57 protein-coding genes and 1 tRNA gene (2 of these 58 only partly in view) are annotated in these 56,878 nt (G+C 65.9%); 40 read left to right on the top strand and 18 right to left on the bottom strand.

Annotated features, from left to right (window positions below; genetic code table 11):
• From BST15_RS06380 to BST15_RS06345, 8 genes are all read left to right on the top strand, one after another.
• Positions 1–278: the 3' end of a flavin-containing monooxygenase gene (locus BST15_RS06380; protein ID WP_046189498.1), read on the top strand. Its footprint begins 1,222 nt before the window's first position; only the last 278 of its 1,500 coding nucleotides appear in the window; the start codon falls outside the window, past its left edge; its stop codon occupies positions 276–278.
• A gap of 49 nt (positions 279–327) precedes the next feature.
• Positions 328–1,845 (top strand): flavin-containing monooxygenase, encoded by a 1,518-nt coding sequence (locus BST15_RS06375; protein WP_046189499.1) that lies wholly within the window; start codon positions 328–330, stop codon positions 1,843–1,845.
• Positions 1,842–2,807, top strand: coding sequence for an alpha/beta hydrolase (locus BST15_RS06370; protein ID WP_083070860.1), 966 nt, complete (start codon positions 1,842–1,844; stop codon positions 2,805–2,807). The genes BST15_RS06375 and BST15_RS06370 overlap by 4 nt, the downstream gene beginning before the upstream one ends.
• A 61-nt stretch (positions 2,808–2,868) precedes the next feature.
• Positions 2,869–4,404 carry a flavin-containing monooxygenase gene (locus BST15_RS06365; RefSeq protein WP_046190475.1) on the top strand — a complete coding sequence of 512 codons (1,536 nt, stop codon included), beginning with the start codon at positions 2,869–2,871 and terminating at the stop codon, positions 4,402–4,404.
• Between the two features lie 115 nt (positions 4,405–4,519).
• A complete protein-coding gene (locus BST15_RS06360) occupies positions 4,520–5,977 on the top strand; it encodes a cytochrome P450 (RefSeq protein ID WP_046190476.1) in 1,458 nt (485 codons plus the stop codon).
• Positions 5,974–6,627: a transglutaminase-like domain-containing protein gene (locus tag BST15_RS06355; RefSeq protein WP_046190477.1), complete on the top strand. Its 654-nt coding sequence runs from the start codon at positions 5,974–5,976 to the stop codon at positions 6,625–6,627. The genes BST15_RS06360 and BST15_RS06355 overlap by 4 nt, the downstream gene beginning before the upstream one ends.
• A 14-nt stretch (positions 6,628–6,641) precedes the next feature.
• Entirely contained in the window at positions 6,642–8,267 is a 1,626-nt protein-coding gene (locus BST15_RS06350; protein WP_046190478.1) for a fatty acid--CoA ligase, read from the top strand.
• Between the two features lie 66 nt (positions 8,268–8,333).
• A complete protein-coding gene (locus BST15_RS06345; RefSeq protein ID WP_016889182.1) occupies positions 8,334–9,455 on the top strand; it encodes an acyl-CoA dehydrogenase family protein in 1,122 nt (373 codons plus the stop codon).
• Between the two features lie 139 nt (positions 9,456–9,594).
• Here BST15_RS06345 and BST15_RS23230 read toward each other — a convergent pair whose 3' ends face one another.
• Positions 9,595–9,894 carry a transposase gene (locus tag BST15_RS23230; RefSeq protein WP_231743115.1) on the bottom strand — a complete coding sequence of 100 codons (300 nt, stop codon included), beginning with the start codon at positions 9,892–9,894 and terminating at the stop codon, positions 9,595–9,597.
• 519 nt (positions 9,895–10,413) lie between these two features.
• Here BST15_RS23230 and BST15_RS06335 point away from each other — a divergent pair.
• Positions 10,414–10,950, top strand: coding sequence for an HD domain-containing protein (locus BST15_RS06335; RefSeq protein ID WP_046190487.1), 537 nt, complete (start codon positions 10,414–10,416; stop codon positions 10,948–10,950).
• Positions 10,951–10,960: 10 nt separating this feature from the next.
• Here BST15_RS06335 and BST15_RS06330 read toward each other — a convergent pair whose 3' ends face one another.
• Together BST15_RS06330 and BST15_RS06325 are read right to left on the bottom strand one after the other, a co-directional pair.
• Positions 10,961–11,428, bottom strand: coding sequence for an NUDIX hydrolase (locus BST15_RS06330; RefSeq protein ID WP_046190479.1), 468 nt, complete (start codon positions 11,426–11,428; stop codon positions 10,961–10,963).
• 6 nt (positions 11,429–11,434) lie between these two features.
• On the bottom strand, positions 11,435–12,238 hold the full coding sequence (locus BST15_RS06325) for an XRE family transcriptional regulator (RefSeq protein WP_046190480.1): 804 nt from the start codon (positions 12,236–12,238) through the stop codon (positions 11,435–11,437).
• A gap of 254 nt (positions 12,239–12,492) precedes the next feature.
• Between BST15_RS06325 and BST15_RS06320 the strand changes: the two genes are divergently transcribed.
• The 4 genes from BST15_RS06320 to BST15_RS06305 all read left to right on the top strand — a co-directional run bounded on the left by BST15_RS06320 (position 12,493) and on the right by BST15_RS06305 (position 17,695).
• Entirely contained in the window at positions 12,493–12,837 is a 345-nt protein-coding gene (locus tag BST15_RS06320; protein ID WP_011893911.1) for an SCO3933 family regulatory protein, read from the top strand.
• A gap of 89 nt (positions 12,838–12,926) precedes the next feature.
• A complete protein-coding gene (locus tag BST15_RS06315) occupies positions 12,927–14,360 on the top strand; it encodes an FtsK/SpoIIIE domain-containing protein (protein WP_012394805.1) in 1,434 nt (477 codons plus the stop codon).
• Positions 14,357–15,862 carry a replication initiator gene (locus tag BST15_RS06310; protein WP_012394804.1) on the top strand — a complete coding sequence of 502 codons (1,506 nt, stop codon included), beginning with the start codon at positions 14,357–14,359 and terminating at the stop codon, positions 15,860–15,862. Before BST15_RS06315 ends, BST15_RS06310 begins: the two co-directional genes overlap by 4 nt.
• 186 nt (positions 15,863–16,048) lie before the next feature.
• The gene (locus BST15_RS06305; RefSeq protein ID WP_082698416.1) at positions 16,049–17,695 is read left to right on the top strand and encodes a recombinase family protein; all 1,647 of its coding nucleotides are present in this window, start codon (positions 16,049–16,051) and stop codon (positions 17,693–17,695) included.
• Here BST15_RS06305 and BST15_RS06300 read toward each other — a convergent pair.
• Positions 17,677–17,762: transfer RNA gene (locus tag BST15_RS06300), tRNA-Leu, on the bottom strand. The genes BST15_RS06305 and BST15_RS06300 overlap by 19 nt on opposite strands.
• Before the next feature lie 108 nt (positions 17,763–17,870).
• On the opposite strand from BST15_RS06300, the gene BST15_RS06295 reads away from it, so the two are divergent.
• A complete protein-coding gene (locus tag BST15_RS06295; RefSeq protein WP_109370882.1) occupies positions 17,871–19,217 on the top strand; it encodes a M20/M25/M40 family metallo-hydrolase in 1,347 nt (448 codons plus the stop codon).
• 20 nt (positions 19,218–19,237) lie between these two features.
• A complete protein-coding gene (locus BST15_RS06290; RefSeq protein ID WP_046190484.1) occupies positions 19,238–19,768 on the top strand; it encodes a YbhB/YbcL family Raf kinase inhibitor-like protein in 531 nt (176 codons plus the stop codon).
• 137 nt (positions 19,769–19,905) lie between these two features.
• On the opposite strand, the gene BST15_RS06285 is transcribed toward BST15_RS06290, so the two are convergent.
• The 3 genes from BST15_RS06285 to BST15_RS06275 are packed head-to-tail and all read right to left on the bottom strand — an operon-like array spanning position 19,906 to position 22,278.
• Entirely contained in the window at positions 19,906–20,973 is a 1,068-nt protein-coding gene (locus tag BST15_RS06285; RefSeq protein WP_083070859.1) for a quinone-dependent dihydroorotate dehydrogenase, read from the bottom strand.
• A 4-nt stretch (positions 20,974–20,977) separates the two neighbouring features.
• Positions 20,978–21,244 carry a DUF5703 family protein gene (locus BST15_RS06280; protein ID WP_046190485.1) on the bottom strand — a complete coding sequence of 89 codons (267 nt, stop codon included), beginning with the start codon at positions 21,242–21,244 and terminating at the stop codon, positions 20,978–20,980.
• Complete coding sequence (locus BST15_RS06275; protein WP_207572046.1) at positions 21,241–22,278, bottom strand: YncE family protein; 1,038 nt, start codon at positions 22,276–22,278, stop codon at positions 21,241–21,243. The genes BST15_RS06280 and BST15_RS06275 overlap by 4 nt, the downstream gene beginning before the upstream one ends.
• 138 nt (positions 22,279–22,416) lie before the next feature.
• Here BST15_RS06275 and BST15_RS06270 point away from each other — a divergent pair, with 138 nt between their 5' ends.
• The 8 genes from BST15_RS06270 to BST15_RS06235 all read left to right on the top strand — a co-directional run bounded on the left by BST15_RS06270 (position 22,417) and on the right by BST15_RS06235 (position 28,809).
• Positions 22,417–22,710 (top strand): hypothetical protein, encoded by a 294-nt coding sequence (locus BST15_RS06270; protein ID WP_046190841.1) that lies wholly within the window; start codon positions 22,417–22,419, stop codon positions 22,708–22,710.
• A gap of 45 nt (positions 22,711–22,755) precedes the next feature.
• On the top strand, positions 22,756–23,610 hold the full coding sequence (locus BST15_RS06265) for an undecaprenyl-diphosphate phosphatase (protein ID WP_046190846.1): 855 nt from the start codon (positions 22,756–22,758) through the stop codon (positions 23,608–23,610).
• On the top strand, positions 23,607–24,293 hold the full coding sequence (locus tag BST15_RS06260; protein WP_046190840.1) for a histidine phosphatase family protein: 687 nt from the start codon (positions 23,607–23,609) through the stop codon (positions 24,291–24,293). The genes BST15_RS06265 and BST15_RS06260 overlap by 4 nt, the downstream gene beginning before the upstream one ends.
• A gap of 51 nt (positions 24,294–24,344) precedes the next feature.
• Positions 24,345–24,938 carry a DUF3090 domain-containing protein gene (locus BST15_RS06255; protein ID WP_046190839.1) on the top strand — a complete coding sequence of 198 codons (594 nt, stop codon included), beginning with the start codon at positions 24,345–24,347 and terminating at the stop codon, positions 24,936–24,938.
• Positions 24,922–25,743, top strand: a complete 822-nt coding sequence (locus BST15_RS06250) for an SCO1664 family protein (protein ID WP_046190838.1) — start codon at positions 24,922–24,924, stop codon at positions 25,741–25,743. Before BST15_RS06255 ends, BST15_RS06250 begins: the two co-directional genes overlap by 17 nt.
• A gap of 118 nt (positions 25,744–25,861) precedes the next feature.
• Positions 25,862–26,647 (top strand): 3'(2'),5'-bisphosphate nucleotidase CysQ, encoded by a 786-nt coding sequence (locus tag BST15_RS06245; RefSeq protein ID WP_083070858.1) that lies wholly within the window; start codon positions 25,862–25,864, stop codon positions 26,645–26,647.
• Positions 26,648–26,671: 24 nt separating this feature from the next.
• Positions 26,672–27,907, top strand: a complete 1,236-nt coding sequence (gene mshC / locus BST15_RS06240; protein ID WP_046190837.1) for a cysteine--1-D-myo-inosityl 2-amino-2-deoxy-alpha-D-glucopyranoside ligase — start codon at positions 26,672–26,674, stop codon at positions 27,905–27,907.
• 29 nt (positions 27,908–27,936) lie between these two features.
• A complete protein-coding gene (locus BST15_RS06235; RefSeq protein ID WP_046190836.1) occupies positions 27,937–28,809 on the top strand; it encodes an SDR family oxidoreductase in 873 nt (290 codons plus the stop codon).
• A 19-nt stretch (positions 28,810–28,828) separates the two neighbouring features.
• Here BST15_RS06235 and BST15_RS06230 read toward each other — a convergent pair whose 3' ends face one another.
• Entirely contained in the window at positions 28,829–29,701 is an 873-nt protein-coding gene (locus BST15_RS06230; RefSeq protein ID WP_083070857.1) for a PAC2 family protein, read from the bottom strand.
• 185 nt (positions 29,702–29,886) lie between these two features.
• On the opposite strand from BST15_RS06230, the gene metH reads away from it, so the two are divergent.
• The 5 genes from metH (at position 29,887) to BST15_RS06205 (ending at position 36,100) form a co-directional block, all read left to right on the top strand.
• Entirely contained in the window at positions 29,887–33,666 is a 3,780-nt protein-coding gene (gene metH / locus BST15_RS06225; RefSeq protein ID WP_046190834.1) for a methionine synthase, read from the top strand.
• A gap of 26 nt (positions 33,667–33,692) precedes the next feature.
• Entirely contained in the window at positions 33,693–34,394 is a 702-nt protein-coding gene (locus tag BST15_RS06220; RefSeq protein WP_046190844.1) for an HAD family hydrolase, read from the top strand.
• Positions 34,395–34,400: 6 nt separating this feature from the next.
• Positions 34,401–34,682 carry a phosphoribosyl-ATP diphosphatase gene (locus tag BST15_RS06215; RefSeq protein ID WP_046190833.1) on the top strand — a complete coding sequence of 94 codons (282 nt, stop codon included), beginning with the start codon at positions 34,401–34,403 and terminating at the stop codon, positions 34,680–34,682.
• Between the two features lie 2 nt (positions 34,683–34,684).
• A complete protein-coding gene (gene hisG / locus BST15_RS06210; RefSeq protein WP_046190832.1) occupies positions 34,685–35,545 on the top strand; it encodes an ATP phosphoribosyltransferase in 861 nt (286 codons plus the stop codon).
• Positions 35,546–35,617: 72 nt separating this feature from the next.
• The gene (locus BST15_RS06205; RefSeq protein WP_046190843.1) at positions 35,618–36,100 is read left to right on the top strand and encodes a DUF4126 family protein; all 483 of its coding nucleotides are present in this window, start codon (positions 35,618–35,620) and stop codon (positions 36,098–36,100) included.
• A gap of 8 nt (positions 36,101–36,108) precedes the next feature.
• Here BST15_RS06205 and BST15_RS06200 read toward each other — a convergent pair whose 3' ends face one another.
• Complete coding sequence (locus tag BST15_RS06200) at positions 36,109–36,894, bottom strand: thioesterase family protein (protein ID WP_046686381.1); 786 nt, start codon at positions 36,892–36,894, stop codon at positions 36,109–36,111.
• Positions 36,891–37,724, bottom strand: coding sequence for a RecB family exonuclease (locus BST15_RS06195; RefSeq protein WP_046188929.1), 834 nt, complete (start codon positions 37,722–37,724; stop codon positions 36,891–36,893). The genes BST15_RS06200 and BST15_RS06195 overlap by 4 nt, the downstream gene beginning before the upstream one ends.
• A 44-nt stretch (positions 37,725–37,768) precedes the next feature.
• On the opposite strand from BST15_RS06195, the gene BST15_RS06190 reads away from it, so the two are divergent.
• On the top strand, positions 37,769–38,605 hold the full coding sequence (locus BST15_RS06190) for a tRNA (adenine-N1)-methyltransferase (RefSeq protein WP_046188930.1): 837 nt from the start codon (positions 37,769–37,771) through the stop codon (positions 38,603–38,605).
• Positions 38,606–38,640: 35 nt separating this feature from the next.
• Here the strand turns inward: BST15_RS06190 and lppK are convergent, their stop codons facing one another.
• Positions 38,641–39,183 (bottom strand): lipoprotein LppK, encoded by a 543-nt coding sequence (gene lppK / locus BST15_RS06185; RefSeq protein ID WP_046188931.1) that lies wholly within the window; start codon positions 39,181–39,183, stop codon positions 38,641–38,643.
• Between the two features lie 11 nt (positions 39,184–39,194).
• Positions 39,195–39,689 (bottom strand): MTB12 family secreted protein, encoded by a 495-nt coding sequence (locus BST15_RS06180; RefSeq protein WP_046188932.1) that lies wholly within the window; start codon positions 39,687–39,689, stop codon positions 39,195–39,197.
• A gap of 154 nt (positions 39,690–39,843) precedes the next feature.
• Between BST15_RS06180 and arc the strand changes: the two genes are divergently transcribed.
• Positions 39,844–41,667, top strand: a complete 1,824-nt coding sequence (arc, locus tag BST15_RS06175) for a proteasome ATPase (RefSeq protein WP_046188967.1) — start codon at positions 39,844–39,846, stop codon at positions 41,665–41,667.
• 115 nt (positions 41,668–41,782) lie between these two features.
• Here arc and BST15_RS06170 read toward each other — a convergent pair whose 3' ends face one another.
• Positions 41,783–42,415 carry a hypothetical protein gene (locus BST15_RS06170; protein WP_046188933.1) on the bottom strand — a complete coding sequence of 211 codons (633 nt, stop codon included), beginning with the start codon at positions 42,413–42,415 and terminating at the stop codon, positions 41,783–41,785.
• 79 nt (positions 42,416–42,494) lie between these two features.
• Between BST15_RS06170 and dop the strand changes: the two genes are divergently transcribed.
• From dop to BST15_RS06145, 5 genes are all read left to right on the top strand, one after another.
• Positions 42,495–44,003, top strand: a complete 1,509-nt coding sequence (gene dop, locus BST15_RS06165) for a depupylase/deamidase Dop (protein WP_046188934.1) — start codon at positions 42,495–42,497, stop codon at positions 44,001–44,003.
• An 85-nt stretch (positions 44,004–44,088) separates the two neighbouring features.
• Positions 44,089–44,283, top strand: coding sequence for a ubiquitin-like protein Pup (locus tag BST15_RS06160; RefSeq protein ID WP_046188935.1), 195 nt, complete (start codon positions 44,089–44,091; stop codon positions 44,281–44,283).
• On the top strand, positions 44,280–45,161 hold the full coding sequence (gene prcB, locus BST15_RS06155; RefSeq protein ID WP_046188936.1) for a proteasome subunit beta: 882 nt from the start codon (positions 44,280–44,282) through the stop codon (positions 45,159–45,161). The genes BST15_RS06160 and prcB overlap by 4 nt, the downstream gene beginning before the upstream one ends.
• On the top strand, positions 45,158–45,904 hold the full coding sequence (gene prcA, locus BST15_RS06150; protein WP_046188937.1) for a proteasome subunit alpha: 747 nt from the start codon (positions 45,158–45,160) through the stop codon (positions 45,902–45,904). The genes prcB and prcA overlap by 4 nt, the downstream gene beginning before the upstream one ends.
• An 8-nt stretch (positions 45,905–45,912) precedes the next feature.
• Positions 45,913–46,578: a GntR family transcriptional regulator gene (locus BST15_RS06145; RefSeq protein ID WP_046188938.1), complete on the top strand. Its 666-nt coding sequence runs from the start codon at positions 45,913–45,915 to the stop codon at positions 46,576–46,578.
• A 9-nt stretch (positions 46,579–46,587) separates the two neighbouring features.
• On the opposite strand, the gene BST15_RS06140 is transcribed toward BST15_RS06145, so the two are convergent.
• The 3 genes from BST15_RS06140 to BST15_RS06130 all read right to left on the bottom strand — a co-directional run bounded on the left by BST15_RS06140 (position 46,588) and on the right by BST15_RS06130 (position 48,571).
• Complete coding sequence (locus tag BST15_RS06140; RefSeq protein WP_046188939.1) at positions 46,588–46,818, bottom strand: DUF167 domain-containing protein; 231 nt, start codon at positions 46,816–46,818, stop codon at positions 46,588–46,590.
• A 113-nt stretch (positions 46,819–46,931) separates the two neighbouring features.
• Complete coding sequence (locus tag BST15_RS06135; protein WP_046188940.1) at positions 46,932–48,131, bottom strand: lipid-transfer protein; 1,200 nt, start codon at positions 48,129–48,131, stop codon at positions 46,932–46,934.
• A complete protein-coding gene (locus BST15_RS06130) occupies positions 48,128–48,571 on the bottom strand; it encodes a Zn-ribbon domain-containing OB-fold protein (RefSeq protein ID WP_046188941.1) in 444 nt (147 codons plus the stop codon). Before BST15_RS06130 ends, BST15_RS06135 begins: the two co-directional genes overlap by 4 nt.
• Positions 48,572–48,685: 114 nt before the next feature.
• Between BST15_RS06130 and BST15_RS06125 the strand changes: the two genes are divergently transcribed.
• Entirely contained in the window at positions 48,686–48,973 is a 288-nt protein-coding gene (locus tag BST15_RS06125; protein ID WP_046188942.1) for a putative quinol monooxygenase, read from the top strand.
• Between the two features lie 29 nt (positions 48,974–49,002).
• Positions 49,003–51,711, top strand: coding sequence for a DNA polymerase I (gene polA / locus BST15_RS06120; RefSeq protein ID WP_234708237.1), 2,709 nt, complete (start codon positions 49,003–49,005; stop codon positions 51,709–51,711).
• Positions 51,712–51,718: 7 nt separating this feature from the next.
• Here polA and BST15_RS06115 read toward each other — a convergent pair whose 3' ends face one another.
• Positions 51,719–52,285, bottom strand: coding sequence for a TetR/AcrR family transcriptional regulator (locus BST15_RS06115; protein ID WP_052751392.1), 567 nt, complete (start codon positions 52,283–52,285; stop codon positions 51,719–51,721).
• Positions 52,286–52,516: 231 nt separating this feature from the next.
• Between BST15_RS06115 and BST15_RS06110 the strand changes: the two genes are divergently transcribed.
• Both BST15_RS06110 and BST15_RS06105 read left to right on the top strand, forming a co-directional pair.
• Complete coding sequence (locus tag BST15_RS06110) at positions 52,517–53,719, top strand: aromatic ring-hydroxylating oxygenase subunit alpha (RefSeq protein WP_046686378.1); 1,203 nt, start codon at positions 52,517–52,519, stop codon at positions 53,717–53,719.
• A gap of 49 nt (positions 53,720–53,768) precedes the next feature.
• Positions 53,769–54,911 (top strand): hypothetical protein, encoded by a 1,143-nt coding sequence (locus BST15_RS06105; protein WP_046188945.1) that lies wholly within the window; start codon positions 53,769–53,771, stop codon positions 54,909–54,911.
• A gap of 3 nt (positions 54,912–54,914) precedes the next feature.
• Here BST15_RS06105 and BST15_RS06100 read toward each other — a convergent pair whose 3' ends face one another.
• Positions 54,915–56,042 carry a PrsW family intramembrane metalloprotease gene (locus tag BST15_RS06100; protein WP_046188946.1) on the bottom strand — a complete coding sequence of 376 codons (1,128 nt, stop codon included), beginning with the start codon at positions 56,040–56,042 and terminating at the stop codon, positions 54,915–54,917.
• Between the two features lie 173 nt (positions 56,043–56,215).
• On the opposite strand from BST15_RS06100, the gene rpsA reads away from it, so the two are divergent.
• Positions 56,216–56,878 carry the 5' portion of a 30S ribosomal protein S1 gene (gene rpsA, locus BST15_RS06095; protein ID WP_046188969.1) on the top strand. Its footprint extends 777 nt past the window's final position, so 663 of the gene's 1,440 nt are visible here — the first part of the coding sequence; it begins with the start codon at positions 56,216–56,218; its stop codon lies beyond the right edge, outside the window.

Below are 56,878 nucleotides of genomic sequence, written 5' to 3'. Positions count from 1 at the left end.
CAATCGAGCTCTTGCGCGACCAAGGCAACGGAGTCCATACCCTGGATGTGAAAGAGAATAGCCAAAACGCGTACCACTCCAATATTCAGCGGCGGTTACGGCGCACCACATGGAACTCGGGTTGCAACAGCTGGTATTTGACGGAGGATGGCTATAACGGCACGATGTATCCCGGCTTTGCGACTCAGTTCATTAGGGAACTGTCCCGTCTGGATATGCGCGATTACGAGATCACTCGGCGTGACGATGCTGACCTGAAGTTGACACAAACACGCTGAACCGAAGCAGCGGATATAGGTTGGACATCGAAGCGCACGTGAGGAAGTAATGGGTTCTGAGTCTGGGCAGCACTACGAAATTGCAATAGTCGGAGCCGGGTTTTCTGGGATTGGTACAGCGATCAGCCTGTTGAAGGCCGGATTTACGGATTTTCTGGTAGTCGATGAAGCCGATGGCGTCGGCGGTACATGGCACTGGAATACGTATCCGGGAATAGCGGTCGATATTCCGTCCTATAGTTACCAGTTCTCTTATGAGATGCGAACATCCTGGTCACGAACTTATGCTCACGGGAATGAGCTGAAGGCTTATGCAGAGCGGTGCGTAGAAAAATACGGACTCCAAAATTACATCCGGTTCAACACGACTGTGGACGAGGCTTGTTTCGACGAATGCGCAGCACTATGGCGGCTGAGCTGCTCCTCTGGTCAGAATCTGACCGCGCGTTTTGTGATAAATTGCTCTGGCGTCCTCAGTCGGCCGAAGTGGCCTGATATTCCAGGAGTGCGCGACTTCGCCGGCGTGACGCTGCATACGGCCAGATGGGACCATACGAAAGATCTCACCGGTAAGCGGGTGGCGGTGATCGGGACTGGGGCATCTGCGGTGCAGCTGATTCCCGAAGTCGCGAAGATCGCATCAAGTCTGACGGTATTCCAGCGAACGCCGATTTACTGCTTGCCGAAGCCGGATTTCTCCATACCGAGCTGGGCCGCGACAGTGATGCGGTTGGTGCCGGGGGCACAGCTGATGACGCGCACTGCGAGTCAGGTGTTCGTCGAGTTCACATTTCCCATCGCAGCTCATTTTCACTCGTTGATCCCTGTGTCGGATCTCATGGAAGAGGCGGCGAAACGCTATATGCGTCGGGCGGTCGATGATCCGGTGACTCGAGACCAACTCATTCCTCGCTATTCGTTGGGTTGTAAGCGACCGAGTTTCCACAATTCCTATCTCGCGACGTACAACCGTCGCAATGTTTCGCTCGAGACCAGCGGCATCACCCATGTCGACCATGCCTCGGTTCACACTGAAGATGGCAAGAATTATCCGATCGATGTCATGGTCTTGGCCACCGGGTTCAAAGTGATGGAGTCGGGCAATATGCCGACTTATGTGCTGAAGGGACGCGGTGGAGTGGAGCAGTCTGCTTGGTGGGATGAGCACCGCCTCCAAGCCTTCGAGGGTGTGAGCGTCCCAGGGTTCCCGAATCACTTCAATATCTTCGGCCCCTATGGTTACAACGGCTCCTCGTACTTCACACTCATCGAGGCGCAAAGTCGGCATATCGTCCGCTGTCTTCGTCGTGCGCGCACGCTGAAGGCTGATCACGTAGAGGTCAGACAGCAGGCGAACGACCGCTACTTCGGTGACATGATTAGCCGCCGACATCGACAGGTTTTCTGGCAGCCGAGCTGTTCCAATGCCAACAGTTACTATTTCGACAAACACGGCGATGTTCCGTTGCGTCCGTCAACTACCCTGGAGACTTACTGGCGTAGCCGCACCTTCCGGCTCTCCGATTACCGATTTGAACGTCGCGCAGAATCCGTTGGCGCACGGTGACCAACACTGATGCGGCGGACCGGCGCCCCAGTCTTGCAAGTCATTTCGTGGCAATGACTTCGCGAAACACACTGCGTCCGCTGTCGCAACTCATCCCGTCGAGCGCCCACGGCCTCGCGGTGATGGATCGCGTACTCCGGATGGCGCTTGTGGGATCGCGGCCCCGCCGAAGCGTGGCGGTTCGCACAATAGATACCGAGTTCGCCGGGAATCAGATACGCGGGGATTGGATCACTTCTCCTGCGGTCGATCCACACGCGGTTCCGTTGCTCTACATTCATGGCGGCGCCTACTCCATGTGCTCACCGGCTACCCACCGCGGCCTGCTCGGTGAACTTGCCTCCGCGAGCGGTCGGCCCATCTTTGCCGTGAGGTATCGGCTAGCTCCACGCTATCCCTTTCCCGCTGCCGCCGACGATGCACTGAACGCATACCGCTGGCTCGTCACCGGGCAGCCATCGGCTTCCGGCGAACGCGGTGTTGCGGTGGCCGGGGACTCGGCGGGCGGCCAGCTCACGATGGCCACCGCCCTTGGCGCACGTAGTGACGGACTGCCGCTGCCGGATTCGATGCTTCTCATGTCTCCGGTCCTGGATCTGACATGTGAACTCGCGAGGGCACGCGAACTTCGCCGCCGTGATCCTTTCGCCTCTGCTCGGTCCGCGGCCCGCGCTCTTGACCTGTACGTGGCTGGTGCAGATCACCGCAATGAGCGACTCAGCGTGCTCGACGCAGACCTCAGGTCCATGCCACCGATCCTGATTCAGGTAGGCGGAAGAGAAATGTTGATCGATGACTCGAGGCATCTTGCCGACCGTCTCCGATCGGCCGGATCAAGCGTTGAGATACAGGTGTACCGGGGACAGATCCACGTGTTCCAAGCCATGTTCCGAATCCTGCCCGAGGCTCGTGAGGCGATCCACCGCGCTGGAAACTTCCTGAAAGCTTCGGCCCACCGGTGAAAGTGTTGGGACCGTGGATGCTCCACTGCCACCGCGCCATCAACTGCTTCTTAGCTGTCTCATGACAGGCGGCTTTGCGAGGGATCCCCGAGGACACGATCCGTCGATAGTGATCATCGGGGCCGGCGTCGCGGGTATCGCCATGGCCCATCAGCTGAAGAGAGACGGATTCACCAACTTCACCATGGTGGAACAGGCTGCAGACATCGGCGGCGTCTGGCGCGACAACACCTATCCAGGAGCGGCTTGCGACGTGCCGTCAGCGTTGTACTCACTCTCGGACAAGCCCAACACTCGTTGGTCGAGACGTTATGCAGAACAGCCCGAGATACTCCAATATCTTCGCCGACTCGTCCTGGCCGACGGAATGGACCTGCAGCTGCGCACGCGGACCGAAGTCGTCGAGATGACCTTCGATGAACAGGCCGGCCGTTGGCGTTTGGTGACCGGATCCAGCGAGACGATCTGGTGCGATGTCGTGATTTCGGCCGTGGGGCAGCTCTCGCGACCTCATACGCCGAATATTGCCGGCGAAGACACCTTCGAGGGGCCGCGTTTTCATTCGGCGCGTTGGGACCATTCGGTATCGCTGCGCGGCAAGGAAGTAGCCGTCATCGGGACAGGCGCAAGCGCGATACAGTTTGTGCCACGGATCGCACACGAGGCACAGCGCGTAACGCTGTATCAGCGCACGGCGCCTTGGATTTTGCCGAAGTGGGACAGCAGGTACGGACGTCTTCACCAACAGCTGATTAAGGTTCTGCCGCTGTGGCTGCGTCTTGAGCGTTTCGCGGTATGGCTGATTTTTGAAGTGCTCGCAGTGACGTTGGTCGACGCGAAGCCCTTGTCACGCATTCTCGGCGCGGTCGCCCGCTACCACCTCCATCGGCAGGTTGCCGATCCAATGCTGCGCCGGCAACTCACGCCATCAGATGCGCCGGGGTGCAAGCGGGTGTTGTTCTCGAATGATTACTACCCCGCGATTGCCAACGGTGAAGTCTCGTTGGTGACCAACGCGGTTGCGAAGCTTTGCGACAAGGGAGTCGTGACCGACGATGGCGTACTCCATCGCGCGGATGTCGTCATTTACGGAACAGGTTTCCGCGCTACCGACTTCCTCGCCCCGATGCGTGTTCGCGGCTGGGGCGGAGTGACTCTGGACGAGGTGTGGGGGACGCAGGCGCACGCATACCTGGGCATTACAGTCCCGATGTTCCCGAATCTCTTTCTCCTCTATGGCCCGAACACGAATGTCGGTTCCGGGTCGATCATTTACATGATCGAGTCTCAGGTCCGCTATGTCGGTGCCCTCATCAAGATTTTGGCGAGTGACCCAGGGCGTACGGTCGACGTCAGGCCAGACATCGAGCAAAGCTACAACACACGATTGAGCCGGCGGCTGCGAAGGTCGGTGTGGGCGCTTTGCGCGAGCTGGTACACGACCTCGAGTGGCGCGATCCCGACGAACTGGCCTGGGCCTACATTTGCCTACCGGATCCTCACCCGCAAACCACGCAGTCACGATTATCTATTCAGGCACGTTGAACGCCTTCAGTTAGACGGCCCGAGTGAGAACCGCGCGAGGCTGCGCAGATGATCCGGGTCGCAGGCGGTGTCTAACATTTCACTGTTAACTGTTCGAATATTGACATTCAGCACATCTATGTAAACTACTACCAGATATCCGTGCAGCAGAGCGCCCAGGAGGCATCGTGGCTAATCAGCTTCTCGCAATCACGCGTCACCCCAAGGAGCGGTTGACGTCTGTCCTGTTGGCGCCCGCCCCCCGCGTCGTCGATGACAAATGGCGACAGTGGAGTCGGGACTGGAGAGTCCGGGAACTTGCGCCGGCCCCCGCCGGATCTGGGCTGAGAGCCGTCCTAGGGGACGCTGGACTCCCGTTGCTGGGGCACACTGTCGACTACATCCGATTTGGTTCAGAATTCAGTCGGGAGCGTTACGAACGTTTGGGCTCGGTGTCGTGGATGGGCGCATTCGGTACCAAAATGGTGGTCATCGCCGGTCCAGACGCAACGCGTGAGGCGTTCACAAGCGAAGCCAAGGCCTTTTCTCAAGATGGCTGGTCCTTCCTGATCGATGCTTTCTTCCATCGCGGGTTGATGCTCATGAGCTTCGACGAACATTTGATGCACCGGCGCATCATGCAGGAGGCGTTCACGCGTCCTCGCCTGACCGGATATGTCGGGCAGGTGGCCCCGTGCGTTCGCGCAGCCGTGCCCGCGTGGCCGACCGGTCCGTCGGTCCGGATCTACCCGTTGTTGAAGAATCTCACCCTCGATATTGCCACGGATGTCTTCATGGGTGGCCGCGGCAAGGACGAGAGCGCTGCTGTCAACGAGGCGTTCGTGTCCACTGTTCGCGCGGCGAGTTCCTTTGTGCGAGTTCCACTCCCGGGCACCAGGTTCCGCGCCGGCGTGCATGGGCGGCGCGTGTTGGAGGACTACTTCTCCCGACACCTGCCGGCCGCGCGTGCAGGCGAGACCGACGATCTATTCGCCGCCCTCTGCCAGGCGACCACAGAAGACGGTGAACGGTTCTCCGACGAGGATGTGATCAACCACATGATCTTTCTCATGATGGCCGCCCATGACACCTCCACGATCACCACCACTGCTGTCACCTACTTCCTCGCTAAACATCCTGAGTGGCAGGAGAAGGCAGCGGCGGAGGCGCGGTCCTTCGGTCACGATTCGCCAGATATCGACGAACTGGAGCGGATGACGGTCCTCGATCTGATCCTCAAAGAAGCTCTGCGTCTGCTGGCGCCCGTTCCGCTGGTGATGCGCAAGACCGTCCGTGATGTCGCCATCGACGGCTATCACATCCCCCGTGAAACCTTGTGCGCAATCACACCCGCCGTAAATCACTTCGACCGCAGAATATGGAGCGACCCGGACCGTTTCGATCCGTCGCGCTTCGATGAGCCCCGGCGCGAGGACCAACAGCACCGATTCGCCTGGGTGCCGTTCGGCGGGGGGGCGCACAAATGCATTGGGATGCAGTTCGGCACACTCGAGGTGAAGGCAATCCTGCACCAGATGTTGCGTACCTACGCTTGGACGGTCCCAAACGACTATCACGTGCGTTGGGACAACACCTCGCTGCCCATTCCCGTGGACGGACTGCCTGTGACGTTGCGGCACCGATGAGCGGTGAGAACTCGCCTTACCTGGAGCCCACGGAGTTCCTCGATTGGCAACATGAATCGGTACGCGACTTCGTTGCATCGGCGACCCGCGGCGCGGTCGACGACACCATGAAGGCCATAGCCATCTTCACTGCGGTCCGCGACTCGATTTGGTATGACCCCTACACCGTGACCGATGACCCGCATGCGTATCGCGCCAGCACCATCGCAACTGCAGACCGCGCTTACTGCGTCCCGAAGGCGGTGCTCTTGACGGCGGCCTGCCGAGCAGCAGGCATCCCAGCGCGGCTGGGGTTCGCCGATGTCCGAAACCACCTTCAGACCGAGACATTGCGTGAGCGGATGGGCGGTACCGACGTCTTCGTCTACCACGGATACAGCCTCATGCATCTCTGCGGTGTCTGGGTCAAGGCAACTCCGGCGTTCAATCGCGAGCTATGCGCACGGTTCGGCGTCCCGCCAATTGATTTCGACGGGCGCACAGACGCCCTGCTGCACGGGTTCGCCGGTGACGGCACACAACACATGGAATATCTGAGGGATCGAGGCGCCTTCGACGATCTACCGCTGGCAGAGATCCTGCAAGCGCTCAGAACCCACTACGGGACGCTCATAGGCGATGCGAGTCGCCATCCAGACCTGTTCGCCTGAAGGGCCGATGCGTAATGCACAGCACGATGCAAGACGTCCAGCTCACAATCTCGGCAATTGTCCGCCATGCCGCCTCCATTCACGGAAACAGCGAGGTGATCACCCCCGACGGAATTGGATACCGAAGTATGTCCTACCGTAGCGTCCTGGGGCGAGCGGGCCGACTTGCCAATGCGTTGCGCGGGCTCGGAATAACGGCAGATCAACGGGTGGCCACTTTTCAGTGGAGTAACCAAGAACATCTCGAGGCCTACTGCGCGGTTCCCTCCATGGGCGCGGTGCTGCACACCCTCAACATTCGTTTGGCTCCAGAGCAACTCGCGTACATCGCCAACCATGCCAGCGATCAGATCATCCTGGTGGATGCGTCGGTTGCGCCATTGTTGGCTAGTGCGCTACCAGCGATGGAGTCGGTGCATACGGTCATCGCCACCGGGGGCGGCGACCTCGCTCCGCTGCAGCGATGCGGGAAGACGGTGTTGCGTTACGAGGAGATCCTGGCGCAGCAACCGGAGACTTTCGATTGGCCCGAGATCGATGAGCGTTCCGCCGCGGCCATGTGCTACACCAGCGGGACTACTGGAAATCCCAAAGGTGTTGTCTACAGCCACCGTTCGACCTACCTACATGCACTGACCGCCTGCACGTCGAACGCCCTGGCAGTGAGCGAGGCCGACCGTATCCTGGCCATTGTCCCGATGTTTCACGCCAATGCGTGGGGACTGATCTACGCGGCGTTGATGTCTGGTGCGGACTTGGTATTACCCGATCGCCATCTGCAAGCCGCGCCGCTGGTGTCGATCATCGAAGAGACTCAGCCGACTATCGCCGGTGCAGTGCCGACGATCTGGAACGATGTCGATCGATACCTGGAATCGAATCCCGCCCGGGACATCTCCTCACTTCGGCTGGTTGCCTGCGGCGGATCGGCAGTCCCCGTCTCGCTGATGCGGGCATTCGAAGACAAGTACAACGTGCCTATCGTGCAGGCATGGGGCATGACCGAAACCTCGCCGCTGGCTACCGTCGCACGCGCAGCGCACGGAGTAGGCGAGACCCGTGCGTGGGAGATGCGCGAAAGCCAGGGTCGGCCGATGTGCGGTGTCGAGATCCGGTTGCGTGACGACCACAAGAAGACAGTGCCGTGGGACGGTCGATCAGCGGGTGAAATACAGGCGCGAGGCCCGTGGATCACCGGCGCCTACTTCGGCGACGATGATCCGGACAAGTTCGACGGAGGGTGGCTGCGCACCGGCGACGTCGGCCGGATCGACCCGGACGGGTATCTCACGCTGACCGATCGTGGGAAGGACGTCATCAAGTCAGGTGGAGAATGGATCTCCTCAGTCGAGCTGGAAAACACGCTGATTGGTCACCCGGCGATCTACGAGGCTGCGGTGGTGGCAGTTCCCGACGACAAATGGCAGGAAAGACCGCTCGCCCTGGTCGTGGTTCACCGTGGAGCCGAGGTCGACATCGACCGACTGCGCGCGTTTCTGTTGGACAAGGTCGCCAAGTGGTGGATCCCGAAGCGGTGGAGCTTCGTGTCTGAGATTCCTCGAACAAGCGTCGGAAAATACGACAAGAAGGCCATACGCGCGCGTCACTCCGCCGGCGAGTATCAGATCGAAACGTCCTAAGAAATCAAACCCATTGATATTGAACAGCCGAGAGGGAATCCTGTGACAGCATCAATTTCTCCCTGGATGAGCGCCGAATTGCTCGAGCTTCGTGACCTTGCCGCGAAGTTCTTCTCGACCGAATTGGCACCACATGCGCAACGTTTCGCAGACCAGCACCAAGTTGACCGAGAATTGTGGCACAAAGCCGGCGAACTAGGCCTGCTCTGCATGTCCATACCCGAAGAATACGGCGGGGGAGGCGGCACATTCGCGCACGAAGCCGTCGTACTCGAAGAGCAAGCCCGAGTCGGGGACAGCTCATGGGGCGCAGGGCTGCACAGCGGAATCGTCGCGCACTACATCCTCCAGTACGCGGCCGAAGAACTACGGAGGCAGTGGCTGCCCAAGATGGCCTCAGGCGAAATGATCGGTGCTATCGCCATGACGGAGCCAGGGACCGGTTCTGATCTGCAGAGTGTCAAGACCAAAGCAATTCTTGACGGTGACGAGTACGTGATCACCGGCGCAAAGACCTTCATCACCAACGGTCAGCAAGCCGACCTGATCATCGTCGTCGCCAAGACAGATCCAAGTCAGGGCGCCGCCGGCATCTCGCTGATCGTCGCCGAAGCCGATCGACCCGGATTCCGGCGCGGCAAGGTCCTCGACAAAATCGGCCAACGCGGACAAGACACCTCCGAGTTGTTCTTCGACGACGTAAGAGTTCCCCGCTCGCACCTCCTGGGCGAGACCGAGGGTCAGGGTTTCATTCAGCTGATGACGCAGCTACCTCAAGAGCGGCTCATCGTCGCGGTTGGGGCGGTCGCGGCGATGGAACTTGCCGTGGAGCAGACACTCAAATACACCCGTGAGCGGGAAGCGTTCGGACGGCCCGTCTTCGGCTTTCAGAACACGAAATTCATCTTGGCCGAAGCTGCAACCGAAACGCGCATCGCACGAGTATTTTTGGACTACTGCATCGACCTACACCTCGCGGGCCAACTCGACGTCCAGACCGTCGCCATGGCGAAATGGTGGACCACTGAGCGAGCGATGAAGGTGCTCGATGACTGTTTGCAGCTCCACGGCGGATATGGGTACATGACCGAGTATCCCATCTCGAGATTGTGGGTGGACCAGCGCGTGCAGAAAATCTACGCCGGCACAAATGAGGTGATGAAGGAAATCATCTCGCGTTCCCTATGACCCTGAACGATTAGCCACCTGCACATTACTCACCTGGGAGGAGGATTGATGGCATCTACAGAGGTGCCATATCGCCACGAAATGGGTGGACATTGCGGATCGGGTGCCCTTCGGGAGTTGATACCAGATGCTCCTATCTTCAGGCAATGAGTTCGTTGGTTCTTCTGCTGGGTTGGCGGAGGGCATGGTAGATCTCGCGGGCGATGTAACGCTTGATGCAGCGCATGATCTCGTTCTTGGTTTTGCCTTCGGCCAGGCGGTGAACGAAGTAGTCGCGGGTGGGCTGGTGACGGCGCATGCGCACCACCAGGATGACGTGCAGGGCACGGTTGGCGTCGCGATTGCCTCCCCAATTGAGCCGGTGGCGGATCGTTTTGCCGCTGGAGGCTTCCAGTGGGCTGACCCCGCACAGTTTGGCGAAAGCGGCGTCGCTGCTGATCCGAGCGGGGTTGTCGCCGAGGGCGGTCAGCAGCGTGGCAGCGGTGTCGGGCCCGACGCTGTAGCTCGGGTGCGGCGGTGGCGGTGATGGTGTCGACGTGGCGTTCGAGTCGGGCGGCTGCGGTGTCGAGCTGGTGGCAACGTGCCGCCATCGACTTGATAGCAGTAAAGAAAGTTCTCACATCGCAGGCCAGCGGCGGTCAGGCGGGCGTTGGTCGCGCCTGCTGCCCGCGGCGTCTCGATGCGGCGAGGAGCGAGGAGTCCTGGCTTGTCGTGGTGCCAGGATGCCGTGGCCGTTGAGATGTACAGCGCTCGTCGTCGTGTGCAAGCTTGTGTGGCGGCGGACGGAGGGCGAAGCGTAGCGAGCGGCGCGGACGGGAGCGCCAGCGGACGGGAGCAGAGGGAGCGTAGCGAAGCCCGCAGGTAGCCGCCGGTTCCTCGCGGGCTATGGCGGCCCGGGCTCCGCTGAGCATCAGTTGCGGGTCCGCGCCATGGCGATGGGACTCGTAGGATGGCGGTTGTGAGCGGGATGCTGGCGCAGCGTGCACGGCGAGAGGCCGAGGCACGGCTGGCGGGGCAGCCTCGGCGGCTGGCGCATGTGCGGGGTGTCGCGACGACTGCCGAGCGGCTGACTCGGCGTTTCAATGCGCAGACAGCGGACTGTCTGGTGGCGGCGGCGTGGCTGCACGATATCGGCTACGCACCATCGGTGCGCCAAAGTGGGTTTCATCCGCTCGATGGCGCGGAGTTTGTCCGATCGGCCGGCTTTGGGGAGATGGTCGCCTCCTTGGTGGCGTTTCATACCGGAGCGCGCGTGGAAGCCTCCGAGCGGGGCCTGTCGGGTTTATCGGAGTTCGGCGAGCCGCCCAGCGATGTTCTGGATGCGTTGAACTATTGTGATCTAACGACCGGACCCGACGGGTCGCCGATATCGCCGCAGGATCGACTGGGTGACGTGTTGGCGCGCTATGGGCCCGAGGATCCGGTGCATCGAGCGGTCGGTGCGGGCCGCGAGGATCTGCTGGCGGCGGTGCGGCGGGTACGCCATTGGCTGTAGCAGCCGTAGGTCAGCCGAGGTAGGGGCGGTCGCGGTGCTGCAGGTAGTGCTCGATTCGCAGACGCATCGACGGATGCATGTCCAGGTTGGGGATGTCGTCGGGGGCAGTCCAGGCGATGTCGGTGCTTTCGTGGTCGATGGCCAGCTCACCGCCGAGCACGGTGGCGGTGAAGCACAGGGAAAATTGTTGGCGGACTTCACCGTCGGTGAACGCGACGACGTGGTGAGGGTTGGTGTAGACACCGACCAGGCCGGTGACTTCGACGTCGAGACCGGTCTCCTCTTTGATCTCGCGCACGGCGGTGTCTGCGATGGTTTCGCCGATGTCGTGTCCGCCGCCCGGTAGCGCCCACAGCGTATTGTCGCGGCGTTTGATCAGCAGGATACGACCGTGTTCGTCGGTGACGATGGCCGAAGCCGACGGGACGACACTGTTAGGTGCCGGAGCGTTGGGGTCGTTGTAGTAGTCGATGCGCATCGAGGGTCAGCCTTTCGCGGTCAGGGGTGTGGCGTGGTCCCAGACCTGGGTAAAGGCCTGTTCGAGAGTGGCCCAGAGCCGGGGTTCGTGGTGGCGCGACAGCGCCAGCACCGGGTTGTTGCGCCCGGGTGAGCCGTAGATGTGGAAGTTGACGATCATGGCGTCATCCACCCGAAAGATCGACGTGTACAGCATCGTGTCGTGGGTGCGAATGTCCAGGCCCGGTGTGCCGGCATGCGGGGCGAGTAGTTCCACGGAGGTGCGGCAGCGGGCTATGACGGCTTCGCCGATGCCTTCCTCCTCGCCGCGCAGGATCATGGTGGGCGTGTCGGGGTCACCGACGAGAAACCGCACCGCAACGCCGCGGGCGGCGGCGTCGAGCAGGGTGTCGAGGAATCCGTCGAGGGTGTCGAACAGGAACGTCGCCGCCAGGACGAGGATGTCGATGCCGGTGGTGGCGCCGGCGAAATGCTGCTGCCATGCAGTGATCGGTAACTGGGTGCGGCTGGCATACAGCGTCGCGGTGAACGGACCACCCAGCGACGTCGTCGCCAGCGCGCTCGCGGTAGGGGCAGGATACTGGTTGGGCCACAGGTTGTGCGGTGTGCAGCCAAGCAGCTTAGCGGCGCGGCGGGCGTTGTCCTCGCGGACGTTGTAGTCGATGTTGGCCAGCCAGCGGCGCACCGTCTTGATATCCACGCCCACCGCAGTGGCGAACCTCTGTGGGGAGAGTCCCTTGGCGTGCAGCCGTTGGGTGAGGCGATCGTTGGGGATCGTGGCGGCCTCGGCGTCGCCGTCCTGATCGCCCATCGTCTCAGCGCACATCTTTCCGTGTCATCCCTGTCCATCCTCAGCGCGTGGTTCCTAGTTTGCCATGCGACTGCCGCCGCCCCGCGGCGGTGATGCCCGTCCGATGCCCACGGGCATGTCCCTGTCGTGTCCGAAATGTCTGCGGCAGTGTCGGCAATGCCTGCCAACGTCCCTCGCTACGTCCGCGATGTCCACGTGAACTGAGCCCAGCGCCGCAACGGGCGCAAACAGATCACGAAAGGAACAGCGGGACAATGCGTTTAAGGATCGACACATCAGGCACACGGTTCATCGTCACCCGAGCGGCCGAGCCGCGGCTGAACTTCGAGACCGGCAGCCCAAAAGTGGACACCGCCACCGGCGTGCCACTGTATGCCGCGCAGCTGTTGGCGTTGGATGACACCGGTGGTGAAGTGCTCAACGTCACCGTCGCCGGGGATCCGAAAGTGACAGTCACCCAACCTGTTTCAGTCGCGGGTCTGGTTGCTATCCCTTGGGCTCAAGGTGATCGCAGCGGCGTGGCGTTCCGTGCCGACGCCATCACCCCCACCAACCCCGCGGCTGCGCCGAGCGATCAAGCGTCCCGCGCGCAGAAATAACCCCATTTGCTGGGGCGCGGCGCTCGTGGGTGTCGCGCCCCAGCACGTGAGCTGCTATCGACCATTCACTCACCAGAGGGACGCCTGTCATGGCATCAAACTACAAAAACAGCAAGAACTCTCAATCCAACGACGACGACTGGATCACCGACCTCATCCTCTCACTGTTCAAAGCGGCCGGGTATCTGCTGTGGTGGGCGGTCCTGTTCCCGGCCATCAGCATCCCGATCATCGCCAGCGTGGCGATGGCCATTACCCATGGCTCACGCGCGGGTCTGATCATCGGTATTGCTTTCGCTGCCGCGTATGCGGGCTGGGCGTGGCTGGACCCGCGATCGTTTCACGGATGGGTCACCGAGCCGGTGCGGCGGCGCTGGTTGACCTGGTCGCGCTACACCCGCACCTGGCAATCGGTGTGCACCCTGCACGGCCTGACCGCCACACTTGGCGAACGCACCTTGGTGCCGACCTTGCAGTCGGTGCGCATCGGCAAGACGACCGACGTCCTGGCGCTGCGAGTGGTCACCGGCCACTCCCTGGCTGATTGGCACAAGCAATCGGAGGCGCTAGCCGCCGCCTGGCGTGCCGACCGGATCGCCATCCGCGCGACCGCGCCCGGAGAGCTACGCATCACCCTGATGCGCGGCGACGTGCTGGCCGACCCGATTGCCCTGCCCATGCCCACGACGGCGACTGCGGTGGATGTGGGGTCGGTGCGGGTCGGGATCACCGAAACCCGCCACTGGTGGCACCTACCTCTGCTTGGCCACCACCTGCTCGTGGCTGGCGCGACCGGCGCGGGGAAAGGTTCAGTGTTGTGGTCACTGATCGCTGGCCTCGCCCCCGCCGTGAAAACCGGACAAGTGCGGCTCTGCGTCATCGACCCGAAAGGCGGCATGGAACTGGGCGCCGGAGCACCCATGTTCACGGTGTTCACCCACGACGCCACTGGCACCACCCTGTACCTGCTGCGGCAACTAGTGGAGGTGATGCACGCCCGCGCCAATCGGTTACGGGGCAAGACGCGCATGCACACCCCGACTCCGACTGAGCCGTTATTCGTGGTGGTGATCGATGAGATCGCCGCGCTGACTGCGTATGTGACCGACCGCAAGGTGCGCAGCGAAATTGAACAGCTGTTGGGCCTGCTGCTCTCCCAAGGCCGGGCCGTCGGCATTTCGGTGGTGGCAGCGGTGCAAGATCCGGCCAAAGACACCCTGCCGGTGCGGCAGCTGTTTACCGTGCGAATCGGGTTGCGGTTGACCGAAGCCACCCAAACCACCATGGTTTTGGGCCAGGGCGCCCGCGACGCGGGGGCCGACTGCGATCACATCCCCGACACCACTCCCGGTGTGGGCTACATGATGATCGATGGCACGGCCCAACCGGTGCGGGTACGGGCATTTCACGTCGCCGACCACGACATCGCCACTCTGGCAGCACGATTCCGGCCACCTCGTGCCGCGACCCGAACCAACCAGTCCAACAGCGGGCGCACCGACACCGCCCGGGGTCAACGGTGACTACTGCAACGACAGCCCCCACGCTGGTGTTGCCCGGGGTTCCCGGCTCGATCGACACCAATGCGGTGGTGGATCAGATGGTGCGCCGCGCGTCCTCGACGGGGTTCGAATCGTGGTGGCGGCGCGCGGAATCTGTTGGCTTCTGCGCCCACCCCATCCAACTCAGAGGTACCGACGAGATAGGCCGCGATCGGGTGGTGTGGACACGGTGCAACAACCGCCGCGCTCAGGTATGCCCATCGTGCTCAGACCTGTACGCCCGCGACACGTGGCAGCTCGTGCACGCTGGCACCGCCGGCGGCCACCACAACATCCCCGCAGCAGTGGCCGATCGTCCGCAGGTGTTCGTCACCCTCACCGCACCTAGCTACGGGCCTGTTCACGCCGCCGCGCGTGCAGGCGACAAGAAGCAGCGTGTGTGTCGCGACCACCACCACACTGGCGGCTACCGCCGTTGCCCGCATGGAAAACCACTGTGGTGCAGCACAACCCACGGCGAAGGTGATATCTATGCGGGACAGCCGATCTGCGCGGACTGCTACGACTACACCGGGCATGTCCTGTTCACATGGCACCTGCCCGAACTGTGGCGACGCTTCACCATCACCCTGCGACGCACACTGCGCCGAGAGCTACGCGCTTCGGGCGCCGACCCGGATGCGGTGCAGGTCAGCTTCATCAAAGTCGTCGAACTGCAAGCCCGGCTCATCCCGCACATTCATGCCCTGATCCGCCTCGACCCGCCCGACAGCGATGACTCTGGCGGTCATGACTGGCATGCGCCCCTTGCGGCAACCGAACTGGCCACCATCATCCAACAGGCCGTTCGAACCGTGGCCGTGACGGTCACCGACTCATCCTCAAATACAGCGACACGGGTGATCAGGTTCGGCACACAAGTCGACACCCAACCCATCGACAACCGGCACGCCGGCACGGACGGCTCTGCTGTGCAGGAGGATTCACCACACGGCGGGGTTCTTCCAGGCCGCCGCGTAGCTCGCTACCTCGCGAAATACGTCACCAAATCCTTAGCTGACGTCGGGATCAGCGCGCGACGCATCTCCACCGAGGCCATCGCTGACCTCGATGTCTGCGACCACGTTCGGGCGATCCTGACCGCCATCAGCCAACTCGCCGATAAGGGACTGGCCGGTGTCGGTCGGTGGCTGCACACCCTGGGCTACCGGGGCCACATCACCAGCAAATCCCGCCGCTATTCCACCACGATGACCGCGCTGCGCGAACGTCGCGCGGCCTGGACCCGTGAACAACGTTTAAAAAGCACTGCGCACCAACATGATCTCGGCCTCGACTCCACCGATGGCGATGATCTGGTGGCATGGGAATTCGATCGTGCCGGCCCCACCAGCCTCGGCGACCGGACCCTCATCTACTCCGCGGCCGTCCAACACATCCACACCCGCCGCATCGGACTGATCGAAGTCCGTGGCCAAGCCCGCAATCAACAATGGGATCCGCCAGGGGGAAGCGATGGCTGACAGGTCCCGAGCAGCACGTGCTCGCTCCGGGTGTGACGCTCGTCCCGATGCGCCGACGGTGTCAGAGGGGGGTGTTGAAATTGTTGTGCCCAACCAATATCGACTTCCGTCCGAGGCCAACCGCGCGCTGGTACACGTGATAATGGCTGTGCGGGACCGGATGCTTGGATCAGGGAGGGGAGTGGCGTGAGCCTGAGGTTCGCCTTCTATGGCCGAGTGAGCACGGAGGACGCTCAAGACCCGGAGGCGAGCCGCAGCTGGCAGAAGCGGCGTGCCATGGACCTGATCACTCCGCACGGCGGATTCATCGCCGCCGACTACTTCGATGTGGGACAGAGCCGTTCACTGCCGTGGAAGCGCAGGCCAGAGGCGTCACGTCTGCTTGCTGATGTCGCTTGTCGGGACCGTAGCTTTGATGCCGTAGTGATTGGGGAACCCGCCCGTGCGTTCTACGGGCCGCAGTTCGCGCTCACCTTCCCTGTCCTCACGCACTACGGAGTTGGCCTGTGGGTACCCGAGGTCGGCGGAGCGGTCGATCCCGGCTCCGAGGCACACGACCTGGTGATGACTCTGTTCGGCGGCATGAGCAAGGGAGAGCGCGCTCGAATCCAAATGCGCGTCCGTACGGCGATGTCAGCACTCGCGCAGGACACCGCCAGATATCTCGGTGGTCGACCACCCTACGGTTACCGGCTCGTCGATGCCGGCCCGCATCCAAACCCTGCCAAGGCCAATCTTGGGCAGCGGCTTCACCGCCTCGAACCCGACCCCGCGACATCTTCGGTCGTCGAGCGGATCTACCGCATGTACGCCGACGGAGCGGGCCTGCGCTATATCGCGCAACTGCTCACCGACGATGGTGTACCGTCACCGAGCCAGTACGACCCGGCACGGAATCGGCATCGTGACCCACGAGGATGGTCCCATTCGGCGATCCGCGCGATACTCGACAACCCGGCGTACCGCGGTATCCGTGTTTGGGGCAAGCAGGAGAAATACGAGGTTCTGGTCAACCCCGATGATGTCGCTGCGGGGTATGAGACTCGTATGCGGTGGCGTGATGAGGCCGACTGGATCGCACCAGAACGCCGCACGCATGAAGCGCTGATCCGTGACGAACTAGCGCAGGCTGTCCGTCTTCGGATGCAGGCGCGGCGGGGTCCCGGTCTTGTTTGCAGCAGAGAGTCAACAGTGCCATATGCACTGCGTGGGCTGCTGTTCTGTGCCGCATGTGGACGGCGGATGCAGGGCGCTGCCCGCGTCGGGAAGCGAACAACACGCATCCTCTACCGTTGTGAGCTCGGTAAGTCGCGTTCGGTACCCGCGGACCTGAGTGATCACCCGCGCACCGTCTACCTCCGTGAAGATGAGGTGACTGCGCGACTTGACGAATGGATCGCCACCCTGGCCGATCCGGCCGACTTGGCACGCGGGCAAGACGCGGACCCGGTAGCAGGGGCTGGCTACGCGGCCTTGCAGCGCCAGCTCAGCGAGGCGAATGCGAAGGTTGCTGCTCTGGTTACCGCCGTGGAGTCTGGTGTGGCCGTTGAGGATTTGACTGTTGCATTGCGCCGCCGCACCGCCGAGCGCGACGAGCTGAAGGTCCGTCTTGAGCAAGCGGAGCGACCTCGCGTCATGACTGCCGCACAAATCAGCGAGTTGGTTGAGGAATTGGGCGGGCTGTCAGCAGTGCTTGGTGAGGCAACCGGGGCGGAACGCGCTCAGGTATACGCAAGCCTGGGCCTGCGCCTCGACTACGACCCGCATCTTCAGCGAGTCACGGCGACTGCCGACTTAAGTCGTGTCGCCGGACGTGTCCGAGGGGGGACTTGAACCCCCACGCCCGTTAATAGGGCACTAGCACCTCAAGCTAGCGCGTCTGCCATTCCGCCACTCGGACCTACCCGGCTCGGCCGGGCAGCTAAGGCTAACGGATGCCCAGGGCCGGACCCAAACCCAGCCCTCGCAACGCGATCCGAAGGGCCGCGAAGTGGTAGTAAAGGTAACTGTGACCGAATTCCCCGATCCTGCCGGCGACGCAGTGGGCGAGGTGGTCGAACTCGTCAGCGCGCTCATCCGATTCGACACCTCCAACACCGGCGAGCTGGCCACCACCAAAGGTGAAGCCGACTGCGCGCGCTGGGTGGCCGCCCAGCTCGAAGAGGTGGGCTATGAGACCGAATACCTCGAATCCGGCGCGCCCGGGCGAGGCAACGTCTTCGCCCGCCTCAAGGGCAGTGATCCCTCTCGCGGGGCGCTGCTGATCCACGGCCACCTTGATGTGGTGCCGGCCGAGGCCAGCGACTGGAGCGTGCACCCGTTCTCCGGGGCCGTCGAGGACGGCTATGTCTGGGGCCGCGGCGCGGTCGACATGAAGGACATGGTCGGCATGATGATCGCGGTGGCCCGGCACCTGGCCCGCGCCGGCATCACCCCGCCGCGTGATCTGGTGTTCGCGTTCGTCGCCGACGAGGAGGCCGGCGGCAAATACGGTGCCCATTGGCTCGTCGAGAACCGCCCCGACCTGTTCGCCGGGGTCACCGAGGCGATCGGGGAGGTGGGCGGCTTCTCGCTGACGGTGCCGCGCCGCGATGGCGGCGAGCGCCGGCTCTATCTGATCGAGACCGCGGAAAAAGGACTGTGCTGGATGCGGCTGCGGGCCCACGGCCGGGCCGGGCACGGCTCGATGATCAACGACGAGAACGCCGTCACCAGGTTGGCCGAGGCGGTGGCCCGGCTCGGCAGGCACCGCTTCCCGCTGGTGCTCACCGAAGCCGTGGAGCAGTTCCTGATCGCGGTGAGCGAGGAGACCGGACTGGCCATCGACGTCGACTCCCCGGACCTGGAGGGGATGATCGAGAAGCTGGGACCGATGGCACAGATCCTCAACGCCACGCTGCGTGACACCGCGACGCCCACCATGCTGCAGGCCGGCTACAAGGCCAATGTGATCCCGGCGACGGCCGAGGCGGTGCTGGACTGCCGGGTGTTGCCCGGCCGCCAGGCGGCCTTCGAGGCCGAGGTCGACGCCCTGATCGGTCCTGACGTGACCCGGGAGTGGGTCACCCTCCAGCCGTCGGTCGAGACCACCTTCGACGGCGACCTGGTGGAGGCGATGAGCGCCGCGCTGCTGGCCTGCGATCCCGAGGCCCGGGCCGTGCCCTACATGCTGTCCGGCGGAACGGATGCAAAAGCCTTCGCCAAGTTGGGTATTCGCTGCTTCGGATTCGCCCCGCTGCGGCTTCCGCCCGACCTGGACTTCGCCGCGCTGTTCCACGGGGTCGACGAGCGCGTCCCGGTCGACGCACTGAGGTTCGGCACCCGCGTACTACACCACTTCCTGACACACTGTTGACCACAACGAGAGGACCACACATGAGCTCTGCCCCCGACCCCTACGCCGCGCTGCCCAAGCTGCCGACGTTCACCCTCACCTCGACGTCGCTGACGGACGGGCAACCGCTGAGCAAGGCTCAGGTCAGCGGAATCATGGGCGCCGGTGGTGAAGACGCCAGTCCGCAGCTGAGCTGGTCGGGCTTTCCCGAGGAGACCCGCAGCTTCGCGGTCACCATTTACGACCCCGACGCACCCACCGCGTCGGGCTTCTGGCACTGGGCGGTGGCCAACCTGCCGGTCACCTGCACTGAACTGCCCGAGGGTGTCGGTGACGGCAGCCTGTTGCCCGGTGACGCGCTGACCCTGGTCAACGACGCCGGGATGCGCCGCTACGTGGGTGCCGCGCCGCCGGCCGGGCATGGCGCGCACCGGTACTACGTCGCGGTGCACGCCGTGGACGTGGAGAAGCTAGAGCTGGCCGAGGACGCCAGCCCGGCATACCTGGGCTTCAACCTGTTCATGCACGCGATCGCCCGCGCGGTGATCGTTGGGACCTACGAGCAGAACTAGCCCAGAACCAGCCCCATCTTCCCGCGAGCGTGCATGTTTGTACGGCCGCGATCGGCGAGTCGCGTACAAACATGCGCGCTCGCGCGGAGGGGAGGGGCTCGCGGAGAGGAGGGGCGCGCGGAAGGGAGGGGGCGCGTTTAGCGCGCGGCGCACCCGATCGCCTCGGCCAGCGACCCAAATCCTTCGGCCCGCAACCGCTGCGCCAGGCCGTCGTGGATGTCGCGGGCCCACAGGCCGCCGCCGTAGATGAAGCCGGTGTAGCCCTGCAGCAGCGAGGCGCCGGCGGTGATGCGCTCCCAGGCGTCGTCGGCGGTCTCGATCCCGCCCACACTGATCAGCACCAGCCGATCGCCCACCCGGGCATACAGCCGCCGCAGCACCTCCAGGGCCCGCCGAGCAACCGGTGGTCCGGAGATACCGCCGGGCCCCAGCTCGGCCACCCCGGGGGTGGCCAGCCCGTCACGCGAAATGGTGGTGTTGGTGGCCACGATGCCGGCCAAGTCCAGCTCCACGCACAAGTCGGCGATCGCATCGACGTCGGTGTCGGCCAGGTCCGGCGCGATCTTCACCAGCACCGGCTTGGTGGTCTCGGCGCGCACCGCGGCCAGAATGGGCCGCAGGGATTCGATGGCCTGCAGATCACGCAGCCCCGGGGTGTTGGGTGAGCTGACATTGACCACCACGTAGGCGGCCAGTGGAGCCAGCAGGCGGGCACTGGTGCGGTAATCGCGCACCGCGTCCTCGGGCGCAGTCACCTTGGTCTTGCCGATGTTGACCCCGATCGGCACCTCGGGCTCATGCCGTGCCAGCTGTGCCGCCAGCGCGGCCGCCCCATGGTTGTTGAACCCCATCCGGTTGAGCAGGGCGCGGTCCTGCGGCAGCCGGAACAGTCGCGGCGCGGGGTTACCCGGTTGCGCCACCGCCGTCACGGTGCCCACCTCGGCGTAGCCGAAACCCAATGCACCCCAAGCCTTTAATCCGACACCGTCTTTGTCGAATCCGGCGGCCAGGCCGAGCGGGCCGGGAAAGTGCAGCCCGAACACGGTGCTGGCCAGGATCGGATCGTGCGGCGCGAGTCGGCGTCGCAGCGCCCGGCGCGTCGGGGGTGCAGCGGTGGCGCCGCGCAACGCGGAGAACGCGACGGTGTGGATGCGTTCCGGCGGCACCAGGAACATGGCGCGGCGCAGCGCGCTGTAGAGGCCCACGGCGCTACAGTCCCGGCTGATCGACGCAGCGGTTGTCGCTGGCCGCAGTCACGGCAGTTTTCTTGCGGCGCAGTAGCACTCGCCTGCTTCCGTCGGTGTACAACCGCACTCGGGTCAGCTCCCAACCTCGGTATTCGGCTTCGATGGACAATCGGGTGGACGCCCCGAGGCGGGTGACCTCCGGCGGCAGGCGCAGCGGGATCCACTCGTAGTCATCGGAGAGCCCGGCCTCCCAACCCGCCGGCAACCGGAGCGGACGCAGGGCGGTCAACGTGGCCTCGCCGCGTGCTCGATCACCTGCACCCCGTCGCCCGAGCCGGACACCACGTACAAGGTGTCTGACTTCTCGTCTAGGGCCAGGGTATTGGGCTGCTGCACGGTCGGATAGCGAACCTTCTCCACGGGGATACCGGTGGTCAGATCGTAGCCGACCACGACGTTCGTTCCGGTCTGTGACACCCACGCGAACCCGCCCGCCCCGGCCAGGCCATACGGCGCGTTCGGCACCGGGTAATCCTGGTGCAGCATCAGCGGGTCCACGCCGTAGACCAGCAGCCGGCCACCGCGGGGATCGGCGGCCAGCACCGGCCCGTGCGGATCGGCGGCCAGGGTGGTGGCGCCCTGACCCGCGCGCAGCGCGTACTGCGGTTTGCCGTCGGTACCGATCGTCGTCACCGAGGTCTGGCCGCGGTCCAGCACCACCGCGACATCGCCCTGCGTCACGATCTGGTCGACGCGGGCGAAGATCTTCGCCCGCTCGCCGACGTGCCTGCCGTCGGACGCCAGGGTGTAGACCGCGCCGTCGGCGCTGCCCAAGACCAGGACGCCGTCCGCGCGCCGCCCGATCGCGGTGAAGTCGACGCCGGCGGCATCCTCGACATCCACCCGGGTGATCCCGCGGGTGGCCAGGTCAAGGCTGAAATAGCCGCCGCGGCTGGACAGGTAGGCGTGGCCGCCGCCATCGCCGGCCAACGCGCTCGCCGGCCCCGGCAGCGCCGCCACCGCGGGCTGCTTGGCTGAGCCGCCCACCAGTGCGACCGTGGCGGGTGCCTGCGGGTCCGGTCCGGGCACCAGCACCGCCAGCTGTCCGGTGGCGGCGTCGAACGCCGCCGCCGTCGCCTGACCGGCCAGGGGTCGCACCGTGCCGGCTGGCCGCGCGGAGGTGGCGGGGGAGACCGCGGGCTGCGCGGGTGCGATCGTGGGCGGCGGCGCGGTGATGGGATTGGATGAGCACGCTGTGAGCAGCAACAACAGCGCCAACATCGGGCCTTGGAACAGCCGGCGGGGCCGGCGGGTGAAGCGCATCAGCACGGGGCAGCTCTTCCAGCTCGTCACGGGTGGGTGGGCGGTTCGGGGGGCGACCACCGATTCTAAGGATGGCTGGCAGGCGAACTTCGCATGTCTGATGGAACTATAAGTTGGCTTAGGTGTAACCTCGCGCACATGACTGTGGTCGATGACTGGCAGCTGGCTTGTTCGGAGTTCCGCATTGAGGAGATCTGGACCGGGGCCTTCGCCAGCGGCTTCGGTGAGGTCGGCGACGGCCGCAGTTTCTCCTTCCACACCCACCAGCACAAGCTCGTGGTCGACATCTATCGGCCCCGGCTGGTCGGCCTGGTCCCGCAGGACGAGGACGTGGTGGCCAGCGCGAGCCGGCACCTGTTCGAGATCGATATCGCCGACGAGCGCAGTCTGACGGCGGCCGTGCGCGACGTGGTGTCCGGTCTGATCCGCTGACCTTCGCCCGGTACGGTCATCGTCGTGTCGGTAGTGGAGACGGTGATGTCGTGGTCGCAGGTCATTGTCCTGGCGATTGTCCAGGGGCTCACCGAATTTCTGCCGGTCTCCTCCTCGGGGCATCTGGCGCTGGTGTCGCGACTGTTCTTCGACGGTGACGCCGGTGCCTCGTTCACCGCGGTCACCCAACTGGGCACCGAGCTCGCCGTGCTCGTCTACTTCGCCAAAGACATCGCCCGCATCGCCACCGCCTGGCTGTCCGGCGTCGCGTCGGCGCTGGCCAAGACCCCGCTTCCGGCCGAGCGTCAGACCGATTACCGGATGGGCTGGTACGTCATCATCGGCACCATCCCGATCTGCGTGCTGGGGCTGGTCTTCAAGGACCTGATCCGTTCCGGGGTCCGCAACCTGTGGGTGGTGGCCACCGCCCTGGTGGTGTTCTCGCTGGTGATCGCGGCGGCCGAGTACTTCGGCCGGCAGAGGCGGCAGGCCAAGGACCTGACCTGGCGCGACGCGGTGCTGGTGGGCTCGGCGCAGACCCTGGCGCTGGTGCCCGGGGTGTCGCGGTCCGGGGCCACCATCAGCGCCGGGCTGTTCGCCGGCCTGGACCGTGAACTGGCCGCCCGATTCGGGTTCCTGCTGGCCATCCCGGCGGTCTTCGCCTCCGGGCTGTTCTCCCTGCCCGACGCGTTTCACCCCGAAGGCGCCGGAATGAGCGCATCGGGGCCGCAGCTGCTGGTGGCCACGGTGATCGCCTTCGTGGTGGGCTGGGCGGCCATCGCCTGGTTCCTCAAGTTCCTGCTGACGCACAGCATGTACTGGTTTGTCGTCTACCGGATCGTCGCGGGCACCACGATCCTGGTCCTGCTGGCCACCGGGGCATTGGCGGCCACGTCATGACCGTCATCTTGGTGCGGCACGGCCGATCCACCTCCAACACCTCCGGGGTGCTGGCCGGGCGCACCGAAGGCGTGGACCTCGACGACTTGGGCCGTGAGCAGGCCGCGCAGCTCGTCGGCCGGCTCGACGGCCTGCCCATCAAGGCGGTGGTGCGCTCACCTCTGCTGCGCTGCCGGCGCACCCTCGAACCGCTGTCGGAGGGACTCGGGCTGGAGCCGCTCGTCGACGAGCGGCTGGTCGAGGTCGACTACGGCACCTGGACCGGTCGCAAGATCAGCGAGCTGACCGCTGAACCGCTGTGGCGGGTGGTGCAGGCCCAGCCCAGCGCGGCGATCTTCCCCGAGGGCGAAGGGCTGGCGCAGGTGCAGGCCCGCGCCGTCGCCGCCGTGCGCGACCACGACCGGCAGTTGGCCGACCAGCACGGCGCCGACGTGCTGTGGGTGGCGTGCACGCACGGCGACGTGATCAAGGCCGTCATCGCCGACGCGCTGGGCGTGCATCTGGACGGTTTTCAGCGGATCACCGCCGACCCCGCGTCGGCCAGCGTGATCCGCTACACCCCGTTGCGTCCGTTCGTCATCCACCTCAATCACACAGGCGCGTCCTTGGCCGCCGCGGTGAAGAGTTCACCGGCCCATACCGGCGGTGAAAGCGACGCCGTGGTCGGCGGGTCGACCACCTAGCCGATGCCAGATGCCGGTGAACAACCGGACTGCCGGTATTTTGGAGTTGCCATGTCTCGAGCAATTCACGTCTTCCGCACTCCCGACCGCTTCGTGGCCGGGACTGTCGGCCAGCCCGGAAACCGCACTTTCTACCTGCAGGCGGTTCACGCCGAGCGGGTGGTCTCGGTGATGCTGGAAAAGCAGCAGGTCGCGGTGCTGGCCGAACGGATCGGCGCGTTGCTGCTGGAGGTCAACCGTCGGTTCGGCACCCCCGTGCCGCCCGAGCCCACCGAGATCGACGATCTGAACCCGCTGGTCACCCCCGTGGACGCGGAGTTCCGGGTCGGCACCATGGGGTTGGGCTGGGATTCGGAGGCGCAGGCGGTGGTGGTCGAGCTGCTCGCTGTCAGCGATGCCGAGTTCGATGCCTCGGTGGTGCTCGACGACACCGAGGAGGGGCCGGACGCGGTGCGGGTGTTCCTCACGCCGGAGTCCGCGCGCCAGTTCGCCACCCGCTCGAATCGAGTGATCTCCGCGGGCCGCCCGCCGTGCCCGCTGTGCGAGGAGCCGCTGGACCCGGCCGGCCACATGTGTGTGCGCACCAACGGCTATCGCCGGGGCGCTTTCGGGCCCGACGACGAGCCCGATGCGTCCGACATCTGACGACCGGGAGGCGTTGCACTCCGGGGAGCTGGAGATTCTGGGCCGCATCCGCTCGGCGAGCAACGCCACCTTCCTTTGCGAGGCGACGCTGGGGGAGCACCGTGTGCACTGCGTCTACAAGCCGGTCTCCGGCGAACAGCCGCTCTGGGATTTCCCCGACGGCACGCTGGCCGGCCGCGAACTCGCCGCGCACCTGATATCGGTGGAGTTGGGCTGGAACCTGGTTCCCTACACCATTATTCGCGACGGTCCAGCCGGTCCCGGCATGGTCCAGCGGTGGATCGATCAGCCCCAGGACGACGCCGACGAGGCGTCACCGGACCCGGAGCTGGTCGACATCGTTCCCGCTGATCACATTCCTGCCGGCTACCTGCCGGTGCTGCAGGCCTACGGACACACCGGCGAACCGGTCACCCTGGTGCACGCCGACGACGCTCGGCTGCGCCGGCTGGCCGTCTTCGACGTGGTGATCAACAACGCCGACCGCAAGGGCGGTCACGTGCTGTGCGGTGTCGACGGCCACGTCTACGGCGTCGACCACGGCGTCAGCCTGCACACCCAGGACAAATTGCGCACCGTGCTGTGGGGGTGGGCGGGCAGGCCGCTGGCCGGCCTCGATGACGACGCGCTGCCGGCCCTGTCGCGGCTGCTGACCGCGCTGGACGGGCCGCTGTCGGCTGTCCTTCAACCACATCTGACCGCCGAGGAGATCACCGCGCTGCACCGACGGGTCACCGACCTGCTGGAGCACCCGGTGATGCCGGCCCCGAACCGTCACCGACCGATACCCTGGCCGGCCTTCTGAGATACGCCGCGCCAAACAGCCGCCGAGTGTGCGTTTTCGGTGGCGCAATCGGCTCACCGACCACCAAAGCGCACACTCGCGAAACCAGCGCCGCCTCGCGTCGGGAATACTGCCAAGCGTGACGCTGACTGACGCGGCGCTGGCCGCCGAACTGGCAGTCGACGCCGGAAAGCTCTTGCTGGCGGTGCGTGACCAGGTGGGATTCGCCCAGCCCTGGCACCTCGGCGACACCGGCGACGGTCGGGCAAACCAGCTGATCATCCGCCGGCTGCGCGACGAACGCCCCGGAGACGCCGTGCTCAGCGAGGAATCACCGGACACGCTGGCCCGGCTGCACTCCGACCGGGTGTGGATCGTCGACCCGCTGGACGGCACCCGCGAATTCACCACCCCCGGACGCGACGACTGGGCGGTGCACATCGCACTGTGGCAGCGTCAGGGCGCCGACGGCTTCGGCGCCATCACCGATGCCGCGGTGTCCCTGCCGGCCTACGGCAACCGCAGCAACGTCGTCTTCCGCACCGACACGGTGACCCCGCCGGTCATGTCGACCGGGGTGCCCCAACCCATTCGGGTGGCGGTCAGCGCGTCCCGGATGCCGTCGGTGGTGCGGCTCATCCGGGAGGTCTTGCCGGTGGAGCCGGTTCTGATGGGATCGGCGGGTGCCAAGGCCATGGCCGTGGTGCGCGGCGACGTGGACGCCTACCTGCACGCCGGTGGTCAATGGGAGTGGGATTCGGCCGCCCCGGCCGGTGTGGTGCTGGCGGCGGGTCTGCACGCCTCGCGCATCGACGGCTCGCCGCTGCGCTACAACCGGCCCGATCCTTACCTGCCCGACCTGCTGATGTGTCGGCCCGACGTGGCGCCCATCCTGCTGGACGCCATGCGGCGGACCGTGCTGTAGCGGAGGGGCCCTAAAGTCGTGGGCATGCAATCGTGGTCCGCGCCGGCCGTTCCGGTTCTGCCCGGGCACGGCCCGGCACTGCGCCTCTATGACACCGCCGACCGCCAGGTGCGCCCGGTGTCGCCGGGCCCGACGGCTCGCATGTACGTCTGCGGCATCACGCCTTATGACGCCACGCATCTGGGCCACGCGGCCACCTACCTGGCCTTCGATCTGATTCACCGACTCTGGCTCGACGCGGGCCACCGGGTCGATTACGTGCAGAACGTCACCGATGTCGACGACCCGCTGCTGGAGCGCGCCGAGCGTGACGGTGTGGCGTGGGATTCCCTGGCGGCCAGTCAGGTCGAGCTGTTCGGCACCGACATGGCCGCGCTGCGGGTGCTGCCGCCCCGCGACTACGTGGCGGCCACCGAGGCCATCGCCGAGGTGGTCGAGGTGGTGGAGAAGATGCTGGCCGCCGGTTCGGCCTACGCCGTGGACGGCGACTATCCCGACATCTACTTTCGCGCCGACGCCACCGAGCAGTTCGGCTACGAATCCGGATTCGACCACGCCACCATGGTCGAGCTGTTCGCCGAGCGCGGGGGCGATCCAGACCGAGACGGCAAGGCTGACCCACTGGACGCCCTGCTGTGGCGCGCGGCCCGCCCGGGTGAACCCAGCTGGCCGGCGCCGTTCGGGGCGGGCCGCCCGGGCTGGCACGTCGAGTGCGCCGCGATCGCGCTGAGCCGGCTGGGCTCCGTCCTCGACATTCAGGGCGGCGGATCCGATCTGGTCTTCCCGCACCACGAGTTCTCCGCCGCACATGCCGAATCCCTCACCGGGGAGCGCCGCTTCGCCCGGCACTATGTGCACGCCGGGATGATCGGCTGGGACGGCCACAAGATGTCCAAGAGCCGCGGCAACCTGGTACTCGTATCGAAGTTGCGCGCACAGGGGATCGAGCCGGCCGCGATCCGGTTGGGCCTGCTGGCCGGGCATTACCGCAGTGACCGGTTCTGGGACGACGCGACCCTGCAGGACGCGGTCGCGCGCCTGCACCGCTGGAGGGCCGCGACCACCCTGCCCGCGGGACCGTCCGCCGAGGACGTCATCGCCCGGGTGCGCCGCTACCTCGCCGACGATCTGGACACCGGCAAGGCGCTGGCCGCCCTGGACGGCTGGACCACCGATGCGCTGGAGTACGGCGGCCACGACACCGGCGCGCCGGCGCTGGTGGCCACCGCAGTCGATGCGCTGCTGGGAGTGGCGCTCTGATTCACGCGCACCGAGGGTAGGTTGAGCGCATGTCTTCGATTCACTCCCAGGTCGTCTTCATCACCGGCGGCGCGCACGGTATCGGCGAGCAGCTGGCACGTCGGTTGCACTCCCAGGGCGCCCGCGTGGTGGTGACCGACCTGGACGAGGCCGCCCTCACCAAGCTGGGCGATGAACTCGGCGAACGGGCGCTGACCGCCGTCGCCGACGTGCGGGACCTGGCCGCCCTGCAGGCGGTGGCCGCACAGGCCGCAGAGCGGTTCGGCGGCATCGACACCGTCGTGGCCAACGCCGGCATCGCCAGCTACGGGTCGGTGCTGAATGTGGACCCCGAGACGTTCAAACGGGTGATCGATGTCGACGTGATCGGGGTCTTCAACACCGTGCGCGCCGCGCTGCCGTCGGTCATCGAGCGTCGCGGCTATGTGCTGGTCGTGTCCTCGCTGGCGGCGTTCAGCCCGTTGGCTGGAATGGCCTCCTACGACGCGGCCAAGGCCGGAGTTGAGCACTTCGCCAGCGCGCTGCGCCAGGAGGTCGCCTATCAGGGGGTGGAGGTCGGTTCGGCGCACATGGGATGGATCGACACGCCGTTGGTTCGCGACACCAAGGCCGATCTGGGTGCTTTCGACGACATGATGGCTACGCTGCCGTGGCCGTTGAACAAGACCACTTCGGTCGACAAGTGCGTTGACGCCTTCGTCAAGGGCATCGAAGGCCGCAGCCGTCGCGTCTACTGCCCGCGTTGGGTGGGGGCGTTCCGCTGGCTCAAGCCGGTGCTGACCCTGCGTCCGGTGGAACGCACCTTGATCAAGGGAGCCGCCACGATCGTGCCGCGGATGGACGCCGAAGTCGCTGCACTCGGCCGCTCCACCAGCGCCTACAACGAGAAAATGGAGAAGTAGCCCGCACCGGCCCGCCGGCTCAGCGCCGCCGGCGCCGCAGGTAGCGCTCGAACTCGGCCGCCAGCGCGTCGCCGTCGACCTTGCTCAGCGCATCGGTCATGTCGACCTCCGCGTCGCCGCGCTCTTCCAGCGCGGTCACATAGTCGGCGATCTCGTCGTCCTCGCTGGCCATCTCGCTGACCGCCAGCTCCCATTCCTCGGCCTGCGCCGGCAGGTCACCCAGCGGAACCTCGATGTCCAGGGCGTCCTCGACGCGCCGCAGCAGGGCAACGGTCGCCTTGGGGTTGGGCGGCTGCGAGACGTAGTGCGGCACCGCCGCCCAGAAGGTCACCGCGGGGATACCGGCCGCCACGCACGCGTCCTGGAACACCCCGGTGATGCCGGTCGGGCCTTCGTAGCGGGTCTCGGCTAGCCCGAAGCGCGCGGCCGACTCCGCCGAGTACGCCGCCCCCGACACCGGCACCGGGCGAGTGTGGGGGGTGTCGGCCAGCAGCGCCCCCAGGATGACGATGACCACGGTGTCCACGTTCAGTTGCTCGATGATCGCCAGCAGCTGGGCGCAGAACGACCGCCACCGCATATTCGGCTCGACCCCGTGCATGAGCACGATGTCGCGGTCACTGCCTGGCGGGCGGCAGTGCGAGATACGCATCGACGGCCAGACCAGTTCACGGGTCACGCCGTCGAGCTGGCGGATCACCGGCCGGTTCACCTGGTAGTCGTAATAGGCCTCGTCGTCGATCTCGACGATCAGCCGGGCCTCCCAGATGTTGTTCAGATGCTGCACCGCGTCGCTGGCGGCGTCGCCGGCATCATTCCAGCCCTCGAACGCAGCCACGACGATGGTGTCGTGCAGCTCGGGAAGGGTAGCGCCGTCATCCGGTCGGGTCACGGAATCAGCCTACGGCGTGGGTCACGAAGACGGGCCCTACCGGACCCGCCGCGTCGCCCTGTTGCATGGGGTATTGGTCCCCAAGCGGGGCGACGACGTAGACTTTCGGGCGTCGAGAGGCGTTGCAACGGTTCGCCGGTCTCTGGTGACCGCCACGCTCGGCAGAGTTAAGGACGCCTTCCGCCATGGAAGGGACGTACGTGAACGCCACTGAGCTGAACTCCTCGGCGCCCGAAACCTTCGTGCCGAACATCCGCCCTGATTGCACCGACGAGCTGACGGCCGCGCTGAACAGCCGGATCATGGTGATCGACGGCGCCATGGGCACGGCGATTCAGCGTGACCGCCCCGATGAGGCCGGCTACCGCGGCGACCGCTTCACCGAGTGGCCCACCGCTCTGCAGGGCAACAACGACCTGCTGACGCTGACGCAGCCGCAGATCATCGAGGGCATCCACCGCGAATACCTTGAGGCCGGCGCCGACATCCTGGAGACCAACACGTTCAACGCGAACGCGGTCTCGCTCGCCGACTACGACATGGTCGATCTCAGCTACGAGCTGAACTACGCCGGCGCAGCCCTGGCGCGCAAGGCCTGCGACGAGTTCAGCACCGCGGACAAGCCCCGCTACGTGGCGGGCGCCATCGGTCCGACGACGCGCACCGCGTCGATCTCGCCGGACGTCAACGACCCGGGCGCTCGCAACGTCTCCTACGACCAGCTGGTGGCCGCCTACCTGGAGGCCGCCAACGGACTGGTCGACGGTGGTTCCGACATCATCATCATCGAGACCATCTTCGACTCGCTCAACGCCAAGGCCGCGGTGTTCGCCGTCGAGACGCTGTTCGAGCAGCGTGGGCGCCGTTGGCCGGTGATCATCTCGGGCACCATCACCGATGCGTCCGGACGCACGTTGTCCGGTCAGGTCACCGAAGCGTTCTGGAACTCGATCCGGCATGCGAAGCCGATCGCGGTGGGCCTCAACTGCGCCCTGGGCGCACCGGAGATGCGGCCCTACATCGCCGAGATGGCGCGCATCGCCGACACCTACGTGTCCTGCTACCCGAATGCGGGTCTGCCCAACGCCTTCGGCGAGTACGACGAATCGCCGGAGCGTCAGGCGGGCTACATCGCGGACTTCGCCGACGCGGGCCTGGTGAACCTGGTGGGCGGGTGCTGCGGCACGGCGCCGCCACACATCGCCGAGATCGCCAAGATCGTCGAGGGCAAGCCACCGCGTGAGCTGCCGACACTGGAGGTGGCCACCCGGCTCTCGGGCCTGGAACCGCTCAACATCACCGATGACTCGCTGTTCGTGAACATCGGCGAGCGCACCAACATCACCGGTTCCGCCCGGTTCCGCAACCTGATCAAGGCCGAGGACTACGACACCGCGCTGTCGGTCGCGCTGCAGCAGGTCGAGGTCGGCGCACAGGTCATCGACATCAACATGGACGAGGGCATGATCGACGGCGTCGCCGCGATGGACCGGTTCACCAAACTGATTGCGGCAGAACCGGACATCAGCCGTGTCCCGGTGATGATCGACTCCTCCAAGTGGGAGGTCATCGAGGCGGGCCTGAAGAACGTGCAGGGCAAGCCGATCGTCAACTCGATCTCCATGAAGGAGGGCGAGGAGAAGTTCGTCCGCGAGGCTCGGCTGTGCCGCAAATACGGCGCCGCCGTGGTCGTGATGGCTTTCGACGAGCAGGGCCAGGCCGACAACCTGGAGCGCCGCAAGGAGATCTGCGGGCGGGCCTACCGGATCCTCACCGAGGAGGTCGGATTCCCGGCCGAGGACATCATCTTCGACCCGAACTGCTTCGCCCTGGCGACCGGCATCGAGGAGCACGCGACCTACGGCATCGACTTCATCGAGGCCTGCGCCTGGATCAAGGAGAACCTGCCCGGGGTGCACATCTCCGGCGGTATCTCCAACGTGTCGTTCTCGTTCCGGGGCAACAACCCGGTGCGTGAGGCCATCCACGCGGTGTTCCTGTTCCACGCGATCAAGGCCGGCTTGGACATGGGCATCGTCAACGCCGGGTCGCTGGTGCCCTATGACTCGATCGACGCCGAGCTGCGCGACCGGATCGAAGACGTCGTCCTTAACCGTCGCCCCGATGCCGCCGAGCGGCTCCTGGAGATCGCCGAGAAGTTCAACAGCTCCGAGAAGGCCGAAGATCCGGTGGCGGCCGAGTGGCGCAGTCTGCCGGTCCGCGAACGCATCACGCACGCCCTGGTGAAGGGCATCGACGCCCACGTCGATGACGACACCGAGGAACTGCGGGCCGAGATCGACGCCGCCGGTGGACGTCCGATCGAGGTGATCGAGGGCCCGCTCATGGACGGCATGAACGTGGTCGGCGACCTCTTCGGCGCGGGCAAGATGTTTCTGCCCCAGGTGGTGAAGTCGGCCCGGGTGATGAAGAAGGCCGTGGCCTACCTGCTGCCGTTCATCGAGGCGGAGAAGGAAGCCGCCGGCGCCACCGCGGACAAGGACACCAACGGCACCATCGTGATGGCGACGGTGAAGGGCGATGTGCACGACATCGGCAAGAACATCGTCGGAGTCGTGCTGCAGTGCAACAACTACGAGGTGATCGATCTCGGGGTCATGGTGCCCGCCCAGAAGATCTTGGATGCCGCCAAGGAACACCACGCCGACATCATCGGTCTGTCGGGCCTGATCACCCCGTCGCTCGATGAGATGGTCAACTTCGCGGTCGAGATGGAACGCGAAGGCATGGAGATACCGCTGCTGATCGGCGGCGCCACCACCTCGCGTGCCCACACCGCGGTGAAGATCTCACCGCGCCGCAGCGGACCGGTGGTCTGGGTCAAGGACGCATCCCGCTCGGTGCCGGTGGCCGCCGCGCTGCTCGACGACAAGCAGCGGCCGGCCCTGCTGGAGTCCACCGAGGCCGACTACGCGTCGCTGCGGGAACGTCACGCGCAGAAGAACGAGCGGCCCATGGTGCCACTGGAGAAGGCCCGCGCGAACCGCACGCCGATCGAGTGGGACGGCTACACCCCGCCGGTACCCGCCATCGGCACGGGAGTGCGGGAATTCCTGGACTACGACCTCGCCGAGCTGCGGGAATACATCGACTGGCAGCCGTTCTTCAACGCCTGGGAGATGAAGGGCCGTTTCCCCGACATCCTCAACAATCCGGCCTCGGGCGAGGCGGCGCGCAAGCTCTATGACGACGCCCAAGAGATGCTGGACACCCTGATCAAGGAGAAGTGGCTGACCGCCAACGGCGTGATCGGCTTCTTCCCGGCGAACGTGGTCGGTGATGACATCGAGGTCTACACCGACGACACCCGCACCGAGGTGCTGACCACGTTGCACAACCTGCGCCAGCAGGGTGAGCACCGGGCCGGCATCCCCAACCGTTCGCTGGGCGACTTCATCGCCCCCAAGGAAACGGGCTTGAAGGACTACGTCGGCGCCTTCGCCGTCACCTCGGGGCTTGGCAGCGGAGAGAAGATCGCCGAGTTCAAGGAGGCGCTCGACGACTACAGCGCCATCCTGCTGGAGTCGATCGCCGACCGGCTGGCCGAGGCGTTCGCCGAGCGGATGCATCAGCGGGTGCGCACCGAGCTCTGGGGATACCAGCGCGACGAGCAGTTGGACAACGAGGCGCTCATCGGGGAGAAGTACGTGGGAATCCGGCCCGCCCCCGGCTACCCGGCCTGCCCCGAGCACACCGAGAAGGCAACGCTCTGGAAGCTGATGGACGTCCAGGAGCGCACGGGTATCGAATTGACCGAGTCGATGGCGATGTGGCCCGGTGCGGCCGTCAGCGGCTGGTATTTCTCCCACCCGCAGTCGCAGTACTTCGTGATCGGCCGGCTGGCCCAGGATCAGGTCGCCGACTACGCCCGGCGCAAGGGCTGGACCCTGACTGAAGCCGAGCGCTGGCTGGCCCCCAACCTCGGCTACAACCCGGAGGACTGAACCCGTTGGGCGAGGGTTCGGCGGTGCTGCGTGCGGTGCTGTGCGACATGGACGGCACCCTGGTGGATTCCGAGAAGCTCTGGGATGTCGCGATGCATGCGCTCTATGACCGCCTGGGCGGTGTGCTGACCCCGGAGGTTCGAGCATTGACGGTCGGCGGCAGCGCACGCGACACCATGCGCACCGTCTATGAGGACCTGGGGCTGCCGCTGGACCCGGAGGCGATGGCGGCCACGACGCGCTGGATGCACGACTACACCGGCGAGCTGTTCGATGCCGGTCTGCCCTGGTGCGACGGGGCCCGGGAGTTGCTCGATGAGCTGGCCGCCGCGGCGGTGCCGACCGCGTTGGTGACCAACACCGCCCGGATGCTGACGGAGCGGGCGCTGGGCAGCATCGGGCGTCACTATTTTGCCGTCGTGGTCTGCGGTGACGAGGTGGCGCAGGGCAAGCCGGCCCCGGCCCCTTATCTGCGTGCCGCGCAGCTGCTGCGGCTGGACACCCGCGAGTGCCTGGCGGTCGAGGACTCACCCACCGGTGCCGCTGCCGCGGAGGCCGCGGGTTGCGCGGTTCTGGTGGCACCCAATGCGCTCCCGGTCCCCGATGGGCCACGACGGCATCAGGTGGCGTCCCTGGCCGGGCTGTCGGTGGGGGACCTGAGCAGAATTCACGGCGAGCTCACCGGCTCGGCGCGAGTCGCCGCCGGAAACCGCCGTGACCGTCGGTGACCGGGCATGAAACAATCGCTGCTCGTGAAGACCTTCGAGGAGCTGTTCGCCGAGCTCGGTGAGCGTGCCGCCACCCGCCCGGCCGGCAGCGCCACCGTGGCCGCGCTGGACGCCGGGGTGCACACCGTCGGCAAGAAGATCCTGGAGGAGGCCGGCGAGGTGTGGCTGGCCGCCGAGCATGAGTCCGACGACGCGCTGGCGGGCGAGATCAGTCAACTGCTGTATTGGACGCAGGTGCTGATGATCTCGCGCGGCCTGACGCTGTCCGACGTGTACGGCAAGCTGTGAGCATGTTGCGCGTGGCGGTCCCCAACAAGGGGGCGCTCAGTGAGGCGGCCGCGGCCATGCTGTCCGAGGCCGGCTACCGCAGCCGTACCGACGCCAAGGACCTGACCGTCATCGATCCGGTCAACAAGGTCGAGTTCTTCTTTTTGCGGCCCAAGGACATCGCCATCTACGTCGGTTCCGGTGAGCTCGACTTCGGGATCACCGGACGCGATCTGGCCGCCGAGTCCGGTGCGCCCGTGGCCGAGCGGTTGGCGCTGGGCTTCGGGTCCTCGCGGTTCCGCTACGCCGCTCCGGTTGGGCGCGAGTGGGTGGCGGCGGACCTGGCCGGCAAGAGGATCGCGACGGCCTATCCCAACCTGGTCCGCAAGGATCTGGCGGGCAAGGGGATCGAGGCCACCGTCATCCGGCTCGACGGGGCGGTGGAGATCTCGATCCAGTTGGGGGTCGCTGACGCGATCGCCGACGTGGTGGGTTCCGGCCGGACGCTGCGTCAGCACGGACTGGCGGCTTTCGGTGAGTCGCTGTGCGACTCAGAAGCGGTGTTGATCGAGGGCGCGCAGCCCAACGGCCGCAGCGCCGAGACCGCCGCCGCCCGTGACCAGTTGGCTGCCCGGGTGCAGGGCGTGGTGTTCGGGCAGCAGTACCTGATGCTCGACTATGACTGCCCGCGTGAGGTTCTCGAACAGGCCACGGCGATCACCCCGGGTCTGGAGTCGCCAACCATCGCTCCACTCGCGGACCCGGATTGGGCCGCCGTGCGCGCACTGGTTCCGCGGCGCGGGGTCAACGCGATCATGGATGAGTTGGCCGCGATCGGCGCCAAGGCCATCCTGGCCTCCGACATCAGATTCTGCCGATTTTGATCAGTGCCGGTCACGGCGGCTTTCGCGTGTTAGCGTCGGCGTGATCTGGCTCGATCGGCCTTGGAGGTTGTGGTGACGCATTTCATCGTTTTGCTGCTCGCACTGCTCATCGGCGCTGTCGCCGGCCTGCGCGCGCTTACCGCGCCGGCCGTCATGGCCTGGGCGGCTGCGCTGCACTGGATCAACTTGGACGGCACCTGGGCTCACTGGCTCAGCCACCCGGCGACCGTCACCGTACTCACGGTGTTGGCCGTCGGCGAGCTCATCACCGACCAACTGCCCAGCACCCCGGCGCGCACCGTGCCCGTGCAGTTCGGCGCGCGAATCGTGTTGGGCGGCTTCGCCGGCGCGGTCTTGGGCACGGCCTGGAACTTCACCTGGACCTCTCTGGGTGCGGGCATCATCGGCGCGGTGATCGGCACTCTGGTCGGTTTCCAGCTGAGGCAGCGACTGGTTGCCGCCAACGGCGGGCATGACCTGCCGATCGCGTTGCTGGAAGACAGTGTCGCGGTGTTGGGCGGTATCGCGATCGCCGCGTTGACCCAGGTGGTCTGAGCCGACGGTCAGCGCCGCTGCACCAGCAGCGCCTGTGCCGAGGTCCCGACGAATCCGTTGTCGTCGAACAACTCTGCGGTGGTGACACCCACGCCGTCCGGCCCGATGGAGGCGCGCGCCCGCAGGCCGAAGTCCGTGCCGACGGGCAGCCGGTGCAGGTGCACGACGGTGTCGGTGTTCATGAACATGAACTCGTTGACGTCCAGCACGGCACCGACCCCGTTCGCCGAGTCGACCACCATCGCCAGCCGCTGCAGGGCGGTGGTCGGCTCACTGTCCACCAGATGTACCTGCGGGCTCAGCCACGCGATCGCCGAGCCGTCGGGCGCGTCGGGCTGTACGCGCCACCGCACCGACGTGGCATAGCCGTCGGCCTGAGCGAACCACGCCGGTGGAGGTAAGTCGGGCCCGATGATCAGCGGAGCGTGCCGGTCGGAGGCCACCGCTGCGGTGTCGGAGCCGGCCAGCGCCCACGCGCTGAGCCGGGCCACCGGCCGCTCGTCGCCAGGAGTGAGCATCTCGGCCTCCAGCAGCGCGATGCGCCGGCCAGGCCGCTGCACCCGGGCCCGGACGCGCACCGGCGCTACCGGGATCGCCCCCAGAATGTCCAGGCTCAACCGGGCGATCCGCTGGCCCGAACCGTCGATCAACCGCTCCACTTCGCGGGTGAGCAGGGCCAGCGGGGGCGAACCGTGTTGCAGCTGACCCCAGTTGCTGCGGGTCAGATCGCTGGACTCGTAGACCACGTCATCGGGGCCCAAGCCGGGTGACCGGTGGTAGTAGCTGCCGGTCATGCCGCGCTCTCCGACGGCCAGCCGGGGTAGGGCGGCGCGGTACCGCCGAACGCCGGGCACAGCGCGCGGTGCGCGCACCAGTCGCACATACGTGAGGGCTGGGGGCGGAAATCTCCTGTGGCACCGGCATTCTGGATGGCCTGCCAGATGGCGACCAACGTCTTCTCGAAGCGCAGCAACTCGTCGTGGTCGGGGGAGTAGTCCAGCAGTTGACCGTCGGCCAGGTAGATCAGCCGTAGCCGTGAGGGCATCACGTCGCGTGAGCGCAGCAGGGCGACCGCATAGAACTTCATCTGAAACAGCGCCTTGGCCTCGGCGGCCCCGGATGATCGGCCGGTGGCTGCCGGCGCGCGGCCGGTCTTGTAGTCGACCACCCGCAGCGCTCCGGTCGCTGAGACGTCGATGCGGTCGACGAAGCCGCGCAGCAGGGTGCCATCGGCCAGCTCGACCTCGACCCGCTGCTCACAGCTCTGCGGATCGAAGCGGCGGGGGTCCTCCAGCCGGTAGTAGCCGGTCAGCAGCTTGCGTGCCTCGGCCATCAACTGCTCGGTGTCCAGCCCGTCCGACATCGCCGGGACGGTGCTGGCCAGATGCTCCCAGGCCGGCGTGACCAGGGCGCGGGCTGTTTCGGGGCCACGCTGCTCCGCGGGGAGCGCATAGAGCCGTTCCAGGGCGCCGTGGACCACCGAGCCGCGCAGCTGGGCCACGGTCGAGGCCTCCGGCAGCCGGTCGATCGCCCGAAATCGGTACAGCAGCGGGCACTGTTTGAAGTCGGCCGCCCGCGACGGTGACAACGCCGGCTTGCTCATAGTTGCGAACCCTACGGGCATGCGCCGACAACCCTTCTCGAACACGCTGCGTAGGGTGGACGCCTGTGTCCGAATCCGGGATCTTTCAGGCGGGCGATCGGGCCCAGTTCACCGACGCCAAGGGGCGCCGCTACACCACCGTGCTGGTTCCTGGCGGCGACTTTCACACCCATCGCGGGGCTATACCGCACGATGAGGTGATCGGGCTGCCCGACGGCAGCGTGGTCAAATCCGCCAACGGCGACCCGTTCCTGGTGCTGCGGCCGCTGCTGGTCGACTACGTGATGTCGATGCCGCGCGGTGCGCAGGTGATCTACCCCAAGGACTCGGCGCAGATCATCCATGAAGGCGACATCTTTCCCGGCGCGCGAGTGCTAGAGGCCGGCGCCGGCTCGGGTGCGTTGACCCTCTCGCTGTTGCGGGCGGTCGGCCCCGAGGGGCAGGTGATCTCCTACGAACTGCGCGATGACCACGCGGTGCACGCCCGCGCCAACGTCGAGACCTTCCTCGGGGGGCAGCCGGACAACTGGCAGCTGGTGATGGGCGATGTGGCCGACAGTGACCTGCCCGACGGCTCGATCGACCGGGTGGTGCTGGACATGCTGGCGCCCTGGGAGGTGCTGGGCACCGTGTCGCGGGTCCTGGTTCCCGGCGGGGTGTTGGTGATCTACGTCGCCACCGTCACCCAGTTGTCGCAGGTGAACGAGGCGCTGCGTGAGCAGCAGTGCTGGACCGAGCCGAGGTCCTGGGAGACCATGCAGCGCGGCTGGAATGTCGTCGGCCTCGCCGTGCGGCCCCAGCACGCGATGCGCGGGCACACCGCGTTCCTGGTCTGCGCCCGCAGGCTGGCCCCGGACACCGTCACCCCGACGCGGCTGGGGAAAAAACGGGGACGTCCGTAGCTGCACGGGGCTGCACCGGGGCCGGCTGCCTCGGCCTAGGGCGGCGGTGGAGCGGGCTCGGCTGAAGTGCCGCCGGTCTGGGCCTTGCCGAAGGCCAGCAGGCTCTTGGCGGTGGCCTGCGACAGCAGCCAATTGCCGTCCTTGGGAGTGAACTCCATGGGGAAGAAGAACTCCCCGGCGTCCGGGTTGGCCGTGGTCACCGTCACATCGGCGGTCACGTTGCCCGGGGAACGATCCGCCCAGCCGATCCCGGCGGCATCCAGATTCAGCGGCAGATAGCCGCCGTCGCGCAGTGCGGTGGCGAACTTGTCGATGGTTGCGGCGTCGGTGGGTTTGGCGCCTTCGATGAGGGCCACCTTGTCGGTGCCGGGAACCTCGGGGTCCGCCAACCGGTAGAGCACATCGGTCAACACTTCCGGCCCGGGCAGCGGCGACGACGGCACCGAGACAGCGGCCGTCGTCGACGGCGCGGCAACCTCAGCGGCCGGCACCGTCTGCTGGTGGCCGGTACAGCCCGACATCGCCCACACCACCACCGCCGTAGCGGCGGCGGTGCGGGCGATACGACAGCAGGACATGCGGTCCGCGATCAGCCCGACGTCAGCTGCGACAGCGACAGCAGCGAGGCCCGGGACAGCTTCCAACCGCCCTGGTCGACGAACGTCAGGTTCACCGTGTGCGGCTCCAGCTTCGGGCTCGAGGCGGTGACGTCCGCGCTGGCAGCTCCGGGGCCGGTGGGTATGACGTTGGCCACGCTGATCGACAGCGGCAGGGCGCCCTTCTTGAGCGCCTTCTGCAGCTTGTGGTCGATCACACCGCTCTCCGCCGGGCCCAGACCACCCTCCACGAGGTCGGACTTTCCGGCAGCCGGCACGCCGGGGTCGGCCAGCGTGTTGAGCACGCTGGCCAGCTGCTCGGGAGCCGGTACAGCGGCGGCCGGGTCCAGCGGCAGCGGTGCGAAGAACACCGTCGTCGGTGCCTGGGCGGCGGCGGGAGCCTGCGCTGTCAGGTAGCTCACAGCGGAAGTTGCTGCGCCGATGGCCGCCACTGCCGCCACAGCCGTGGCGAGGGATTTCATAGTCATTGAGGTCCTTTCGACTGCTCGATGTGACAGCGAGGCTAACAGCGCAGCCGGTGTGTCGGATTGTCTCTCCACCCGCGAATGGACAATGGCCGGTAGCGTTGAGGCATCCGTCGCTTCAACTTCCAGTTCGGGAAAGGAGCGCACCATGAGCACCATGGGAGAGTCGCCGCGTCCTGAGGGTTTCGGCGCGTCCGGGGGGGCGCACGCATCCGGTGAGGGTTTCGCCGAGTTGGAGGAACTTCGCCGCGAGGCCGCGATGCTGCGCGCGCAGCTCGACAACACCCCCCAGGACACCACCCGAGTGGGCCGCGACGTGCGTCAGCTCGAAGCCCAGATTGACTCGCTGACCACGCGAAACTCCAAACTGATGGACACCCTCAAAGAGGCGCGTCAGCAGTTGTTGGCGTTGCGTGAGGAAGTCGATCGTCTCGGTCAGCCACCCAGTGGCTACGGCGTGCTGCTGGGCAGTAACGACGACGACACCGTCGACGTGTTCACCTCGGGCCGTCGGATGCGGCTGAACATCTCGCCCAACATCGAGATCGCGACGCTCAAGAAGGGCCAGACGGTCCGGCTCAACGAGGCGCTGACGGTGGTCGAGGTCGGCAATTTCGAGTCGGTCGGCGAAATATCCACGTTGCGCGAAATCCTGTCCGACGGGCACCGCGCGCTGGTTGTGGGTCACGCCGATGAGGAGCGCATCGTCTGGCTGGCTGAGCCGCTGGTCGCCGCGGACCTGCCGGACAGCAACCCCGACGCGCTGTCGGATGACTGGCGTCCCCGCAAGCTGCGGCCCGGCGACTCGTTGCTGGTCGACACCAAGGCCGGCTACGCCTTCGAGCGCATCCCCAAGGCCGAGGTCGAGGACCTGGTGCTCGAGGAGGTCCCCGACGTCAGCTACGGCGACATCGGCGGCCTGACGCGTCAGATCGAGCAGATTCGCGACGCCGTGGAACTGCCGTTCCTGCACAAGGACCTCTACCGCGAATACGCGCTGCGCCCGCCCAAGGGTGTGCTGCTCTACGGCCCGCCCGGCTGCGGTAAGACGCTGATCGCCAAGGCGGTGGCCAACTCGCTGGCCAAGAAGATGGCCGAGGTGCGCGGCGACGACGCCCACGAGGCGAAGTCGTACTTCCTCAACATCAAGGGTCCCGAGCTGCTGAACAAGTTCGTCGGCGAGACCGAACGCCACATCCGGCTGATCTTCCAGCGCGCCCGCGAGAAGGCCTCCGAGGGCACCCCGGTCATCGTGTTCTTCGACGAGATGGATTCGATCTTCCGCACCCGTGGCACCGGTGTCTCCTCGGACGTGGAGACCACGGTGGTGCCCCAGCTGCTCAGTGAGATCGACGGCGTTGAGGGGCTGGAGAACGTCATCGTGATCGGCGCCTCCAACCGTGAGGACATGATCGACCCGGCGATCCTGCGTCCCGGCCGCCTGGACGTGAAGATCAAGATCGAACGCCCGGATGCCGAAGCCGCACAAGACATCTTCTCGAAGTATCTGGTCGAGACCCTGCCGGTGCACGCCGACGACCTCGCGGAATTCGGCGGGGACCGGGCGGCCTGCATCAAGGCGATGATCGAGAAGGTCGTCGACCGGATGTATGCCGAGATCGATGACAACCGGTTCCTGGAGGTCACCTACGCCAACGGTGACAAAGAGGTCATGTACTTCAAGGACTTCAACTCCGGGGCGATGATCCAAAACGTCGTCGACCGGGCGAAGAAGAACGCCATCAAGTCGGTGTTGGAGACCGGTCAGCCGGGTCTGCGCATCCAGCACCTGCTGGACTCGATCGTCGATGAGTTCGCCGAGAACGAAGACCTGCCCAACACCACCAACCCCGATGACTGGGCGCGGATCTCGGGTAAGAAGGGCGAGCGGATCGTCTACATCCGCACCCTGGTCACCGGCAAGAGCTCCAGCGCCAGCCGGGCCATCGACACCGAATCCAACCTGGGGCAGTACCTGTAGCGCTAGCTTGCTACCCCCGCGCGAGCACCCCCCCCGCGCGAGCGCGCGTGTTTGTCCGCCGACACGCCGCCCAGCGCGTACAACTGCGCACGTTCGCGGACAGGACGCCCCAGCGCTAGCTGGCCTGCAGCGAGTAACTGTTGGTCAGGTCGTCCTGCAACACCCGGGCGACCTCGGTGGTGGTGTCCACCGTCAGTGGGCTGGTCAGGACGCGGGCCTGATAGGTCCAGCCCGCTGGCAGCGTGAGGCGGTCGGCGAGTCCGGGCAGGTCGGCTCGGGTCAGGTTCGGGTCCGCCACCTGGCTCCAGGTCTGCATCACCCAACGCCGTCCCTGCGGGTCGATCAGCTCGTAGATCTCTTCGCCGGCGTCGAAGACGAAGACCGCATGACGGCTCACCTCATTGACGGTGTAGGGCGCCGGATTCATCGACGACAGCGCGACCTGCGCCTGCTTGATCATCTCGATGCCGCCGAAGCTCTTGGTCTCGCGGGGGCCCCGTGGCGCCTTCTCAATGGTGTTCATCAGCCAGTAGCGGGGGCCGTTGAGCAGAGCGGCGGCCGCGCCGTTCTCGGTGGCGATGGCCTGTGCGTCCAGGGCTGACCACAGCTGCGCGGGGCAGTCGTTGAGCGGGAACGAGTTGTAGACGACGGCCTGCGGGCCGGCTTGTCCGACTTCGACGAGGAGCACTTCGCCGTAGCGCTTCCCGGCAACTCCGGTGGTCTGCTGGCGGGTCTGCTCGGCGGGCATTGAGTGAAATTAGCCACAGGCCCCGGCGACGTCAACACCTCTGACGGCGTCGTTGTGTCGCCCCTTTAGGCTGAACGTCATGCAGCGGATCATCGGGACCGAAGTCGAGTACGGGATCGCTTCGCCGTCGGATCCGACTGCCAATCCGATCCTCACCTCCACCCAGGCGGTGTTGGCCTACGCGGCCGCGGCGGGAATCCCGCGGGCCAAGCGCACCCGCTGGGACTACGAGGTGGAATCGCCGCTGCGCGACGCCCGGGGCTTCGACCTGAGCCGCTCGTCGGGTCCGCCGCCGATCATCGATGCCGATGAGGTCGGTGCCGCGAACATGATCCTCACCAATGGCGCGCGGCTCTATGTCGACCACGCGCACCCGGAATACTCCGCGCCCGAAGTCACCGACCCGCTCGATGCGGTCATTTGGGACAAGGCCGGTGAGCGGGTGATGGAGGCCGCCGCCCGCTATGTGGCCAGCGTGCCCGGCGCGGCCAAACTGCAGCTCTACAAGAACAACATCGACAACAAGGGCGCCTCTTACGGCACCCACGAGAACTACCTCATGAGCCGGCAGACGCCCTTCTCGGCGATCATCGCGGGCCTGACCCCGTTTCTGGTGTCGCGACAGGTGGTCACCGGCTCAGGTCGCGTGGGGCTGGGCGCCGCCGGCGACGAACCGGGTTTTCAGCTGTCGCAGCGTGCCGACTACATCGAGGTCGAGGTCGGACTGGAGACCACGCTCAAGCGCGGCATCATCAACACCCGCGACGAACCGCACGCCGACGCCGACAAATATCGCCGGTTGCACGTGATCATCGGGGACGCCAACCTCGCCGAAACGTCGACATATCTGAAGGTGGGCACCACGGCGCTGGTGCTCGACCTGATCGAGGAGGGTGCCGCGCACGGGATTGACCTGAGCGATCTCGTGCTGGCGCGGCCGGTTCGCGCGGTGCACGTCATTAGCCGTGACCCGACCTTGCGTGCCACCGTCGCGCTCGCCGACGGCCGCGAGATGACCGGCCTTGCGCTGCAACGTATTTACCTCGAACGGGTGACGAAACTGGTGGAGGCCCGGGAGCCGGATCCACGGGCCACCGACATCATCGAGACGTGGGCCAGGGTCCTTGACCAGCTGGAGCGCGACCCGATGGAGTGCGCCGACCTGCTGGACTGGCCGGCCAAGCTGCGTCTGCTGGAAGGCTTCCGGCAACGGGAGAACCTCAGCTGGTCGGCGCCCCGACTGCACCTAATCGACCTGCAGTATTCCGACGTGCGGTTGGACAAGGGGCTGTACAACCGGTTGGTGGCGCGCGGCTCCATGCGCCGCCTGATCACCGAACAGCAGGTGCTGGCCGCGGTCGACAACCCGCCGACCGACACCCGCGCCTACTTCCGCGGGGAGTGCCTGCGCCGGTTCGGCGCCGATATCGCGGCGGCGAGCTGGGACTCGGTCATCTTCGACCTGGGTGGTGACTCGCTGGTGCGCATCCCCACCTTGGAGCCGCTGCGGGGCAGTAAGGCCCACGTCGGCGCACTGCTGGACTCGGTGGACAGTGCCGCCGAACTGGTACAACAACTCACCACCTAGACCCCGAGCAACATCGGCGCCGACCGGTAGGGTGGGAGAAACCGGCCGCGGTCATGCGCGGTCGATGAGATTTCAGGAGGCAGCAATGGCTCAGGAGCAGACCAAGCGCGGCGGGGGCGGCGGAGACGACGAGGATCTGACCGGCAGCACTGCGGCGGGCCAGGAACGCCGGGAGAAGCTCACCGAGGAGACCGACGACCTGCTCGACGAGATCGATGACGTGCTGGAAGAGAACGCCGAGGACTTCGTGCGCGCATATGTCCAAAAGGGCGGCCAGTGACCTGGTTGTCGCGTGATCGTCTGCCTCTCAACTCAGCAACGCCAGGAATCGCGCTCACCGGTGTAGGCCTGTCGTCGTTCTCGGAATTCCTGCGGCTGCAGGCACCTGAACTGCTTCCCACGGGTGCGGCGCAGACCGTCGCTGCTGGTGACCAATTGCCGCACGGCACCACCATTGTCGCCCTGAAGTACCCGGGCGGGGTTCTCATCGCCGGCGACCGGCGCTCCACGCAGGGCAACATGATCGCGGGCCGCGACGTGCAGAAGGTGTACGTCACCGACGAATACACCGCGACCGGCATCGCGGGCACAGCCGCGATCGCTGTCGAGTTCGCTCGGCTCTATGCGGTGGAGCTGGAGCATTACGAGAAGCTCGAAGGCGTGCCGCTGACGTTCGCCGGCAAGGTCAACCGGTTGTCGACCATGGTGCGCGGCAACCTCGGCGCGGCGATGCAGGGGCTGGTGGCGTTGCCGCTGCTGGCCGGTTACGACATCGACGCTGAGGACCCGCAGACGGCGGGGCGCATCGTGTCGTTCGACGCCGCCGGCGGCTGGAACGTCGAGAGCGAGGGCTATCAGGCGGTGGGCTCGGGTTCGCTGTTCGCCAAGTCGTCGATCAAGAAGCTCTACGGACAGATCACTGACGCCGACTCCGCCCTGCGGGTCGCGATCGAGGCGCTCTACGACGCCGCCGATGACGACTCCGCCACGGGCGGACCGGATCTGGTGCGCGGCATCTACCCGACCGCGGTCACCATCGACGTCGACGGGGCCGTCGACATCACCGAGGAGCGGATCGCCGAACTGGCCCGTGCCGTGGTTGAGAGTCGAACTCGTGGCGGAGGGGTTGCGCCGGCGACCAAGCGGGGTAAGAAATGAGCTTCCCGTATTTCATCTCGCCCGAACAGGCGATGCGGGAGCGCAGTGAGCTCGCCCGCAAAGGTATTGCCCGGGGCCGCAGTGTGGTGGCGCTGGCGTATGCCGACGGCGTGTTGTTCGTCGCCGAAAACCCTTCGCGCTCATTGCAGAAGATCAGTGAGCTCTATGACCGGGTGGGCTTTGCGGCCGCGGGCCGGATCAACGAGTTCGAGAATCTGCGCCGCGGAGGAATCCAGTTCGCCGACACCCGTGGCTATGCCTATGACCGGCGGGATGTCACCGCGCGGCAATTGGCCAACGTCTACGCCCAGACCCTGGGCACCATCTTCACCGAGCAGGCCAAGCCCTACGAGGTGGAGCTGTGCGTTGCCGGTGTCGCCTACCAGGGCCAGACGAAAGCGCCTGAGCTGTATCGGATCACCTACGACGGGTCGATCACCGACGAGCCGCATTTCGTGGTGATGGGTGGTACCACCGAGCCGGTGGCCACTGCGCTCAAAGAGTCCTACGCCGAGAACGCGGAGCTGGCCGACGCGCTGCACATCGCGGTCAACGCGCTCAAGCAGACCGACACCGGTAACGGCGCCGAACCGCGCGAGCTGGGTCCGGGCACCTTGGAGGTCGCCATTTTGGATGCCAATCGGCCCAAGCGCGCGTTTCGCCGCATCAACCGTGCCGCTTTGGAATCGTTGCTCTCACAAACCGACTCGTCGGGGGAGGCGTCAGACGAAACGTCTGGCTAGGTCCCGCGATGCCGAAGAAATACGGGTTCAAAGAGAAGGATCTGGTCGTCTACCACATCGTCGACCTGGTGCTGGCGGGGGAGTTGCGCACCGGTGACCGGATCATCCGTGACGCGATTGCCAGCGCTGTGGGCGTCAGCCGGCTACCGGTTCAGCAGGCGATCGACCAACTCGAGCAGCAAGGAGTGCTGACCAGCGTCTATCACCGGGGCGTGTTCGTCAGCCGGTTCGATGAGGCCGTCGTTCGCGAACAGCACGAATTGCACGGGACCTTGAATGCGATTCCCTCGGCGCGGGCGGCGGTGAGTCCGACCCCGCGAGTGCTCGCCGAGTTGGATGCTGCGCTGCGGGATCTGCGCGCCAACAAGGCGCCGGCCGGGTTTCAAGACGCGGCCCTGGAGTTTCGCCGGATTCTTGTCGAGGAATACGCCGGTCCGCCTCTGCAGGCGGCGATCAGCGCCTCGCGGGTGTTCATGCCGCGCGGGTTCTGGGGTAGCTATGTCAACGAACATGACGAGTTTCTGCCCAGTTTCGAGGCGGAAGCCGCGGCCATCCACCAACGCGATCCAGAGGCCGCGCGGACGGCGTGCATGGAGCGAGCGGAGCTGCAGGCTGAGGTGGTGCTCGCCGAGCTGACCCGACGTGGCGTGCTGCGCCCCATCGGTTCGGTCTGACGCTGCGAGCTAACGCTCGACCCGGAAACGCTTGACGCGTGCGCCCGCGCCGGAGGCCAGTTCCACCCGGCTGCGCGGAACCCCGAAATGTGCGGCCAGAACGCGGATGACGGCGGCGTTCGCCTTGCCGTCCACTGCGGGTTCACGTACGTAGACGGTTAGCTGCCCGTCGTCGTCGGTCTCCACCAGCGGCCCTTTGCGGCTGCCCGGCTTGACCTTGACGACGACGGTTTCGGTCATCAGAACAGGATCCCAGTGTCGCGAACGTGCGTAGTTGTACGCGCAGAGCGGCGTGTCGCGGCACAGACACGCACGCTCGCGCGGAAGGGGAAGGGGAAGGGGAAGAGGAAAAGCTAGCGGGCGACGATCACCGAGGAGCCGTGACCGAACAGGCCCTGGTTGGCCGTCACACCGACGGTGGCGCCCTCGACCTGACGGCCGGTGGCCTGACCACGCAGCTGCCAGGTGAGCTCGCACACCTGGGCAATGGCCTGCGCCGGGATCGCCTCGCCGAAGCAGGCCAGCCCGCCGGACGGGTTCACCGGGACCCGGCCACCGAGGGTGGTGGCGCCGCTGCGCAGCAACTGCTCGCCCTCACCCTTGGCGCACAGGCCCAGGTGCTCGTACCAGTCGATCTCCAGCGCGGTGGACAGGTCATACACCTCGGCCAGGCTGACATCCTCCGGGCCGATCCCGGCCTCGGCGTAGGCCGCGTCCAGGATCTGGTCCTTGAACACCCGCTCCGGGGCCGCCACGACGGCGGTGGAATCGGTTGCGATGTCCGGCAATTCGGGCAGGTGCTGCGGGTAGCGGGGGGTCACGGTGGACACCGCGCGCACCGACGGCACACCGTCGAGCGAACCCAAGTGCTTCTTGGCGAACTCCGCGCTGGCCACGATCAGCGCGGCCGCACCGTCGGAGGTGGCGCAGATGTCGAGCTGGCGCAGCGGGTCGGAGACCACCGGGCTGGCCAGCACGTCGGCGACCGCGGACTCCTTGCGGTAGCGCGCGTTCGGGTTGTTCAGCCCGTGCCGGGAGTTCTTCACCTTGACCTGGGCGAAGTCTTCGGAGGTGGCGCCGTAGAGGTCCATCCGGCGGCGCGCCAGCAGCGCGAAGTACACCGGGTTCATCGCACCGATCAGGTGGAAGCGCTGCCAGTCGGGGTCGTTCTTGCGTTCACCGCCGACGGGGGCGAACGCGCCCTTGGGGGTGGTGTCGGCGCCGATCACCAGCGCCACATCGCAGAAGCCGGCCAGGATCTGGGCCCGGGCGCTCTGCAGCGCCTGCGACCCGGAGGCGCAGGCGGCATACGACGAGGACACCGGAACCCCGTTCCAGCCCAGCTTCTGGGCGAACGTCGAACCGGCGATGAAGCCCGGGTAGCCGTTGCGGATGGTGTCCGCCCCGGCGATGAACTGGATCTGCTGCGCGTTCAGGCCGGCGTCGGCCAGCGCGGCACGGGCGGCGACCACCCCGTACTCGGTGAAGTCGCGGCCCCACTTGCCCCACGGGTGCATGCCCGCACCCAGGATGTACAGCGGCTCGGGGCTCATGCGTCCACCTTCTTCCACGCGTAGACGGTGCGCGTCACGCCGTCGTCGTCGGTGTAGAGCGGCATGGTGGTCAGCTCCATCTCCATGCCGACCTTCAAGTCCGCGGCCAGGGTGCCCTCGACCACCTTGCCCAGCACGATCAGGCCCTCGTCGGCCAGCTCCACCGCGGCGATCGCGAACGGCTCGAACGGGTCGCTCGGCGGGTAGGGGGCCGGCGGGAGGTACCGGTTCTCGGTGTAGCTCCAGATCGTGCCGCGCCGCGACAGCGCGACCGGCTCCAACACGTCGCCGTCGCAGGCGGGGTTGGGGCAGTTGTTCTCACGCGGCGGGAACACATAGGTGCCGCACTGCGGACACTTGGCGCCGGTCAGGTGGGGGAGGCCGGCGTCGTCGGTGGCGAACCACCCGTCGATGGCCGGCTGCGAGGCTACATCTGGCACTCGGTCAGCGTACCCAACGACGGCAGTGAAATTGAAACGTGTTCCAGTCACCGGGCGGTCGGGTGCTCCGACCTATGGTGGCGGGGTCAGACGCGGAAGCAGAGGGGTTCGGCAATGGTGATCGTCGCAGGACATCTGGCGGTGGATCCCGGTCAGCGGGACGGCTACCTGCACCAGTGCCGCGACGTCGTGAAGCAGGCTCGCCGCGCACCGGGATGCCACGACTTCGCGATCACGGCCGACCTTCTCGATCCGGGCCGCGTCGACATCTTCGAACGTTGGGAATCGCGGGCCGCGTTGGAAGCGTTCCGCGGCAGCGGGCCCAGCGACGAGCAGGCCGCCGCGATCCTGTCGGCCGCGATCGCCGAGTACGACGTCGCCGAGGAGCGACCGCTGACCTGATGTCCGCGGCAGTGCCTAGAGTTGTCCCCGTGAGTCAGACCAAACCGACGCTGCTGCTTCTCGACGGAAACTCGCTGGCGTACCGCGCCTTCTATGCCCTGCCCGCGGAGAACTTCAAGACGCGCAGCGGCCTGACCACCAACGCCGTCTACGGATTCACCGCGATGCTGATCAACCTGCTGCGCGACGAGGCTCCCACGCACGTCGCCGCCGCGTTCGACGTGTCGCGGCAGACCTTCCGCTCCGAGCGTTTCCCGGAGTACAAGGCCACCCGGTCCTCGACGCCCGATGAGTTCCGCGGCCAGATCGACATCACCAAGGAGGTGCTGGCGGCGCTGGGTATCACCACGCTGTCCGAGCCCGGCTTTGAGGCCGATGACCTGATCGCCACCCTGGCCACTCAGGCCGACGCCGAGGGCTATCGGGTGCTGGTGGTCACCGGCGACCGCGACGCCCTGCAATTGGTCAACGAGAACGTGACCGTGCTCTACCCGCGCAAGGGCGTCAGCGACCTGACCCGCTTCACCCCCGACGCCGTGGTCGAGAAGTACGGGCTGACCCCGGCGCAGTACCCGGATTTCGCGGCGCTGCGCGGCGACCCCAGCGACAACCTGCCGGGCATCCCCGGGGTGGGGGAGAAGACCGCCTCGAAGTGGATCACCGAATACGGCTCGCTGCAAGGCCTGGTCGACCACGTCGACACCGTCAAGGGCAAGGTCGGAGATGCGTTGCGCGCCAACCTGTCCACCGTGATCCTCAACCGCGAACTCACCGACTTGGTGCGCAACGTGCCGCTGGCGCAGACGCCGGACACCCTGCGGCTGGTGCCCTGGGACCGCGAGCAGATCCACCAGCTCTTTGACGACCTCGAGTTCCGGGTGCTGCGGGATCGCCTTTTCGAGACCCTGTCCACCGCGGGCGGCACCGTGGCCGAGGCCGAAGAGGGCTTCGAGGTGCGCGGCGGCGCCCTGGAACCGGGCACCGTCGCCGCCTGGCTGACCGAGCACGCCTCCGACGGCCGCCGCACCGGGCTGGCCGTGATCGGCACCCACCGCAGCTTCGACAGCGACGCCACCGCGCTGGCACTGGCCTCGGCAGACGGAGAGGGCGGCTATGTCGACACCGCGGCCCTGACCGCCGACGACGAGGCCGCGCTCGGTGCCTGGCTGGCCGACCCGACCAAGCCGAAGGCGTTGCACGAGGCCAAGCTGGCCATCCACGACCTGGCCGGGCGTGGCTGGGCCCTCGACGGTGTCACCAGCGACACCGCGCTGGCCGCCTACCTGGTGCGCCCCGGGCAGCGCAGCTTCAGCCTCGACGATCTCTCGGTGCGCTACCTGCGCCGGGAACTGCGCGCCGAATCCGCTGAACAACAACAGCTCTCACTGCTCGACGACACCGAAGGCGTCGATGACCAAGCGGTGCAGACGGCGATCCTGCGGGCCAGGGCGGTCAACGATCTGGCCGATGCGCTGGACCTCGAGCTTGACCGGATCGACTCCGCCGGCCTGCTCGCCGACATCGAACTGCCCCTGCAGCGCGTGCTGGCGGAGTTGGAGGATGCCGGGATCGGTGTCGACCTGGCCCACTTGAATCAGCTGCAGAGCCGGTTCGGCGACCAGATCCGGGATGCGGCCGAAGCCGCCTATGCGGTGATCGGCAAGCAGATCAACCTCGGATCGCCCAAGCAGCTGCAGGTAGTGCTCTTCGACGAGCTGGGCATGCCTAAGACGAAGAAGACCAAGACCGGCTACACCACCGATGCCGACGCCCTGCAGACGCTGTTCGACAAGACCGGGCATCCGTTCCTGGAGCACCTGCTGACCCACCGCGACGTCACCCGGCTCAAGGTGACCGTCGACGGCTTGCTGAAATCTGTGGCCTCCGACGGCCGCATCCACACCACGCTGAACCAGACCATCGCGGCCACCGGCCGGCTGTCCTCCACCGAGCCCAACCTGCAGAACATCCCGATCCGCACCGACGCCGGCCGGCAGATCCGCGACGCCTTCGTGGTGGGCTCTGGAGGCGGACAGGACTACGTCGAGCTGATGACGGTGGACTACAGCCAGATCGAGATGCGCATCATGGCGCACCTGTCGGCCGACGCCGGCCTCATCGAGGCGTTCAACACCGGCGAAGACCTGCACTCGTTCGTCGGGTCGCGGGCGTTCTCGGTGCCCATCGACGAGGTGACCCCGGACATGCGTCGCCGCGTCAAGGCGATGTCCTACGGCCTGGCCTACGGACTGAGCGCCTACGGGCTGGCCTCCCAGCTCAAGATCTCGACCGAAGAGGCCAAAGAGCAGATGGACGCCTACTTCGACCGGTTCGGCCGGGTGCGCGACTACCTGCACGAGGTGGTGGAGCAGGCCCGCAAGGACGGCTACACCTCGACGGTGCTGGGCCGGCGGCGCTACCTGCCGGAGCTGGACAGCAGCAACCGCCAGGTCCGCGAATCCGCCGAGCGGGCCGCGCTCAACGCCCCGATCCAGGGCAGCGCGGCCGACATCATCAAGGTGGCGATGATCAACGTCGACACCGCGCTCAAGGCCTCCGAGCTGCGGTCGAGGATGTTGCTGCAGGTGCACGACGAGCTGCTGTTCGAGGTGGCCGACGGCGAACGCGAGGCGCTGGAGGCGCTGGTGCGCGACAAGATGGGCAGTGCTTATCCGCTCAGCGTCCCGCTGGAGGTTGCGGTGGGTTATGGGCGCAGCTGGGATGCCGCGGCACACTAGCGGGCAGTCAGTTGCTGGGTAGCGTCACTGAGTCGGCGGGGTGCAAGGCGATCACGGCGGGGGCGATCCAGCGGTGCAGGAAGTCCCGTAGCTCGCTGGGGGATCGAACGGGGTGCCCCGGGTCGGTCAGCTGTGACTGGACCATCCTCAGCATGAGCTCGACGAGCTCGTCCATGTCGGTGGCCGACCAGCCCGATGCCCTCCAGTCGACATCGAACTGGTCGACGATGCCACGCCCAGCGCTCAATGCTTCCGGAGAGGTAACCGCTGGCAGGTATTGGCCCCGTTCCGGGGCGGAGAACAGCAGCTGAAATCTGCGATGCTCCCGTAGTCGTTCCAAGGTCAGTGCAATGCCCTCGACCACCGCGTCCGCGGGATTGGTGATGCCCGACAATGCCTGTCCGAGCCCCGCCATGAATTCCTCGGCGGCTCTTTGCAGGGTGGCCTTGACCAGGGTCGGGGTGTCCGAAAAATACCGGTAGACCGTGGCGCGAGTGACGCCCAGACGTTTGGCCACTTGCAGGATGTTGACCTCGGTCATGCCGCCGTCGATGAGGTCGGCGGCTGCTTTCACAATCCGGTCGATGGCCTCAGTGTCGTTTGCTGGCGTGGAGCCAGACCACCCATGTGTCCGCACGGTCCTCTTTTGGGTTTGCGTTCCGGTCGCTGCCTACCGTACGTCGGCGACGGCGCTCGTGGTGAGGCTGGACGGTCTCGAGCGGCGACGTCGCCGCCTGGGTGGACACTCGATAGAAAAAGTGTATTGTCGTCGTGACGTGCGACACACAAGAAGCGAGGTAGGCCCATGACTAACGTTGCGCCGCGTTCGGTCGGCACTGATGCCGATGTCCCAGAGATCACTCCGCTGGGTCCCAAACTCACCGAACGTGCCCTGCAACTGGTGCTGGGCAAGACAACGGACATGGCGCCGACCACATTGAAGGTTCCGCTGAATTACTACGGGGATGACAAACTCACCGAGCTCGAACATTCGATGCTGTTGCGGCGCACGCCGCTGCCCGTGCTGGCCTCGGCCCAGATTCCGAATCCCAACGACTATGTGGTGCGGTCGTTCCTGGGTGACTCGCTGTTGATCACGCGTGACCGCGACGGCAAAGCGCATGTGCTGCTGAACTACTGCCGCCACCGCGGCGCAATGCCGGCATGCGGGGCGGGCAATGCGCGTCGGTTCACCTGCCCGTACCACGCCTGGGTCTACGACAACACCGGGAAACTTCGTGGGTTGCCGGGCAAGGTCGGTTTCGACGACCTTGAGCGTGACCAGTACAGCCTCGTGGAATTGCCCAGCGAAGAGCGGCACGGATTCATCTGGGCGGTGATGACCGCCGATGCAGAACTAGATCTCGACGCTCACCTGGGGCCCTTGGACGCAGAGTTGGCCCAGTGGAACTATCAGAATTACCAGTATCACGACGAGCGTTTTTTGGAGTCGCCGGTCAGCTGGAAAGGGGCGTTGGAAGCGTTCGCCGAGGGCTACCACTTTCCGTTTGTTCACGGCAACAGCGTCATCGGGCAGAACACCGTTGCCAATACCCACGTCTATGACGGGTTTGGCGACCACCACCGCATTGGCTTTCCGTTCAATTGGATCGCCGATCTGGAGGGCAAGGAGCCGAGCGACGATTGGGACCCCACTCAGTACATGGGGGTGATCTACTGGGTCTTTCCCAACCTCATACTCGCCAACAGCCCGGTCGGTGTCGAAGTCCTCGAGATGTTGCCCGGCAAATCGGCTACCGAATGCCAGTTGCGACACAGTTGGATGGCACGTTTCCCGGCGACCACCCCCGAACAGTCCGAGCTTTACGACGGAATCTTCGCTCAGGTGCATGCGGCCGTACGCGACGAAGACTTCGCCATGCTGCCCCAGTGCGGGGAGGGAGTTCGGCGTGGCCAGCACGATCACATGATCATCGGCCGTAACGAGATCGGCGTGCAGCACATGATTGAGGTGTTGGCGGGACGTCTGGGTGTGGCTCTCGGGTGACGTTGAGAAAGCGGCGAACCCGAGACAACGTCGGTGGTGCTGCCCGGCCATGACAGGCGCCTTCGATTGGGCGGCAGTGGAGGATTTCCTGGTCAGGCAGGTGATCCAGGCGGTGGAAGCCGCTGGTGCCCAGGAGGATTCGGATCCCATCTACGCGGCGGCGGTCACCGACATCTATGCCGAGCGCATGCTGATCCTGTGGCCCTCGATCGCGGTGTCTGCCGACCCGTTGTCGGCATCGGAGGTCGATCGCTGGCAGCCGAACCGGTGGCGGTGGCATTTCGATGCCACGCCGGAAGGCGACGAGTGGGCGGGCAGGCTGACCGCTCTGGCCGGTTCCCCGGGGCAGGGATTCGACTCGGTGGGGAAGCGCTTTCTCGACACCATCGCCACGGCCTGCGTGCGCGCAACAGATCATGTGGTGGCTCGCCGGCTCCACTTTCTCAGTGAAGATTTCGTTGTCGTGGCTTTGAATGGCGACTCGGGGCTGTTGGAGCAATCGTTGGCCGCCGAGCGGATGCAACGGTGTTTTCCCGCCTTGTTCAACCGCCGACGCGAGCTGGCGCGGCTTCGCGCGCTTGCCGTAGAAGACCGAATCGCGGTTCTGCTCGACACGATCGTGAGCGCATCGCTCGATGATGCGTCCTTCGGCCTGGCCGGCGATCTCTTGGTCGAAATCGGTGCAGCCGCTGCGGACGCGCTGTCCGAATGTCTCCAGCGGGCCATCGCAAGCCGGACGTGGCCGGGCGACGCGCGCGCGCTGGAGATACTGCGGATTGTGGCCGAAATCGGCGTGGCGACATCGCCCGTGCTGCACTCGCTGAAGGCCGTCCTGACCGACCCGTTGGCCTCCGTCGCGTTGCGGGCCGAAGCTGCCGCGACACTGGCATGGATCGGTTGTTTGGACGATATCGCTGAGCACCTTGCCGCATTCCCCGTGGAATTGGCGCTGGACGCGATCACGCGCCCCTATGCCGGTGCCCGGAAGAACGGGCGCCTTGATTATGGTCCGCTGGAATCGTTCCTGAACTGTCAGCCCGACTACGACGACGCCCTCATCGAGCGGTGGTCGTCGCGGGTCCTGTTCGACATCGATGCCGCAGATCTCGCCGCTGCGATGACGGCATTGAGCTCGCGGCGGCATGCGGTACGCCGGCACGCCGCCATCGTCGTGCTGTCAGCGCACCTGTAGTACCTACCTCCGAACCAGCGGCGGCGCGTAGTAGCCCGCCATGGTGTAGAGCACCGGCGCCGCCGCCCTGGCGGCCACCACCCCGTAGGCGTCTTCGTGCTGCTCGGCGAACACCTCGGGGTCGCCGAAGCCGCGATCGATGCGGTCCCGGATGAACGCCAGCCGCACCACCTGGACGGCGAACCTCTTCACGGCCCGGCCCGCGGGACGGCCACCGATGCGGGTGGCCTCGCGGATCGCGTGCTTGCGGGTCCGGATCGATCCGAGCCAGGTCGCCTCGTTCGCGCTGATCAGGCCACCTGCCACCATCGCGGGCAGTTTGGTCGCCACCAGCTGCTGTTCGTGTCGACGGCTCAAAATCGCCAGCAACACCATCAGAAGGAACACCGGCACCAGCCAGAACAGGTACGTCACCAGGAACAGCTGGCCGCCGCCCATCGCCAGGGAGGCGTTCCAGGAGGCGTGCAGCGCCACCGCTCCCAGGTAGCCGAGCAGAATCGCGAAGGCTTTGGACCAGAATCCGTGGCGGCGTAGGGCGAAATACACCCCGATCCCGGTCATTGTGGTGAACAGCGGGTGGGCGAACGGGCCGAAGATCAGCCGGGCGATGGCCACCGCGGCCATCTTCGCCGGTGAATCGGCCGGCGCGATGTAGACGATGTCCTCCATCCAGGCGAAACCCACCGCAACGATGCCCGCATAGACCATGCAGTCGGTCATCGAGTTCAGCGCGAGGCGCCGCCGTCCGGTCAGCATGATCAGCAGGAAGAGGCCCTTGGCGGCCTCCTCGATGAACGGTGCCTGGATGGCCGCCATGTCGAAGGTCTTCGACACCAGCGGGCGAATGTTGGCCACCGACGAGCCGAAGGTTTCCAGGCCCACGGCCAGCACCACGGCCACCGATGCGCCCCACAGGAACGCCAGTTGCAGCAGGCGGCGCGGTTCGGGTTCCCAGCGGTCCAGCCACCGGTAACACAGCAGCACCACCAGCATCGACATGCTCGCCAGTACCAGCGCGGTCAGTGTTCCGCCCGGGTTTGCGGCGGTGAACAACAGCAAGAGGAAGGCCGTGAGAATGGCGAGTAGGACGATCACGATGAGCGGCGCTCCGACTTTCCGCCGGTTCCGCATCTGAGGCATAGCGAGCGAGCGTAGCCACCGGTTTGTCCAGCGTGCAACGCGTCGAGTAGCCTCGACTGGTAGTCCGCGACTAGTCCCAGACCAAGATCGTGTGCTACCGCGTGTTCAGCATGCGTGACATCACCCGTCCCTACTACGCCACAATGTCCGGAGCAACCCAACACATGCCAAGTCCCACCATCACCTCGCCGCAAGTAGCCATCAACGACATTGGCTCGGCCGAGGACTTTCTCGCCGCTATCGACAAGACGATCAAGTACTTCAACGATGGCGACATCGTAGAAGGGACCATCGTCAAGGTTGACCGGGACGAGGTCCTGCTCGACATCGGTTACAAGACCGAAGGGGTCATCCCCTCCCGCGAACTGTCCATCAAGCACGACGTTGACCCCCACGAGGTGGTGTCCGTCGGCGATGAGGTCGAAGCTCTGGTCCTGACCAAAGAGGACAAAGAGGGTCGGCTGATCCTGTCCAAGAAGCGCGCCCAGTACGAGCGCGCCTGGGGCACCATCGAGGAGCTCAAGGAGAAGGACGAGGCCGTCAAGGGCACCGTCATCGAGGTCGTCAAGGGCGGCCTGATCCTCGACATCGGGCTGCGCGGCTTCCTGCCGGCCTCGCTGGTGGAGATGCGTCGGGTCCGTGACCTGCAGCCGTACATCGGCAAGGAGATCGAAGCCAAGATCATCGAGCTGGACAAGAACCGCAACAACGTGGTGCTGTCGCGTCGCGCCTGGCTGGAGCAGACCCAGTCCGAGGTGCGCAGCGAGTTCCTCAACCAGCTGCAGAAGGGCGCCGTCCGCAAGGGTGTCGTGTCCTCGATCGTCAAC

The sequence above is a fragment of the Mycolicibacter arupensis genome, from assembly GCF_002086515.1.
Taxonomy (GTDB): domain Bacteria; phylum Actinomycetota; class Actinomycetes; order Mycobacteriales; family Mycobacteriaceae; genus Mycobacterium; species Mycobacterium arupense.
The sequence above is the reverse complement of the archived record's forward strand: the minus strand, read 5'-3'. Positions and strand labels throughout refer to the sequence as shown.

Excerpts from the sequence above, each read along its gene's own strand:
- BST15_RS06125 (WP_046188942.1), top strand. The coding sequence starts at position 48,686 with ATGGTGATCGTCGCAGGACATCTGGCGGTGGATCCCGGTCAGCGGGAC.
- BST15_RS06260 (WP_046190840.1), top strand. The coding sequence starts at position 23,607 with ATGACCGTCATCTTGGTGCGGCACGGCCGATCCACCTCCAACACCTCC.
- BST15_RS06135 (WP_046188940.1), bottom strand. The coding sequence starts at position 48,131 with ATGAGCCCCGAGCCGCTGTACATCCTGGGTGCGGGCATGCACCCGTGG.
- BST15_RS06330 (WP_046190479.1), bottom strand. The coding sequence starts at position 11,428 with ATGCGCATCGACTACTACAACGACCCCAACGCTCCGGCACCTAACAGT.
- BST15_RS06215 (WP_046190833.1), top strand. The coding sequence starts at position 34,401 with ATGAAACAATCGCTGCTCGTGAAGACCTTCGAGGAGCTGTTCGCCGAG.
- mshC (WP_046190837.1), top strand. The coding sequence starts at position 26,672 with ATGCAATCGTGGTCCGCGCCGGCCGTTCCGGTTCTGCCCGGGCACGGC.
- BST15_RS06100 (WP_046188946.1), bottom strand. The coding sequence starts at position 56,042 with ATGCGGAACCGGCGGAAAGTCGGAGCGCCGCTCATCGTGATCGTCCTA.
- hisG (WP_046190832.1), top strand. The coding sequence starts at position 34,685 with ATGTTGCGCGTGGCGGTCCCCAACAAGGGGGCGCTCAGTGAGGCGGCC.
- arc (WP_046188967.1), top strand. The coding sequence starts at position 39,844 with ATGGGAGAGTCGCCGCGTCCTGAGGGTTTCGGCGCGTCCGGGGGGGCG.
- dop (WP_046188934.1), top strand. The coding sequence starts at position 42,495 with ATGCAGCGGATCATCGGGACCGAAGTCGAGTACGGGATCGCTTCGCCG.
- lppK (WP_046188931.1), bottom strand. The coding sequence starts at position 39,183 with ATGTCCTGCTGTCGTATCGCCCGCACCGCCGCCGCTACGGCGGTGGTG.
- BST15_RS06255 (WP_046190839.1), top strand. The coding sequence starts at position 24,345 with ATGTCTCGAGCAATTCACGTCTTCCGCACTCCCGACCGCTTCGTGGCC.
- BST15_RS06170 (WP_046188933.1), bottom strand. The coding sequence starts at position 42,415 with ATGCCCGCCGAGCAGACCCGCCAGCAGACCACCGGAGTTGCCGGGAAG.
- BST15_RS06140 (WP_046188939.1), bottom strand. The coding sequence starts at position 46,818 with ATGACCGAAACCGTCGTCGTCAAGGTCAAGCCGGGCAGCCGCAAAGGG.
- BST15_RS06200 (WP_046686381.1), bottom strand. The coding sequence starts at position 36,894 with ATGACCGGCAGCTACTACCACCGGTCACCCGGCTTGGGCCCCGATGAC.
- BST15_RS06250 (WP_046190838.1), top strand. The coding sequence starts at position 24,922 with ATGCGTCCGACATCTGACGACCGGGAGGCGTTGCACTCCGGGGAGCTG.
- BST15_RS06320 (WP_011893911.1), top strand. The coding sequence starts at position 12,493 with ATGCGTTTAAGGATCGACACATCAGGCACACGGTTCATCGTCACCCGA.
- BST15_RS06290 (WP_046190484.1), top strand. The coding sequence starts at position 19,238 with ATGAGCTCTGCCCCCGACCCCTACGCCGCGCTGCCCAAGCTGCCGACG.
- BST15_RS06345 (WP_016889182.1), top strand. The coding sequence starts at position 8,334 with ATGAGCGCCGAATTGCTCGAGCTTCGTGACCTTGCCGCGAAGTTCTTC.
- BST15_RS06375 (WP_046189499.1), top strand. The coding sequence starts at position 328 with ATGGGTTCTGAGTCTGGGCAGCACTACGAAATTGCAATAGTCGGAGCC.
- BST15_RS06105 (WP_046188945.1), top strand. The coding sequence starts at position 53,769 with ATGACAGGCGCCTTCGATTGGGCGGCAGTGGAGGATTTCCTGGTCAGG.
- BST15_RS06235 (WP_046190836.1), top strand. The coding sequence starts at position 27,937 with ATGTCTTCGATTCACTCCCAGGTCGTCTTCATCACCGGCGGCGCGCAC.
- metH (WP_046190834.1), top strand. The coding sequence starts at position 29,887 with ATGGAAGGGACGTACGTGAACGCCACTGAGCTGAACTCCTCGGCGCCC.
- BST15_RS06160 (WP_046188935.1), top strand. The coding sequence starts at position 44,089 with ATGGCTCAGGAGCAGACCAAGCGCGGCGGGGGCGGCGGAGACGACGAG.
- BST15_RS06110 (WP_046686378.1), top strand. The coding sequence starts at position 52,517 with ATGACTAACGTTGCGCCGCGTTCGGTCGGCACTGATGCCGATGTCCCA.
- BST15_RS06275 (WP_207572046.1), bottom strand. The coding sequence starts at position 22,278 with ATGCGCTTCACCCGCCGGCCCCGCCGGCTGTTCCAAGGCCCGATGTTG.
- BST15_RS06365 (WP_046190475.1), top strand. The coding sequence starts at position 2,869 with ATGACAGGCGGCTTTGCGAGGGATCCCCGAGGACACGATCCGTCGATA.
- BST15_RS06195 (WP_046188929.1), bottom strand. The coding sequence starts at position 37,724 with ATGCCCGTAGGGTTCGCAACTATGAGCAAGCCGGCGTTGTCACCGTCG.
- BST15_RS06355 (WP_046190477.1), top strand. The coding sequence starts at position 5,974 with ATGAGCGGTGAGAACTCGCCTTACCTGGAGCCCACGGAGTTCCTCGAT.
- BST15_RS06265 (WP_046190846.1), top strand. The coding sequence starts at position 22,756 with ATGTCGTGGTCGCAGGTCATTGTCCTGGCGATTGTCCAGGGGCTCACC.
- BST15_RS06270 (WP_046190841.1), top strand. The coding sequence starts at position 22,417 with ATGACTGTGGTCGATGACTGGCAGCTGGCTTGTTCGGAGTTCCGCATT.
- prcA (WP_046188937.1), top strand. The coding sequence starts at position 45,158 with ATGAGCTTCCCGTATTTCATCTCGCCCGAACAGGCGATGCGGGAGCGC.
- BST15_RS06350 (WP_046190478.1), top strand. The coding sequence starts at position 6,642 with ATGCACAGCACGATGCAAGACGTCCAGCTCACAATCTCGGCAATTGTC.
- BST15_RS06325 (WP_046190480.1), bottom strand. The coding sequence starts at position 12,238 with ATGGGCGATCAGGACGGCGACGCCGAGGCCGCCACGATCCCCAACGAT.
- BST15_RS06180 (WP_046188932.1), bottom strand. The coding sequence starts at position 39,689 with ATGACTATGAAATCCCTCGCCACGGCTGTGGCGGCAGTGGCGGCCATC.
- BST15_RS06145 (WP_046188938.1), top strand. The coding sequence starts at position 45,913 with ATGCCGAAGAAATACGGGTTCAAAGAGAAGGATCTGGTCGTCTACCAC.
- BST15_RS06315 (WP_012394805.1), top strand. The coding sequence starts at position 12,927 with ATGGCATCAAACTACAAAAACAGCAAGAACTCTCAATCCAACGACGAC.